The following is a 57,261-nucleotide window of genomic DNA, read 5'->3' as shown; positions in this document are numbered from 1 at the left end:
GTATTTCTGAACGTGCTGAGGGCATAGGCCGCATCCAAAGCCTGCGCCAAATCTTGCTGCAAATGCTGGGGCTCTTCCAGCCCCACATGCAAACGCAATAACTGCCCTTCTCCGAATAAGGCTTTCCCATTGCGTTTAGGCATATCCATGGGCAAAGCCAAGCTCTCGAACCCACCCCAGGACAGACCGATACCAAACAAGCGCAATGTCTTGAAAAACAGGGATAACTGCGCTTGGCTCAATGGCTCCAGAACCACACCAAACAAGCCAGTAGAACCGGTAAAATCCCGCTTCCAGATCACATGACCGGGATGAGACTCCAGCGCCGGATGCAAAACCTGTTGTACCTGCGGATGATGTTCCAGAAAACGGGCAATCTGCAAGGCACTGGACTGGTGCTGACGTAAACGCACTCCCAGGGTACGCATGCCACGCAGTGCCAAAAAAGCGTCGTCAGGCCCGGCTGTCTGACCAAAATCATGCGCAGCCCGACGCAGCAAAGGCCAGGCGCGTTCGTTCGCCGTGGCAATGCCCAGCAAGGCATCGGAATGCCCCGTCAAGTACTTGGTGGCAGCGTGGATAGACACATCTACACCATGCTCAAACGGCTTAAAAAACAAGGGAGTAGCCCAGGTATTATCCAGAAGCAGATACGCCCCAACCGCATGCGCACAGCGCGCAATGGCTGGAATATCCTGGATCTCAAAGGTGGCCGAACCGGGCGACTCTACGTACACCACCTTGGTATTGGGACGAATCAGACTGGCTATCCCCTCCCCCAAAGACGGCTCGTAAAACTGGACCTGAATACCCATGCGGCTAGCCAGCACCTGCTGTGCAAACGCACGTACCGGGCCATAGACCGAATCGGGTAACAGCAAATGATCCCCCACTTCCAGCATGCCCAACAAAGCATGCGTACACGCCGCCAAGCCAGACGGAAACAGGCTGGCCTGAAAGCCGCCTTCCAGCTCGGCCACAGCCTGCGTCAAGGTTTGCAAAGTCGGGTTGGTAAAGCGGCCATAAGAGGCATAGGGATTGTCAGGCTCCTTGCGCTGCGCCCATTGCTCCAGGTTGTCGGCCAAAATAGTCGAGCCTCGACAAACCGGTACATTCACAAAGCCAGCCGACACGCTGGTGTCCCGGCCCAAATGCGTTAAACGGGTATTTTGATAATCGCAGTCCTGCATGCTGTATTCCTGATCGTGATCGCCAAAGATGAATGGAAACAGTCTACGCAAGAGCCCAGGGGCAATTATTGCGTTTTTACGCTATGGAAGGCAGAATTCAGAGAATAAAAACCTACGATCAGCATGATTATTGGGAAATTATTTTTATGTTGGATAAGTTCGACAAGCACATTCTGGAGATCCTCCAAAACGATGCCACCTTGGCCATCCAGGACATTGCCGACCGGGTGGGTTTGTCCAGCACGCCCTGCTGGCGACGTATACAGCGCCTGGAACAGGAAGGGTATATCGAAAAGCGAGTGGCTTTACTCAGTTCAGAAAAGCTGAATGTGGGCGTGACCGTGTTTGTCGCCATCAAGACCAATCAGCACAACAAGCAGTGGTACAGCGAGTTTTCAGCCGTGGTGGAGGCGATTCCACAAATTGTGGAGTTCTATCGCATGAGTGGCGATACCGATTACTTGCTGCGCGTGGTGGTGCCTGACATCAAGAGCTTTGACCGTGTTTACCAGCGCCTGATCTCAGAAATAGAGCTGACCGATGTCAGCTCCAGTTTCGCCATGGAGCAGATCAAGTTCACCACCCGCCTGCCTCTGGACTACGCCTGATTCAACGCCGGTTAATGCTTAAAAACTGTATTCCACGTCCAAAGTCTGGCCAATTGTCAGCATTTGGGACTTGGATTCAACCAGCATGGCCTGCATGCCAAACAAGGTTCCTTGTGCAAACTGGCGGCTTTGCGCCAAGGCCAGACCGGGCTGCGTGCCCACCTCGGCCGTTCGCTGGTTGACATTAGGCATAGGGCAACGGGTGCACTGACGAACAAACGCAAAACTCAGACCCTCGCTGCTCACACCCAGAGCGTAGTCCTCCTCATAGGCTGGCAAGCCCGTGAAAACGACATTGGCACGGAAACGATCCATGGGCACCGCTTGCTCCCCGGACTGCACAACCAGACGATTCAACTCTTCCAGAGACGCCTCATTCGTAAACAAAAAAGGCAAGGCGTCAGCAAAACCAAAACCGTTTAGCTGATCACCGATCTGGCGCCAGCCCTGAGACTTTTCTTCCCAAGGGCGTACCCGCTCAGTCAGAACATAGCGGCGGGCACGACTATGGTTACGCAGTACCCGACAAGGGGTTTGCAAAAAATCACTGAACCATTGTGCGACCTGATCCCCCTCGTCCCGACCCAAGGTGTCTGAACTCCAGATACGCACCGACACGGCGATGTTCTCCCCTATGGGTGCCTCCAAAGACCAGCTCAACGGCTCCATACCGGGCGCTTGAACGGTAATCTGCCCATCCTGCACCCATGGCCGAATCAAGGACATACGTGGCCAACGACGCTGCGTCATGAATACGCCCTGCTGGTCAACAACGACCCACTCGCGGTCGTGGGCCAGGCCCGCAACGCTGACCTCAACGCCTTGCGGATGCGCCTGGGCGGCACAGGATTTGATGGGGTGAGTGAACAAGCCGGTGATGGTAATCATGAGTCGCAATAGCAAAAGGCAAGATAAGAGACTTATTCTAAAACAGCCTGACCACTAGACCGCTCCTGCTGTGACGACGGATTGCGAAGACGTGGACCAGAAACGTCGGCTCTGGAAAATTATTCCGCTCACGAGCTTGACAACACAGCAAAATCATGGCTTAATGTTTAATTGATTGCACCAACACATCCATTACATTAAAAACGTGCGATCAACTTTTTTGAATGTAGCCACTTCAAGGCGTTTTAGCCTTCTGGCATGTCCCCAAACATGCGGGTATTCATTCACCACGGCGACGACAGCCACATCCAGACTTATTTTTGCATCGTAGCGGACTCGCTCCGTCCATGTGCTTGGCAAACCGATAAGGCGCTGTCCATGCTGCCACAGAGCACGTTTGTCTGAGGTTTCCCCCCAGTCAGCGAGGTTCTACACTGAAACAGCAATGGCCTGGCCTCCGTGTGGAGTCCGGTCCATCATGGTGTCATCAAATCTCAATAAAAAAACGATGTAATGACGCCACACGATAAGGAAAAAAACATGAAAAATATCTATCCAACCGGTTTGATTTCGCGCCCTGAGCATATTGCCTTGAACAAAACCGATATTCGCATTGGCGATACGGTGTATCTACAACCTAAAAACGGCCCACGTATGGCCGGTACCGTGATCTTCAGCTCGCCCGTACACGGCTGCACGACCTACACGGCCGACGCCCAGAGTCAAGATGCCAACGTGCGGTTTCGTTTCCGCCTGCAAGACGTACATCATGTGGCTTCTCGCCACCCCTTGCCCGCTCTGAATTAAGAAGGAACCACTCAATTTAATGCGGGGTGCTAGCAGCAATCCCCGCATTAGTCTCATTTCATAACTCATAATTACAATTTGTAATGGTCATTTTTGCTTTCATTTTAAAATAGTAGCGGCTTAGAACTTATCCGACGCTGTAAAGCGTCCACGTTGAGCGTGCGCTCCTATGGCAACGGATATGAAACCAAAGCAGGCTTTCTGCTTGCGCCCGCTACGGCGCTATTCCTATCTCTCCCGTTTTTTCCTGTTCAGTCTGGTCCTCCTTCTGACCCTGCTGGGTGTCAGGCTGCATCATTCCGATGCACTGACCATTTTCTGGCCTACTGAAGCTGTGCTTCTGGGTCTGTTTATCCGCCGCCCAGACTGGGCCAGCCAAAAACTTAACTGGCTACTGATTGCACTGGCCTATGTCAGTGCCGGGCTCATTGCCAACACCCCCCTGCCTATTGCGCTGCTATTGACCCTGGCCAATGTCAGCAGTGTTGGTCTGGCGTATTGGCTGATTACCCGTAATCACCAACTGGATCTTTCTCTGCGTCGTCCCCAAGCGATGTTAACGCTGGCTGGCTACTACGGCCTGGGCTGTGTTTTATCAGGCTTTCTGGGTGGTTTTGCTCTCTACTTGCATACCCATCAGGATCTGCCCTTGGCTATTCTGTCCTGGATGCTGACTAGCTTGATTTCCTATAGCACGATCGTGCCCGTCATCCTGACTGCCCCCGCTCGCCCTTGGCGGCGTTTTCTGGAGTACTGGAACGAGCCACACCTGATGAGCCTGGCCCAACTGGCGCCTGCTCTGTCCTTGTTATTGGCTTGCTTGTTAAGTCTGCTCATAGACGGCCCCGGCTCGCTGGCCTTCCCCGTTCTACCTTTATTGTGGTGTGCGCTGAGCTACTCGCTTTTTTCTACGACCTTACTGACTCTGTTCTATGTACTCTGGACCCTGTTTGCCCTGAACCCGCCCACGAACTTCCTGCCCAGCCAGCTTCATACCTCGCTAGAGCTACTGTCGCTACGCATCGGCATTGCGTCCATTGCATTGGCATCAATCACCAGTGCCAGCCTGATGTCAGCCCGCAATCTGGCGGTTGAAAAGCTGCAGCGGCTTGCCCACCACGATGCCCTGACCGGCCTGCTCAACAAACAGGCTTTCTATCAGCAAAGCCAGGCCATACTGACTCAATGCCGTCTGAAACACGTTCCCGTCAGCGTCATCGTTCTGGACATAGACCACTTCAAACCCATTAACGACACCCACGGCCACCATGTTGGTGACCTGGCCTTGAGTGCCATCACCCAGCGTATTTCACTGGCGTTGCGCGATACCGATGTATGCGGCCGACTGGGCGGCGAGGAATTTGGGATTTTATTGCCCGATTGCAGTGCGCAGCAGGCACATGCTGTTGCTGAGCGAGTCCGTAAAAGCATTTCCCTGCTGCCCTTTTCCCTGGACAACGAGCAGCAGTTGACCATGACTGCCAGCCTGGGGGTTGCCACTTTGGAACCCTCAACCCTGGATCTGCACGCCTTGCTACGCCAGGCCGATACAGCCTTGTACGAGGCAAAACGCGCAGGCCGGGATCAAAGTTACTCCTATCATTTTCCTGCCCCCAAGACAGAGACTTGACGCTATCCGTAAGCAAACCGATACTGATGTATCAATACGAAACAAAACATCAGGGAGCGGTGATATGGCGTCAGTTTACGGCTCGCCCTTATGCCCAGCATGTTTGGCTTTGCCACAGGGTGTCAGTACTAGCCAAGCGCATGCCGATTTGCGCTTACTGGGACAACACCCCCCATCTCCTGATGGAGCCCATGAAACACAGTATCGTTGTCAGACCTGTCAGACTCACTGGCTGCTACGCACCAATCGCTGGGGGGTTCCTGAGGGATTTCGCCTCAAGCCTGTATAGGCAAAGCCTGGCACATGCACTACCATGACGGCTTTGTCTGTTAGCGATTCTCGTATGTCTGCCCTGCTGTTTGATACTGAAACCACTGGCACTGCCCAGCCTCAAGTCATCGAGGCCGCTTGGTTGCGCTTGAGCGACCCGGTATTTTTGCTGATCAATGAAGAGTTTGAGCAACGCTACCGGCCCGATGAAGCCAATACACTGGGCGCCCTGGCCACTCACCATATTTACGACGAAGAGCTGCAAGACTGCCCGTCGCACACCGAATTCAAGCTGCCTGCCGACACCCAATACATCATCGGCCACAATGTGGACTATGACTGGGGTGTGGCCGGCTCGCCCAATATCAAACGTATCTGTACCCTGGCTTTGTCCCGCCACTTGATTCCAGGCCTGGACAGCTACAGCCAATCTGCGTTGATTTATCACATTGATCGCGCTAACGCGCGCGAGCGTCTGCGCCATGCGCACAGCGCCCTGGCCGACGTGCGCAATTGCCTGTCGCTTTTGCAGTATTTGCTGGGCCTGACACAAAACATCAACACCTGGGAACAGCTGTGGCAGTTGTCCGAGCACGCCCGCATTCCCACCGTTTTGCATTTTGGCAAACACAAGGGCATGGCCATTGCCGATGTGCCACAGGACTACAAGAACTGGCTGCTGCGCCAACCAGACCTGGACCCCTATCTGATCAAGGCTTTGAAGGTCTAAACCTCAAGATTCGTAAAATCCCTAATGGCTGTCAGCCTCCTTATGCCCAATGATGAAGATCCCAACAAGAACTTCATGAGGTGGCAAATGATCGAGGTTGCATACGTCACGAAAGATATGCGTCGGGACCCTTACGAACGAATTACCCATCTTGGAGGTGCGGGCTGGCAACGCTCTCAACCCGATGTTGTCCAGCAAATTGAGCAGGGCCAGGAAGATTACTACATTCTTCTGGATGGCATTCCCGCCAAACTGACCGTGGCGCTCAGCCGTTTTGGTGCCAAGTACCTGAAAACTGAGCTTGAAGTTGAAGAACCTCACATTTTGCTCAGCCTCCCCAGCCAGGCTGCTTGACCCGCAGCCTGAGCTTTTCTTCACAGCTTTGGGGAACACAAAAAACGCGGCTTGACGCCGCGTTTTTCATGTCTGCCTTAAAGCCCGCTTAAGGTTTGAGCAAGTGCCATTGGCCGTTACGCACGGTAATCAACTCACGACCACGCTCGTCAAAGCCGCTATGGTCCTCAGGCGACATGGTATAGACACCTTGGGTTGCCACCAAGTCGCGGGTTTGCTCCAGCGCATCACGCAAGGCAGAACGAAACTCAGGTGTACCCGGCTTGGCTTTATCGGCCGCCTCAGGAATAGCCTTTTCCAGTAACAGACCAGCGTCATACACGTTAGCACCAAAGGTAGCGGGGGCCTGGCCATAACGCTCGGTGTAACGTTGGATGTAATCCTGAGCGATAGGCTTGGCGGGATTACTGTCTGCAATTTCGGGCAGTACCAGCATCAGGCTGGCAGCCAGAATCGTCCCCTCTACTTGCTCGCCACCCAGACTCAAGAACGCGGGCAAAGCGGCACCGTGCGTTTGATAAATCTGCCCTTTGTAGCCTTGCTTGACCAACGTGACTTGCGGCAACACCGCAGCCGCGCCCGTACCCGCGACCAGAACCACATCCGGTTTAGCGGCGTAAACTTTCAAGGCCTGCCCCGTTACCGATGTGTCCGAACGTACATAACGTTCGGTAGCCACAATCTTGATATTGTTTGCGTCAGCCAGGTTTTTGAACACATTCAACCAGCTCTCACCATAGGCATCGTTGAACCCTATAAAACCGGCCGTCTTCACGCCATTGTCAACCATATGCTTGACCAGGGCCTGAGCAATAATGTCGTCGTTCTGAGTAGTCTTGAACACCCATTTTTTTTGCTCGGTCATGGGTAATACAACCGATGCTGCCCCCACCGGCGCCAGCACCGGTGTACCCGAATCAGCCGCAAACTGAATCAAGCCCATCGCATTAGGCGAGCCGGTAGGTCCGATCAAGGCATCGATCTTGTCCTCGGAAATCATTTTCTTGAACAGCGTGACGGTCTGGTTCGGATCACTGGCATCATCCATGGAGATGTACTCAACGCTCAGATCTCCGACCTTGGTCGGCAAGAGGGGCACTGTATTGCGCTGCGGCAAGCCAACCACCGCCGTTGGCCCAGTTGCCGAGGCGATCACGCCGATTTTGACTTGTGATTGGGCCGGTGCGGCCAAAGTGGCCAAAACAACGGATAAAGCAAAAGCAGTTCGAGTCAATTTCATAATATGCAGAGCCAGTTAAGCCCTTCCCCCCTTGATATCAGCGCAACCGCGCCTATATGGATTGATCTGGACATAAGATACCCAATTCCCCATGCCATATCCGCCTTCTCAGGCGACTTTCCCCGGCAGGTCTGCTTACAATTGTACGCGGGCACGCCCAATAAAGTAGTTTATAACGAAGCTACTGTTTACCCCCTTACCTTATAGAGCGAATCCATGTCACTTCAGCAAATGTTGCAACAAATTCTGCAAAGCGGCCAAAGCGCCCTGAAACAAGGCCAAGGCCAATCAACGACCTCCGGCCTGGGTAAAAAAATCAGTGAACAAGCGGGTGGTTTTGGTGGTGGGGCCGTGGTAGGCGGCGTTCTGGGCGTACTGCTAGGCAACAAGAAATTCCGCAAAATGGGAGGCTCCATGGCCGCCTATGGGGGAGCCGCTGCCCTGGGAGCCCTGGCCGTCAAGGTGTACCAGAACTGGCAAGAACAAAATGCAGGCCAACAAGCCGCCCCCACTGCGGTGCAAGCCGTCCCTCCCGCCCCACTGCCTTTGGCTGCCAGCAGCCAGGCCGATACACATGCCATGGTCATCCTGGCCGCTCTGGTCTCGGCAGCCAAGGCAGATGGTCACATCGGCGATGCCGAGCGCGAACTGATCGACGCCGAAATCAATAAAATGGCCGCCCCCGAACAGGCACGCCACTGGTTGTCCCAGGAACTGCTCAAGCCGGTAGACCCGCAGACGGTCGCCCAACTGGCTCAAACCCCCGAGATGGCTGCTGAAATTTACTTGACCAGCGTGCTTGCCATTGACGAGCAAAGTTATATGGAACGTGCCTACCTTGATGAACTGGCACGTTTACTATCCTTGCCAGACTCTTTGCGTAAAAGCCTGGATAATCAGGTACAGGCTTTAACAACAAACTAAATCTGGCTGGCAACTGCTTCATTCAGTTCCTTCAGCAGAACGTGTTTGTTTTCCTCAAAGTCGCCACACAAGGCAAACCAAGGACTCAACAAGGAAACCACCCATGAAAAGCACCTTCAAATTAACAATTGCTTCAATCGCACTAATGGGTCTGGCCGCCTGCGCGGCCCCAAACCACTCATCCAGCCCCGCTGATTCCGAAAGCCATATGGATAAAGAAACCTCTTTGCAGGCTTATCACTGGCGCCTGTTTGCCACAACAAGCAAAGACGGCCAGCCAGCCCCCGCCATTCCAGGCGCGGGCGGCGAGCAAGTCACCCTGAATTTCACCGACAAAATGATGTCGGTCGACAATCTGTGTAACGTCCTGGGTAGTGGCTACACCGTCAAGGGCACCAAAATCACCTTCACCTCGCCGGTCAGCACCATGAAAATGTGCGCGGACCCCGAACTGATGCGCAACGAACAGGCCGTGGGCAAACTGCTGCCTACAGCAACGACATGGAGCATGGCCAAGGCCGACTCTGCACCGGACAACCCCGCTCCGGTCCTGACCCTGAGCTTCAAGGACGGCACCCAATGGCGCCTGAAAGGAGAGCCGACCGCTACGACCCGTTATGGCAGCGAACCCACCCGGGTGTTTCTGGAAGTTGCGGCGCAGCGCGAAGCCTGCTCGCACCCTCTCATGCCCAACTACCAGTGCCTGAAAGTCCGTGAAATCCAGTACAACGACTCGGGTGTCAAAACCCACCTGGGCGAATGGATGTACTACTACGGTGACATCGAAGGCTACACCCACACCCCAGGCGTTCGTAACGTGCTGCGTATCAACCGCTACAAACTGAAAAACGTCCCTGCTGACGCCTCTTCCCAGGCCGACGTGCTGGACATGGTGGTGGAATCGGAACAAGTCGGCAAATAAGTCAGGCAGCTACCCTATCTGAGTGCTGTCTTCGCGAATGGCCGAATCAAATACCCCCAAGGCTGGCTCACGGCCATCTTGGGGGTAATTTATTTCAGGGTGGATTTTTATTAGGCTTAGACAAAAATCTCCCTATTTCAAACTGCCACAACCGGATAAGAAACCGCCACCAGGGAGCCACAAATAGTTACGCACTGCTATGCATTGAACCTAGCCAACAAATCTACTCATCCGTAGTATGGAAATACCGGATAAGCTTTTCCACCTCCCTATTTATCCGGCTTCAAGCCTTGCAATATGCGAGGCTTTTTTTTGTTTGACGAGAACTCTAGCCAGGCACCTCTCTAGCGTCGGTCATAGAGTATCTGCCTCACACGCCAACGGGTTTCATGACGGGCTCGGCGCTGTGACGCGACACAGAGCCCGCAGTCTCTCGTGCGCAGGACGAAGATATGTCACAGGCCAACTGCACTCGTGTCGTTCATGCCGAGCGACGCAACACGTCCTGTACCGTTGGTTCCTGCTCCATGCGAGCATAGAAACGCGACACGTTCGGATAGTCCTTCCAGGTTTTGGGCAGTAAGCCCGTCCACCGCGTCATAACGAAGGCATAAGCGTCGGCGACAGTACGGCGCTCACGGTAAACGTGGTGACCCTGACCGATCAGCCGGTCAAGATGCTGCATCACACGATCGATGCGCGCGTGCGCGGCGGCGCGGACATCGTCAAGCGCCTGAGGCGTTTGGTTGATCGTGTAGCGATGAGGCGTAAATAAAGGCCAGAACGCTGGATGGAAATCCCCAGTCAGGAAAGCCATGATCTCGGCGAACTCAAAACGACCCTGGGCATCACCTTGAACTCAGCGCCACACCATTCCAACGCGATCCAGCACGCAACGGCGCAAGTACCTGGGGCGTAGTAAAGTTTCATTTGGCGATTCTGCAACCTCCTTGCGCCGCCCTGCTTGCCGGCACTCATGCCTGCAAGGACTCACTGAGCACGACGACAAGCTGGCTGCCTTCCGGCGTTGACCAGTCCCTGGCTAACCCTGCTAGCAACTGGTTAGTGCCCAACACAGTAGCACCCGCTCGCGCCATCCGCTCAAGCGCGAGATCGTCCGCGATCTTGCCTGGCGAGCCCCCTGCGTCGGCCGCAACCAGCACTTCATGGCCCTGTTCGAGCAAGCTCAGAACAGGGAAAACCGTACACACGTCATTCGTGACGCCGGCCACGATGAACGTCTTGCATCCCGTCGCCCTGACCGCTTCCGCGAACTGTTCGTCGTGCATGGCGTTGACAATGCCAGCACGTTGGATGCGTGATCTGAACGTCTCCGGCAGGATCGTTTCAAGCTCATTGAGCAACGGCCCCTGCGCGTGGTCTTCCATGCTTGAGGTCAAGACCACGGGCAGCTTCAGGATGCTCGCAGTTTTGGCCAACATCAGCGCGTTGCGTTTCATTTCCGCGAAAGGAATCGACTTCACCCAACTCATCGTCCCCACCTGATGGTCGATAAGCAGGACAGCGGCGTCTCGCCAGGATGCAGTATCAGTCATTGTTATTCTCCAAAGTCACATGAGAGACAAAAAGGCCACCCGTGCTATGCCCGTACTATCCACTGGATCATATTTGGTGTAAATAGAGAAAATATGAATTAAGAATGCCATTTTTGGAACAATGAAAACCGACCCCTTGAGAGATATGAGCCTATTCGTCGAAGTGGCTCGTGCCCGGAGTTTTCGCCGCGCTGCCGAGGCGCTGGGCATGCCAAGCTCAACCCTGTCGCGCAGGATTCTGGCACTTGAGAAGGTGATCGGCCTGCGCCTGTTGCATCGCACGACACGCCGCATAGAACTGACCGAGGCCGGTCAAATTTATTTCGAGCGAAGCCGACGCATCGTCGAAGAGGCGCGGCTGGCGCACGAACAGCTTGACGACTTGGTATCGTGCCCGCAAGGCATGCTACGGGTCTCACTGCCTGTCGACTTCGCCACCGTGTTCCTGGCCCGGTGCCTGCCAGCGTTCTGCCGGCGTTACCCCCAGATCGAGTTCGAGTTTGATCTCTCGCCGCGCCGGGTCGATCTCACAGCCGAGCCCTTCGATGTAGCAATACGCATGGGTGAACTGCCGGATTCGCGCCTTGTCAGCCGCAAGATCGCGGAGGTACCGCGCTATCTGTACGCGTCACCGCAGTACCTCGATACCCACGGAGAACCTCAAGAGCCAAATGACCTGTCACAACATGTATGCCTACTCTTTCCTAACCAGTCCCGCTGGACCTTGCTCAGCGAGGGCGCTAGCCAAGAAGTTGCCGTGACAGGTCGCTTCCACCTCAACAACGTCGGCATGATGCAGTGCCTGGCGGCCGAAGGACTAGGCATCGCCATGCTCGCCCAGGAGGCGGTGCAGGCAGCGCCTGCGGCGCAACACCTACGACGAATACTGACCGATTGGCAGGCTCCCCCTATCGCGGTGCATGCTCTCACTGAGACACGACTGCTACCTGCGAAAACCCAGCACTTCATCGAATACCTGAAGGAGCATCTATCACAGCCTTCGGCGTGATGCGTACACTTTTTTCAAAGACCTTTATACGGCACTTGACGTAACGCGCCACTTTTGTCGAACAACACATCAAACAGCACCACGCTACCCTCCTCCAGCCCAGGGGCGCATACGTCGCTGCACCGCACGGTAAACGGTTGATCGGCAGCATCAGAATCAAAATGGTAAGAATCTTAGCCTGCCACTCTGGACACAGAACAAAAGTGGCCTGCTACGCTACTGTCGGCACATCCTGTTTGAACGTGACCGTCGTGGTGCTCTGCAAACAACCCTGAGCGGTAGCCCCTACTTCCTCAGCTCAACCACATAGTCCTGCAAACCGCTTAAAGCGCCCCGGTATCGGTCAGCAATGCTTGCCATTTCTGTATATCGTTCTGCGCACAGGCCGACCACGTTGCGCAGCTCGCTGGCGATCACGCCCTGCCCCTTCAGGCAGAGCAAGGCCACATAGTGCCATCTGTCCTCAAAAGCCAGCAGACGCAACTTCTCGTCGTCCACCATCTCAGTGTGGGCACGAAACCGCGGCATATTGCTCATCGGCACGCTCCAGAGCCCACACGAGCTGGGCTCCCAGTTTCTGCCGGCTTTGGCGACAAGATGACATATCCAGGCGAAAAGTCGATCGGACAAGGGTTTGGCTCTGCGGCACGGCCTGTCTGACAAGCGGCAACGCGGCTGACTTTGCGCGCTCTGTTGGGCGCACACGGGCACAGTTGGCCCAGTACCTGTCATCCACCTATAACGGCGGGCGCAGCATTGGCGAACGAGTGGCGCGAGCGATAGAAAAAGAAGTGGGTCTGGAGGCCCATAGCCTGGATCAGCAAGGCTATGGCTTTGGGGCCAAGCACAGTTTTGATTCCAATGTGCAGGCCGGCGTGTTTCGGGATCCTGGTCAGAACTTCACGTTTGAAGAAGTGGAATATCTGCTGACGGACCTGTGTCTGTCCGAGCGTTCCTTTGCCTTGCAGATCAAGGGCGATTCCATGTTGCCGGATTTCAAGGAAGGCGACCGGATTATTGTCGATTGCGAGCTCACGCCTCGTCCGGGTGATTATGTAGTCGCCAAGAACAGCGAAGAAGAAGCCACCTTCAAAAAATACCGCCTCTTGTGCATTGATGAAGGTGGTCAAGAGATTTTTGAGCTGGTGCCGCTGAACGAGGACTACCCTTCCATTCGCAGCGACCAGCATGCCATTGAAATTATCGGCACCATGGTGGAACACCGGAAATACTACCGGCGTTCGTAAACGACTGGCCGCGCGACAGATCGGCAGGCGCCACTTAACGTTTTTTCATTTCCTGATCAACCTTCTCCATCCAGGCCTGATCGCAAGGTACAGGCTGTACAGCGGCTTGACCGTACAAACGGAAATGAACCACATTGCACCACTCCTGTGAGCCGAAGTCAGGGCCATGCCCTTGGCCATCTGAAACCGCCAACTGGCGATCCACCTGCTCTAACCAGGCCTCACTGCCGACTGCTTCAGTGGGCGTCGTTGTTTGACAAGCGGCTAACAAGAAAGCGGGAACAAACATGAAGATTCGCATGACATCATCCAAGATAAAAACTACCGTTACAGCAAAGCGCCAACAAAACGTATTTTTCAACGCTCTTTTTATGGCAAGACTATCGGGACCTCAAGCTCGTCCCTGGCACAGCTAGCAAACGCCACCAACACCAAAAAAATGCCGACCGAACAGCTTGCTTAGCAATGGCCCTTTTTTGCCTGGCCCGGAGGACAGTGCCGCTGACCATATCCACCGTCCCCATCCGGATCCACAATGACTGAACCTCTAGGGGTATGGACCGCACAGGCAGAAAAAATAGACGTCAGGGTCAGGGCTAAAAGAAGTGTTTTCATCATTATTGCCTGGAGTTCAAACGCGTACATTGTGCTCCAAAGATGAACAACAAGATGCAACCAAGCGCGAGCACATATTGATCGCCGCTCAGAGGCTCAGCACTCATTCACTCTTCCCATGGCGCTAGGCATAAATATGGACTTTATGTAATAATTGCGGACTTGTCGCCCCTCTAGCTCATGCTTGGTTAGAGCAGCGGACTCATAATCCGTTGGTGCCGTGTTCGACTCACGGGGGGGGCACCAAAATATCCCTGTTAAATCAGGACATTAGAGCCACCCGATGCGGTGGCTTTTTTGTTGTCTGGCGCTTAGCCCGCCCTAGCCGTTTCGCTGACCAGTGTCGATATAACACCCGCCTAGGTCTTTTATCTAGACACAGGGACAGCAGCAACAATTGTTAAATATTGTTTTATATCCGGACCCTTAGCTGTCGAATCATTAAAATCGCTTCTCTTTATATAAGCAGAAGGGGAAGTTCATGACTTTTCGTATGGGTGGATTGGCTGCCGTGCTGGCCATCGCTGGCCTGACTGCAGGTTGTCAGACGATGGATGTGGGTGGCTTGGTGGGTGCTGGCAGCAAGGCGGTTCAGGCGCTCAGTTTGTCGGATCAGGAAGTGGTCGCTCTGTCTGATCAATCCTGCAAGCAAATGGACGCTGAAAACAAAGTGGCCAGCGCCAACAGCAAGTACAACAAACGCCTGCAACGTATCGTGAAACCATTGACGAAACAGTTGAATGGCCAAACACCAAACTTCAAGGTGTACCAGACTCAGGAAGTCAACGCCTGGGCGATGGCTAACGGTTGTATCCGTGTTTATGCTGGTCTGATGGACAAAATGAACGACGACGAATTGCGTGGCGTGATCGGTCACGAAATGGGTCACGTTGAACTGGGCCACAGCAAGAAAGCGATGCAAACTGCCTACGGTCTATCCGCCGCTCGTGACGCCGCTGCCGCTACCGGCAACAGCGTGGTGACTCAACTGAACTCCAGCCAATTGGGTGAGCTGTCTGAAGCATTCCTGAACGCTCAGTTCTCGCAATCGCAAGAGTCCGCTGCTGACGACTACGCCTTTGACCTGCTGACCGAACGCAAGCTCAAGACACAAGGCCTGGTCTCTGCCTTTGAAAAACTGGCCACCCTGGACGGTGGCGAGAGCAGCGTAATGAGCTCGCACCCCGGTTCCAAGGAACGCGCCCAGCGTATGCAGCAGCGTATCGACGCGGCTAAGTAAGCCAGTTCAACGCCGCCAGGAGCATGCCTGTCACCCGTCCGCTTTGCGGGCGGGTTTTTTATGGTGCGCACCAAGGCTAGCACCCAGGTTTGAAGAATCACAACGTCGCCGCCACAGAAGCAGCCAGGAACTTTTCGGTGGTCAGCAATACCAATCACATAGCTTCAGTACCCGTACTACCTCGCACACCCCAGGCATGCGAAGTCACCGCCTTGAAAAAGTTACTTTTCGTCGCGGGGGACGCCATAAACCCGTGCCTGCTTTCAGGTATGCTTGTGCCATTCTTTGGTCTTGGCAGTGACGCTCTTGAAAAAGTCTCCCTCTTCAAAACCTTTCTGCCCCTGCGGCAACTCCAACACCTACGAGGCCTGTTGCGGCCCGTGGCATCAAGGTCCCCAATACTTGCAAGCTCCCGATGCCGTCACCTTGATGCGTTCTCGTTACTGCGCGTTTGTGCGTGATGATCTGGACTACCTTCTGGCCACCTGGCATGGCTCCACCCGTCCCCATTCGCTGGAACCCAATCCCCAGGGTTTGCAATGGCTGGGCCTGGATGTGCGACGTCATGAGCGTGTGTCCGACACAGAGGCGATTGTGGAATTTGTGGCACGCAACCGCTTGCAGGGCCGGGCCAATCGTCTGCATGAAATCAGCCGTTTTGTCCTTGAACAAGGCCAGTGGTTTTACGTCGATGGAGATTTTTCATGAGCCAGCCCCGTCAAGCGGAACCGGCGCAACAGATTCATGGCTCCAGCTTGCCTATGGCTTTGCTCCTGGAAGCCGACCCTAGCACTTATCTGATTGAACGCTACAGGGACACGCCGCACGCCTGGTGCATCAAGGATCAAGGTGAAATTGTGGCGGCGGCTATTTTGCAGCGCAGAAAGGCTCAGGATTGGGAGCTGATGAACATGGCTGTTCTACCTTCGCATCAAGGTCAGGGACTGGGCCACAAGCTGCTGTCAGCCGTCATTGAATATGTGCGCGAGCAAGATGGGCAGACCTTGTATGTTGGCACCGGCACAATAGGCTACCCACTGTTTTTCTATCAACGCGCCGGCTTTCGGGTTGTGGCGCTTGAACCCGATTACTTCCTGCACCATTACGACAAGGCCCTGTTTGAGGACGGTTTACAGCACAAAGACCGCCTGATTCTGAGTGTCCCCCTGAACTAAAGGACAGCCCCTGTCTGTCCCATCCTTCTAGTTGATATGCTAAGCACTTTAAGCAATTTTGCCGAACAAGCCACGGCGCTGATCAGCGCGCACCCTCAATGGGTCACCCCTGCCGTATTTGCGCTTTGCCTGGTTGAGTCTCTGCCCTTTTTGGCACTTATCATTCCGGGTACCGCTATTCTATTGTCTGTCGGTGCGCTGGTTGGCGCTGGCGAAATGGATTTGTTGCCCGTCTGGCTGGCCGTCACGCTGGGCGCGGGCATCGGCAATGCCATCTCCTTTTATCTGGGCCAACGCTATGGCGGCAACCTGTTCCACTTCGAGTGGGCACGCAAGCGTTTGCACCTGTATGCGAAAGCCCAGGCGTTTTTTGCTCGCTGGGGATGGTTTAGTATCGTGGCCTGTCGCTTTATTGGCCCCTTGCGCTCGACGGTTCCCTTGATTGCGGGCACCTGCGCCATGTCACCTCTCAGTTTTCATATCTCCTCCTGGGCCTCAGCCGCTTTATGGGCCAGCGTCCTGTTGCTGCCTGGTTGGTTCAGTTTTCAACCCTGATTTCCCATGACTCCTGTAAGCCTTGCCTACCTACATTTATTCATCGCGATTCTCTTCGAGATCATTGCCACCAGCCTGTTGCAACGCTCTGCGCAGTTCACACTTGTGGTGCCCAGCATATTGACTGTGCTGTTTTACGCAGGTGCGTTTTATTTTCTGTCGCTTAGCTTGCGCGTCATGCCCGTTGGGGTCGCCTATGCAATCTGGAGTGGCGTGGGTATTGTGCTGATCTCACTCATCGGCTGGGTGGTTTTCAAGCAGAAACTGGATTTGGCCGCTATGATTGGTATCGCCTTTATTGTGGTGGGCGTACTGATTGTGAATCTGTTCTCTAACGCCGTTGGCCACTGATTTTAGTGAATACCTATGATTGCCTTGATTCAACGGGTACGTCAGGCCCAGGTCGATATTGAAAACCAAACCGTTGCAAAAATTGGAACTGGCATGGCCGTTCTGGTCTGCGCCGAACACGGTGATACGACTGAGCAAGCCAGGCGTTTGCTGGATAAGCTGTTAGCCCTGCGCATTTTCTCGGACGAGCAAGGCAAGATGAATCTGAACCTGCTGCAAGCGGGTGGTCAGCTTTTGCTGGTCAGCCAATTTACCTTGGCGGCAGACACCCGTAAGGGGAATCGCCCCGGTTTCAGCCGCGCAGCGCCCCCTGCTCTGAGCCAACCCTTGTTTGATGAACTGGTATCCATGGCCCGCAACTGCCTTCCCGATACACAGTGCGGCGTATTTGGCGCCGATATGCAGCTCAGTCTGACCAACGATGGCCCGGTCACTATTCCCCTGCATATCGCTCCAGATATCACCCCAAGCTGACGTTTGCCTTAAAGAACCTCCCTCCCTATAATTGCGCAGGGTGTTTTGCTGGCATGGTGCAGCAGGGCAGGTTAAATATATACGCAAGGTCGGGCCGCCTTGTGGAGATTTGCCGACCATGTCCCACCCCACCCCCGGTGCACCCATACCGCGTGCCCATGTTTTGACCCGCCAGCTTCAAGCTCAATTGCAGCGTCTTTTGCATATCGAGGCCCTTGGCGGGGTCGTTTTGTTGCTGGCTGCCGCCGTGGCCCTGATCTGGGCGAACTCCTCATTTTCTGAGAGCTATTCGGCTCTCTGGCATACCCAAGTCACCTTGGAGCTGGGCTCTTGGCGCTTCTCGCAAGATCTGCATTTTTGGGTCAACGATATTTTGATGACCCTGTTTTTCCTGGTTGTCGGGATGGAGATTCGCCGCGAGATCCATGATGGCGCCCTGTCTGACTGGCGCTCGGCCCTGTTGCCTATCTGTGCCGCCCTGTCCGCCATTATCCTGCCCGCGCTGATCTATGTGGCCATGAACCCTGACCCGAACGTCCTGACGGGCTGGGCCATTCCCACCGCCACCGACATTGCCTTTGCCGTCGGCGTACTGGCATTGCTGGGCCGCTCCCTGCCTCCCAGCCTGCGGGTGTTTTTGCTGGCGCTGGCCATTATTGATGACCTGGTCGCCATCCTGATCATTGCCTTCTTCTACTCGGGTGGCCTGGACTACAGCGCCTTCCTGATTGCAGGTGTTGGCATTGTGGCTGTTCTGGGCCTGCAGAAGATGGGTATCGGTTCGGCCTGGGCCTATGTCGTTCCCGGTGCGATTCTATGGTTTGGCCTGTTGAAAACCGGCGCTCATCCAACCTTGGCCGGTGTCGTTCTGGGCATGATGAGCCCGGTACGTGCCCTGCCTCTGCCACGCAAGGCTCGTCACTTGAATCTGGAGCTGGCAACCAAGCTGGAAAGCCAGCACGATACCCATGAAGTCATGTATACCTTGCAGAGAATGCAGATAGCCCAGCGTGAAATCCTGCCCCCGGTCCAGCGCATTCCCGCACTACTGCACCCTTGGGTAGCCTTCATCATCATGCCTGTGTTTGCGTTAGCCAATGCCGGGGTCAGCCTGAACGGTCTGGACCTGAATGCAGCCGGAGCACAAAGTGCGCTGCTTGGCGTAGCCATTGCCCTGATTGTGGGCAAACCCTTGGGCGTCTTGCTAGGTACCTGGCTACCGGTGCGCCTGGGTCTGTGCGCCCTGCCGGCAGGCATGAATTGGTCCGGTGTCGCCTTGATCGGTTTGCTGGCTGGTATTGGCTTTACCATGTCCATCTTCGTCGCCAACCTGGCCTTTGCCGAACCTGTGTTGCTCGATGCGGCCAAACTGGGCGTGCTCTGCGGTTCCCTGGCCTCGGCCGTGCTGGGATTGGTATGGGGCCTGATCGTGCGCCGTCGTTATCAACATGCAGCATCTGAAGCGGCATATAGCCGAGCATAAAAAAAACAGGCCCACATTAGCGTGGGCCTGTTTTTTCAGGGGTACATCAATTAATCAATCGTCAGCACACGTTCGTTCAGGATACGGCGGCAATCCATTTCATACTCCAGCTCCTTAACGGGAGGGCGAGCCAGATGCCAGCCCAGACCATGGCTGATCGCCCCGCGTCTGGCCAACTCACTGGCCATAAAGGGGTGCAGATTGTGCACGGTATAAGCATGAGTTGCCGTGGTATCGGCCCACTCATGACCCAGCACCTCCAGACGACGCTCCATTTCATCCAAAACCCATTGGGCTTTCTTGAGTAGGCCCTCAGGCGATACATCCCGATAAGCCACAATGCTCTCTATATCATCATCAGGCAGTTCGGGAACCTCGCAACTACCTGCAATCACAAAGGTGGCTTCTTCAATATCGGTTTCCACCGTGTAGCTGAAAGCGTAAAAGCTAGGCTCGGCAGGCGCGCCGACCAAAGGCGACACATTGCTGCGCGCGACCGGATTGTGTTTGCCTTTGACCAGACCCCATTCTTTCAGCGTCTCCAGATACAGCTCATTGAATTGATTGAAGTCGCTATCGCTGACCGGCTCGGGGGAGCGCAGCTCGCAAGCGCACAAAGCGGTCAAGGGACGCTCTTCCGCCTCCAGTACAGCCTGAACCAAGTCAAAGCCTTCTTTCAATGGCACGGGAGCAGAAAACACGACCCGGCAGATCTCATAACCGGGCTGAGCGGCCACCCCGCCCGAAAAGCGGTTCACTCCGCTCGGAATGAAGCGGTAGTTGCCTTTGTCAAAATTAATCGCATTGCTCATGGTTGTTCCTGATCGTGTAGTGGACCTGGACCCGCCTGGGTCGAGTCGCCGTTATGCGGCAAAGCGGGCACTATAGCACCCTCTGAACCATCTCAAGTTCGCTACCAGGGCGCAAGCCCCACCTGAACAACACACATCATTGGTTTGTGCATCATGGCAATCGCTTTGACTTCCCGCACAGACCTCCCTACGATGGCGTTATTCTTCATCACGCTGATGCTCAGCCTGGTATTGCACTGAGCAGTTCTATGGGTAAATCATGGATCGATTCACAGACATACGTAAGCTCCCCTAGCAGCCTTCCCCTTCAAAAAAACCGTAGTCTGACCTTGCTCACGCCAGTTCATTTCCTGTACTTGCGCGCCCACTGGAGTATTGCATGTCCCAGCATCCACCTATTGATTTACTCGGCCCTCAAACCCCTGTTGCCGACATTGCTCTGGCGCTGAACCAACTGGAGCAGCGCCCGGCCCTATTGGCCGCCCAAGAACTGGATAACGAACGGCTACAAGCTTTGCTGGAGATACCGGAACTGCGTTGGGCCAGCGCCATTGTGATGGAACTGAGCAGCCCCGAGCGCCTGCCGGTGCTGGAAACGCTGGCCGAAGACCGCATGGCCGACCTGCTGCAAGATCTGGACCACGAGGACCAAGAGCAGATTCTGGGCCGCCTGACCCAAGCTACCCGCACCTCCATCATGCGGCTGATGCACTACCCGGCCGATACCGCCGGCGGCATCATGACCACCGAGTTTCTGCAAGTGCCCATGAGCTGGAACGTCGCCCAGACCTTGCAACATATCCGCGAGGTGGAAAGCACCCGCGAGACGGTCTACGCCATCTATGTCGTTAACGATAAGCAGCAGTTGCAGTTTGTGGTGCCCTTGCGCAAACTGGTGTGCGCCGACCCGCAAGCCGCCTTGACCGAACTGTGGAGTGGCGACAGCCCTATCGCCGTTCAGGCACTGACCGATAAGGAAGCCGTTGCCCAACTGATACGTCGCCATGACTTTCTGGCCATCCCGGTGGTGGACGACGCCAATGCCATCATCGGTATCGTGACGGTGGATGACGTGATTGACGCCCTGATGGACGAGGCCGCCGAAGACATGAACCGCTTTGGGGGTGCCGAACATATTGGCAAACCTTACTTGCAAGCGGGCTTTAGCACCATGATCCGTAAACGGGGGGGCTGGCTGGCCATTCTATTCCTGGGTGAAATGCTGACCGCCAGTGCCATGCAGTACTACGAAATACAGCTAGAAAAAGCCGTGGTGCTGGCCATGTTTATTCCCTTGATCATGAGCTCTGGTGGTAACTCCGGCTCGCAAGCCACCTCCCTGCTGATTCGCGGCCTGGCCCTGGGTGAAGTCCAGGTGCGAGACTGGTGGCGTGTGCTGTTGCGCGAGTTGCCCGTAGGCTTGGTGCTAGGCACGATGCTCGGGGCGATCGGCTTTATCCGCATTGAAGTCTGGCAGCACCTGGGCCTATACGATTATGGCGAGCACTCCTTGCTGATTGCCTTGACCATCTGGCTGGCCCTGGTTGGCATTGTGACGTTCGGTTCTTGCATCGGCTCCATGCTGCCCTTCATCTTGCAGCGCGTCGGATTTGACCCGGCCAGTGCCTCGGCGCCCTTGGTGGCCACCTTGGTGGATGTGCTCGGTTTGGTCATTTATTTTTCTGTGGCCGCACTGCTGCTGACAGGAACATTGCTCTAGCCATGAAATTTTTTATTGAATCCATACAAAAAAATGCACAGTAAGAGACAAACTCGGTAACCTATCTGGATTTCAACGTTACATTCCCTCTGGAAAGGGGGGAAGCCTGACACATTTCGTCTAACTTGGCCCCGTGGGCCGCTTCGGACATAAGCACCTATGTGGATACTCGACCAGTTCTTCATCAGTGCAGACCAAATGGCCCCCTTTTTGGTTGGCAGCTATAACACGGGTCTGGTCATCCTGTCGCTACTGGTTGCCATCTTCTCCTCGGGCATGGCCTTGCAAACGGCCCATATCGCCCGTATGGCTGATTTGAGGCGGCATCGCCAGATCGCTATTTGCACCGGTGCCATTGCCTTGGGTGGCGGCATCTGGACCATGCACTTTATTGGCATGCTGGCCTTTGAGCTATGCACCAGCGTGCATTACGACCCGGCCATCACCATGCTCTCGGTTCTGCCCAGCGTGGGAGCCTCCTGGGTGGCCTTGCAAATCCTTTCACAAGCCCGTGTTCAACGTTCTCACCTGATTATGGGCGGCGTGTTGGTGGGCCTGGGCATTGGCGCCATGCACTACAGCGGCATGGCTGCCATGCGTATGGCGCCCATGCTGCGCTATGAACCTGTCACCTTCTTCTTGTCGATCGTGCTGGCGGTGGTACTGGCAACCGTGGCCTTATGGATACGCTTTCGCCTGCATCGCACCCGCCTGACCTTACTGCAACGCGTGGTGATCAGTGGCATTGTGCTGGGCTTGGCCATCTCCGGCATGCACTATACCGGCATGGCCGCTGCCCGTTTCATTGGCCAGACCACGCCACCCGATGACATGATCATCTTCAACAGCACCTTTGCGTCCATGGTGCTCTCCACCTTCACCATTACCGTGACCGTACTGGTGACCGCGGCCAATGGTCTGCTGCGCTATCGCCAGCTATTTTTGAAGATGGAAGAAAGCGAATCACACAACCGCGCCATTGTGGATACGGCGATTGACGGCATCATCACAATCAACAGCCACGGAACCATTCTGGACTTCAACCATTCGGCAGAACGCCTGTTTGGATGGAAAGCCGGAGAAGTGCTCGGTCGCAATGTGAACATGCTGATGCCCGAGCCGGACCGCTCGCGCCATGACAGCTATCTGTCCAATTATTTGCGCACCAATGACCCAAAAATCATTGGTGTCGGTCGCGTGTGACCGGACTGCGTAAAGATGGCAGCTTGATGCCGATGCGCCTGGCCGTCGGTAAAGTGCGTCAACCCGGCGAGCCGCTGTTTGTCGGCTTTATCACGGATATGAGCCACTACAATGCGCTGACCGAATCCTTGCGTCAAAGCGCCGAAAAAGCCGAGCAGGCCGCCCAGGCCAAGAGTGCCTTTCTGGCCAATATGAGCCACGAAATCCGCACCCCATTGAACGCGATTATTGGTTTTAGTGACTTGATGCTGAACGATCAGCTCAATGCGCAACAGAACAAGCACCTGGGCATCATCAATCAGTCCGCTCACTCGTTGCTGGCCTTGCTCAACGATATCTTGGACACGACCAAGCTGGAGCGTGGCTCGGTCGAACTGGAGCAGGTCGACTTTTCCCTGCTTGAGCTATGCAAGCAAATTGAGGCCTCGCTGCGTTTGGCCGCAGATGCCAAGAACCTGGAGTTCCGTCTGCGTTATGCCCCCGAACTGCACCTCTTTTACAAAGGAGACCCCTTACGTCTTCAGCAAGTACTGAACAACCTGATTGGCAATGCCATCAAATTCACGCAAAGCGGCGCAGTACACGTCGATGTGAGCCCTGAACCTGGGCGCAATGCTGTTCGCATCCGCGTCACCGATACGGGTATCGGCATGACTCCCGATCAACTGCGTGATGTCTTTACGCCCTTTACTCAGGCCGATGTGTCCATCAGCCGCCGCTTTGGTGGTACAGGCCTGGGCGTGTCCATTGCCCGCCAGTTGGTCGACCTGATGGGCGGCACACTGGAAGTTCAAAGTACCTTGGGCGTGGGCAGTGTATTCGAGGTCCGCATTCCACTGGAGCCCGGTCAAGAGCCCAACAAGAGCCAGGACGATGATCACCTGCCAACGCTACCTGCCCTGCGTATCCTCGTGGCCGATGACGTCAGCCTGAATCAGGAGCTGTTGACCCTGGCCCTGGAGCAACACGGACACTCCGTTGTGACGGCCGACAATGGCTACAAGGTTCTGGAACTACTCTCCCAAGAGGACTTTGATGTGGCTTTGCTCGATGTGCATATGCCCGAGCTGGACGGCCTGGAAACTGCCCGCCGCTGGCGTGAGCAGGAACGCCGTGAAGCACGCCTGCCCTTGCCGTTGATTGCGCTGACTGCCAGCGTCATGGAGTGCGATCGCCGCGCCACCCAGGAGGCCGGCATGAGCGGCTTTGCCACCAAACCGCTGAACCTGCCGGCCTTGCTGCAGGAAATTGCCCTGGTCATGGGCTTAACCCCCGCCGTCCCCAAAGAGCATCGCGCCGAACCACAAAAAAGCAGTCTGATCGATTGGGAAACGGGCATAAGCCTGTGGGGCTCGCCCGTACGTCTGCGCCGCGCCCTGCTCAGCTTCCTGTCAGACTTGCAGACCCGCTACCCGCTCGATGAAATCCAGCAAGCCTTGCCGAACTGGGAAATAGTGCTGGGCAGCTTGCACGGCATTCGTGGCACCTCCGGCAATCTGGGCTTGCCACAGGTCTGTGCGCTCAGCGCCGAACTGGAAGAAAAAATCCGTCATGGCCAGACTCGCCAGATGCGTGGCCGTATCGAGCAGTTGCAGGAAATGTTCAGTCGCATCGCCCACGAATTAAGCCAGGATGGTGCCCCGGCGCCCTCCTCAGACTCACAACACGTCGTGGTTCCTCCCTCCGATCTTGTCTTGAGCCATCTTCATACCCTGCATCAAAACGTCTTGCTCAATGAGCTCGATGAGCCTTCCTTACAGGTGATTTGCCAGTATCTGGAAAGCACAGGGCAAACCGATATCCTCAATAATCTCAATAACACTATTGACGTATTTGACTTCGTTCAGGCCAGCCTCATCCTGTCTGCGCTAATCAAAGACCTGGATGCCAGCTTGGCCGAAGATACGCCACGCCATGACTGAATTCACCACGCCGCGCCCTACCCTCTTACTGGTCGATGACGAGCCGGCCAACCTGCAGATTCTGCGCCATACCCTACAACAGGATTTCCGTTTGCTCTTTGCCAAAGATGGCCTCAAGGCACTAGAGCTGGCGCAGCGGGATCTACCCGACCTGATCTTGCTGGACATCATGATGCCGCAAATGTCGGGCTATGAGGTCTGTCGAACCTTAAAGGCGGACCTGAACACCCGCCACATCCCCATCATTTTTGTGACCGCACTCTCGCAACCGAACGACGAGCAAATGGGCCTGGGCATGGGAGCAGTAGATTACATCTCCAAACCCTTTAACCCTGCGATCCTGAAAGCGCGCATACGCAATCACCTGTCTTTGGTGCAAATACAGGAACTGCGCGACAGCCGCCTGCAGATTATTCGATGCCTGGGCACCGCTGCCGAGTACAAGGACAACGAGGTTGGACGGCACGTTATCCGCATGAGCCACTACACGCGCATTCTGGCCCACTGGCTGGGCTACTCCAGGGAAGCGGCCGACGAATTGCTGCATGCGGCCCCCATGCACGATATTGGCAAGATCGGTATTCCTGACTACATCCTGCAAAAGCCAGGCAAGTTATCTGCTGAAGAATGGGAAATCATGCGTACACACACCTTGATTGGTGCACGCATTATTGGTCAGCACGCCCACGGCCTGCTAAAACTGGCACGCACCATCGCGCTGTATCATCACGAGAAATGGGACGGCAGCGGGTATCCCTATGGTTTGAAAGGTGAGAATATTCCCCTGCCTGCCCGCATTGTGGCGGTGGCCGATGTCTTTGACGCCCTTGCCAGCGACCGGCCCTACAAAAAAGCCTGGAGTGTGGAACGCTGCATCAGCTATCTGCGCGAGCAATCAGGCCTGCACTTTGATCCGCAACTGGTTGCCTTGCTGGACAAATGCCTACCCGAAATGCTGCATATCAAGGAAAAATGGGCGGATGATGTACATCCGCTGGCAACGACCTAGCCCAACACAGCAGCCTCGCCCCCATCATTCACACCCCGACGACCAGGCTTGCCCGCCCCCCCCTCAGCCCGGCAGGCTTGTCTTACAATAAGAGCTTTCCCACTTACTGCCCGATCCTACATGGCCGCTTTGCGTATTCGCCAAGTCCGACTTCATAAAAAACTGTCTTTGCGCAAGCTGGCCGAGCTTGCCCAAGTCTCCCCCGGCCTGATCAGCCAGGTGGAACGCGGTTTGACCCAACCCAGTCTGGACACTCTGCGCCAAATTGCACGTGCGCTGGATACGCCCTTGTTTTCCCTGCTGGATGACAATGTGGAGCAAGTGGCGGTCGTGCGCCAGAGCCAGCGCATGAGCATTCAATCCGCCTCGGGCGTGCAGTACCAACGGGTGTCGCCAGGCTTTGGCAGTATCGAAATGCTGGCGGGCTTTCTACCGCCGGGAGGAAGCTCAGTCGGGCAACGCTGGAGCCACCCTGCCGAAGAATGTGTATTGGTCACCGAAGGCCAACTACTGGTCGATGTCGGGGATGATCAACACTGCTTGCAAACGGGCGATAGCTGTTATTTCAACTCCAGCCTGCCCCACGCCTATCGCAACCCTTACGACCAGGATGTGCGTTTTATTGTGGCGATCACCCCGCCCAGCTATTAAGCGCCAGAACTAGGCCACGCTGTGTAGCTGGGCCTGGATCAGATCCAGCTCGGTTTCATGGCAACGCTGCAAACGCAGCCAGCGATTCTCATCCATGGTTGCACCGCGTGTCGCCAGCATGATCAAAATGCAAGAATCTTCATCCAACGGCTGCACCATGGCGCTGATGCGTGGAGTACGTTGCGTGGCGCTGCCGACCCAGTAGCGAATCAGCCCTTGCTCGGCCAGAGTTTCCACGCTGACATGAGTCTGGCCACCATCAAACAAGGACCTGCCCACGACCAGGCCCGGCTCCACTGTTTGCGTATCAAAGCAGCCCAGGGACCAGCGTCCCAGAGCATCCAGATCCGCCATATAGTCCATCACAACTTTGGCGGGTCGTTCGATACGGCGGCTGGCTTGATGCGCCCAGGTTTGGCTATCCATTCCTGTTTCTCCTTACCAACCGGCTTGCAAGGTATCGCACAAGCGCAGTACATCCTGCTCGGTGCAGACATTACCGGGCGACAGGCGCAAAACGCCATCACGCTGGTCACAATACAGCTCCTGCTCGCGCAGTCGATCAACCATGGCCTGGGCACGCTGGGCACTGCTGGCACGCAACATGATGCTGCCGCCGCGCTCGTTGTCGTCCAATGGCGTCAACACCGGCCAATTGGCCTTGGCAGCACGATCCAGCAAGACAGCCGTCAATGCCCGGTTTTGTTCCAGCAATTTTTCCACGCCGGTTTCCAGCACAAAACGCATGCCGGGCAAAGAGGCAATGCTGCCCAAAATAGCCGGTGTGCCGTGATCAAAACGACGTGCGCCATCGGCATAGCTGAACTGGTCCAGATTCCAGTTAAAGGGATTTTCCTGGCTGAACCAACCGCGAAACTCCGGCTCGCACTGCTCGATCAAATCGGCACGCACATGCAAGAGGCTGGCGCCCGACACACCGCAGGCCCACTTCAAGGAGGCCGACAAGGTAAAGGCCACGCCTTCATGAACGGTAAACGGCACCAGCCCGGCGGCTTGCGTCAAATCCAGCGCCATCAGGCTGCCCTGTTCCGTCGCGCATTGCGCCATCCGATCCACATCCACCCGGTGCGAGGACGTAGAGCTGACCCAGGTGACCAAGGCCACGCCCACGCTGTCATCCCAGGCCTTGATGAAATCATCGTCCGTCACATAGGACAGGCCCGCGCTTAAGGGGACGGTGCGCAAGGTAAAGCCCAGCCGCAAGGCCAGCTTTTGCAACAGGAAATGTAAGCTGGGAAAGCAATCAGCAGCGACCAGCAAGGTGCGCCCTTTAAGCACATGCGCAGGCAAGGAGCCCAGAATGCTGTAAAGGCCGCCAGTGACGTTTTCACTAAGTGCAACATCCTTGGAGTCCGCGCCAATCAGACTGGCCCAGACATCCATGAACGCCTGTTTCTGGCCCAAGGCGTAGCCCCACTGGCCATCATCCTGTGCCGACCAGACCTGACTGAACTGATCCAGCTCGGCACGCATGGCCGCTTCCTTGCCCTCGAACATGCCAATGGAGTGATAAAGAAAATATCCGGACATCATTTACTTCCTTGAAAATCAATCGGCCAACTGACGACCAGAGGTTTCCTGCACCGTACTCAAGGCCACAATCCCGATCAGCGCCACCGCCATCACGTAAAAGGCAGGTGCCATGCTGGAACCGGTCAAACCCGTCAGCCAGGACGCCACAAACGGCGCCGTCGCTCCACCCAGAATGGTGGCGATATTAAAGCCCAGCGACACGCCGCTATAGCGCACTCGCGTAGGGAACAATTCCGCGTACAAGGGGTAGCCCACAGCCTGAACCACGATGAACGGCAGAATGGACACGGCCACCGCAATCACCGCCAGCGGAAAACTGCCCCAGGAAGCCACCCACATGGTCAGCGGCACCAGTACCAGATAGCCCAATAAACCAATCGTCAGCAAGGGTTTACGGCCGAAACGATCAGACAGGCCACCAGCAAACGGCATGATGAAAGCCGAACACAAGGTAACCAGGGAAATCAGCCAGAACACCGCCGTGCCGTCGTATTTCAGGGTGTGAATCAAATGGGTACTCAGATAGACCACGCCCACGTAGCCTGCTGCATTCTGTGCAAAACCAATGGCAATGACTTGCAAGAGGGGACGGCGGTAATCACGCACAATCAAGGACAAAGGCGAATGCTCGGGGTGATGGCTTTTGAGCATTTCCTTGAAGCGCGGCGAATCCTCGATACGCGAACGAGCCCAGACACACAGAATGATCAAGGGAATAGACAGCAGGAAAGGAATGCGCCAGCCCCACTCCAGCATGGCTTCCTTGCCCACCAGCGCCGTCACCAACCCCGCTACGCCGGTAGCCAGGGACAAACCCAAGGTGGCGGCAGCCGGGTTGAAAGCGCCAAAGAAACCGCGCTTGCCAGGGGGCGAACATTCCGCCACATAGGTGGCTGCACCGGTTATTTCACCACCGGCGAAAAAGCCTTGCAGCAAACGGCACAACAAGAGCAAGGCCGGTGCCGCCAGGCCCAGGGTGGCGTAGGTGGGCAGCATACCCATCAAGGCACTGGCTACTCCGATCCCCACAATAGTGAACATCAAGGCTGCGGTACGGCCATGCTTGTCACCAAACCAGCCAAAGAAAATTCCACCCAAAGGCCGGGCCAGAAAAGCGCCACCAAACACAGCCAGTGTGGACAGCAAGGCTGCGCTTTCATTACCCGTGTGAAAGAACAGTACGCTTAAGGTGACCGCCAAGACGCCATACAACTGGAAATCGTAGTATTCGATCATCGTGCCCAAGCCAGCAGCACTGGCTGCACGCCAGGGCAATACGGGTGCCTCGCCCTGAGGGGACTGTTTCTTGCTCATGTCTCATCCATCCTGTTGCGCGTCACGCGCTTTTTCTGTTTAGTGTGACTAAACAAATTATACGGATGAATATTCCAGCTTTCAATCACTGGGAAAACCCTAAAAGTCTGGCTCGTCGGCTCTGTCTTTATCCATGGCCTCCTGAACCCAGCGTTGGGCAGGATGCAGACTGATGCCCTGTTGACGCAAACGGCGCAAGATATCGAGCATCAGATTGCTACGTACCCGCCGCTGAACTCGCATGGTATTGATGAAGCAACGGATGCTGAACGCCACCCCATCCCCAAAAATCCCATCACACGTCAAGATAGGGGCTGGCTCGTCCAGAATTTCCGGCTCGGACAGCGCGGCGTCGCGCAGAATCTGCATGACCACATCCGCGTCCACATCCAGCGGAAACAACAAGCGGGACTCAATCGCCCCCAGAGAGGTCGGCGTGTAAGTCAGGTTGCGTACCTGCCGCCCCATCATCTGAGCGTTAGGAACCATCACCATGGTGCGATCAAAACGCTCCACATAGGTCGCCCTCAAACGAATCTGACGCACATTGCCTTCACTGCCTTCTACCTCCACCCAGTCTCCCACTTTGACGGGGCGCTCCACCATCAGCATCAAACCAGACGCAATGTTCTGCACAATACCCCGCAAACCGAAGCCCAGACCCACCGTCAGAGCCGTAAAAATCCAGGTAACGGACTCAATCGGCACGCCCAGCATGGACAAGCAGATCACCAGCAAGACGAAGTAAGCGACATAGCCCACCATGCCAACGATGGCATTTTGCAGGCCGGGCTCCAGCGTGGTGTTGGGCATGTAATTCTGACGCAGCCAGGCACGCAAAAAGTGGATCAATACGGCGCCTACCAGCATCACGCCCAAGGCAATCAGCCACAAGTCCAGGCGCCACTGCACAGCCCCCAAACGCAAGGCCTCGCGCGAGACATCCAGCCCCGACTCCAGCATCTGTTTGGGTTCAGTCAGCCAATCCCCGCTGACCATCCAGATGGCCAGACCCAACACCGTCATACGGGCGATCGCAAAGAACACAATAACGAACTGACGTTGCACGCGAATCAGCGACGCATCCGGATCGTGGCTGCGATTGCGCAAATACACCAGCAAGGAATCGGCCATATCCTGCAACCACACCATGCCCACGTAGGCCAGCAAACCCAGGACCAAGGGCATGGTTATGAAATGCGACATCAAGTCGTCCGACAGGCCCTGCCAGCCTCCAACGAACAAGCCCCACACCAGGAGATACACAAGCACGCCGCCTTTAAAGGCCAAACGCGCCCAACTGCGACCTGTTCTGCCTGCCCCCTGCCCCGAGGCGTCCGTACGGTTGAACAGCTCGTCACGCAGAACCCATAAACCATAGCCGTACAAGATCAGATACAGCAGACTGCTCACCGCATCAGCCAGGGACAGAAACGCATCCGAAACAGCGATTGATCCTCGCAAAAAACTGCTTGTGATGTCGACATACACAATCAGAAAAAAGGCGGGGGCAAAATAACGCAGTCGACGCTGAGTCTGCGTGGACACAGGGATCAAACGCCAGGAAGCCCGAGGCTGCAGCACCATACCCTTGATACAGGCTAGTGCCACCGTCGCTGCCCATGCTCCTACTTTCAAGTACGCCAGGAACTCAAACTGAGTTGGAGCCAGGTCTGGCCGATGAAACACCCATTCAATCAACTGATCCACCACCACCCAGATAGCGATAAACCACAAGAAAAAATTGGCAATCGTCAGACTGGAACGACGTAAACGCCCGGTAGGCAAATAACGGCTGACCCACGCTGGCATCATGCGGAACAAAGCCAGTACCAATAGCAGAACAGCGGCCGCCATCCACAATGAAGCGTTGCTTTGCTGCCCACTACTGTTGCTCCACGTCTGCCGCCATTGCTGTGCAAAGTCGGACAGTTTTTGGCGGTCTGCAGGCCAGGCCTCGCCCAAGTCGGGCAGGCTCTCCAGCAGGATCAGGGAGGAAGTACGTTGCCAGCGTTTGGCGTGCTCGTAACGCTCGGTCGCTTCTCGCAATAGTTGGCGGGTCTGCTGCGCTTCCAACTGCACCAGGCGCGCTACGCGCACATCAGCGCGCAAGGCGGCATCAGCCCGTCGTAACTGCATGCGCTCGTTATGAAGCGTGACTTGATCCGCCTCATCCCCTGCATCCTCGCCCAGCTCTTGCAAGCGCGCTCGCAACAAACGGCTACGGCGCTCCAAGGACTGCACCACCCGACCGGACAGCTCCAACGCTTGCAACAATGTCTGATCTTGCTCGTAAGCACGCTCTGACCGTATCGAGATCTGATTGTCGTCCAACCGGTACTGCATCAGGCGGATCTCATCCTGAGTCCGCTGCAGATCGCGCATCATTTGACGCTCTTGCTCGACCTCGGGCAAGGCTTGTGCCTGTGCGCCTGCCCAGGCCCCCATCAGGCTCAGGCACACGAGCAAGACCTGTACACCTAGTCGTAGCGGCTTCATGGTTTCTGTCTCCCTGGACCCTGCCTGTTGTTGTTATCTGGATTTACTCATTCGACAAGGGATTATTGTTTTCCGTTTGGCTGGCCGCTGGCGTCGTTGGCAAGACCGTCATGGTCTGCGTATGGTGCAGCGCCAGCCCTTCTTTGCGCAACTCATCCAGAATATCGAACATCAAGACACTACGTACCCGGCTACCGATACGAGGCGACGATACATAGCAGGTGGCGGTAAACTGCAAACCATTGGCATCAAAACCGTCCAGCGTCACATCCGGTGCGGGGTCCGCCAGGACATCGCTGTGGTTTTGCATCACATCCAGCATGATAGCGCGCACCCGTTTAGCATCCGTGTCGATAGGCATATTGATCTTGACCTTCACCACGCCCAAAGGGTTGCTCAAGGTCACATTACGTACAGTTTTGGTGATGAATTCGGAGTTCGGCACAATCAGGGTGGAGCGGTCAAACATCTCGATTTCTGTGGCCCGCGCATTGATCTTGCGTACATTGCCCTCCACCCCGTTCAGGCTGACCCAGTCACCAATCTTGATGGGTCGCTCTGCCAACAAAATCAGGCCCGACACGAAGTTCTGCACCACCGCCTGCAAACCAAAACCGATACCCACGGACAAGGCGGAAATCACCCAGGCCATGCGCTCCAGGCCAACTCCCAAAGACGAAATCGCCGTAGCCACCACAATGAAATAGCCCACATAGCTAAACAGATTGGCGGTAGACACACGCATACCGGGGTCAATACGCGTCGCTGGCAAAAACTGGTTGGCAACCCAGCGTTGCAAGATCTTTACGAACAAGATGCCCAGCACCAGAATCAGCACCGCCAATAACACCGAGCTCGGTTTGAGCTGCACCTGGCCCAAAGAAAAACCCGTGACCAGAAAACCAAGACGACGCTGTAACCACTGCGTAGGATCTTCCCCGAAGGGCAACAAAACCAGCGTAATCGCCGTAATAATCAGGCACAGACGCAGAGCCCCGGACAGCACAATCACAATCTGGCTGCTGCCGCGCAACTGCGAGCTGGTCCATTCATTGGCCGCCCGTTTTTCCTTGAACTGCTGCAGCAGACTTTGGCCGATATCGGCAATCAGGGCAACCAGCACATAACAGGTGCAAATCACCAGACCGAGCCACAACATTTCCTGCACAATCAGGCTGCTCAGCGCGATATAACCCAGCAAGAAGGCAATCATGCCCAGCACAATCACCACGCCCAGGGTGACGGGAATAGCACGCAACCAAGTCATCCCCTGCTGTACGGGTGCCGTTTTTTGCGGGTCTTCACCCATTTCAGGCGCCGACGTCTTTTCACGCCCCTGACTTAAATTCCAGGCAGCAATCGCAATAAAGATACTCAGAGTCAGCGTGTTAACGCTGTTGACCAACAAGGTCGTGCTTAGCGTGGCGTTGATCAGCCCCAGCAATTGCTGCGACATCCAGGTCAAGGCCACCATGACGCCTAGCGCCAGCGGCAGCCAGGCCAGCTTCAACGCTACCTTGCCGGGAATCGGGGGCAAACGCCAGCTAGGACGTTGTGCCGACAAAAGCACACGCCCCATCCCCGTCACAAAGCCACCCAGGTACAAGGCAAACACAGATTTGGACACAAAGCTGGCCAAATCCGGCGTCAGATTGCCGTTCCAGTAAAACAGCCCTGCCGCCACCGAGGCCAGCAAACCGGGGGTCAGGCTATAGAGCACAATCAGCGCCGTGGCATAAAAAGAGCGCCGCAAGCGCGAAGGCTTGGTGTGGCGGATGGTAAAGCGTTCCATCCCCCGTACCGCCCAGACCGACAGAACCAGCAGTACCCCGGCTAACGCTGCCGCCAACCACGGCACATAAGCAGGCAAGTTCGTCACCCGCTGGGCCAGATCCTGGCGCATACGCTCTACCCGAGCCAGATCGCCGGGCAAATCACGCGATACATTGCGCCAGAAGCGCGGTGTCAAAATCGATTGCGACTGTCGCCCCAGCTCTGCCTGAAAAATCATCCGGCGCTGTTTAGACACCTGATCCAGGCCTTGCGTGGTTTCCACTCCAATCAAACGGGCCAGCTTGAGCATGCCGTCCAACTCGATCACCGCTTGCTGCAACTGTGCGCGCTGACGGGCAATGTCCTCGGATTCGCCGGCCGGATCATCGACCACCCCCAACTGAGTCAAACGCGCCGTGACGCTTAATAACTCAGGCTCCAGACGCATGCTCATCTCCTGCGCCTGCTCTTGCGCCAGCAATAGCTGATTACGCAACGCCACCAGATCCGTATCACCCAAACCGTCATTTTTCTGCAAGCGCGCCTGCACCGTTTGCAAGGTGTCGCGCAATTCATTCAAAGACTCACTGGCCTGGGCAGGCGTCCAGGCTACCGTCTCAGCCACCGTGGGAACCGTCGCCATGCTCAGCACCAGCACCAGCAACCACAAGGGCAAAAAAGCACACAGGCGCGAGCGGCGAAAGGCGTGCATCAAAAAAACTCCGGCTAAAAAATCAGGCCCCTCATGGAATCATCTGGGCAGCAGAAACAATGCACAGAATACCGAAAGAATCACTCTCTTGGCACAAAACAGAAGGAACAAGCGAAAAATCCTTCCCCTCTCAACCAGCTAGATCACTTGGCACAGCATGCCCTGCTCCCGGTTGCCACAGTCACTTGCCAGTTACCCCGGACAACAAGCCGGTCAAGACTCAAAACAAAGCTCAAAAGAACCGCCCTAAAAACCATCAGCAAAAAAAGTAAAAACCGAACAGGGTAATCAAAGAAAATTAAAAAACAATAAAAACCCCAGAAAACAAAAAGCATTATTCATAAGTCTTTTTTTGATTAAAAATTAAGTTATTCTTGCAGCATGCTTTAACTATAAGACGGCTATGAAATATAAAAAATCGAAATAAAATAAAAAATCAGGCAGCAAATAATTAATTGCAAAATCACGATGAAAATAATTAGCCGATAAACAATTAGGTCGCTTGAAATCATTTTTTTGAAACACAAAGAAAGGAATAACTGTGCCTCCTACCGAATACAGAAAAGAAACCAAAATGACATTCATCCTGCTTTTTTTAAGACTGTCACTAGCCCTCACTCTTTTATCTGCAGTGGCAGACCGCTTTGGGCTTTGGGGGGAATTAAATAATTTCGATATCACATGGGGCGGGATGAACCGATTCCATCAGGACGTAGAGGTTCTGACGCCGTGGCTTTTCGCAAGCGCCATTCCCGCACTGAGCTGGTTTGTCACCATTTTGGAATTGCTGCTGGGAATTGCCTTGCTCCTTAACTACAAAAGCGCGCTAGCAGCTCTGCTCAGCGGGGTGCTGTTTCTGATTTTTGCTCTGAGCATGAGCTTTTTCCTGAGCACAAAGCTCATGATCAATTTCAACGTCCTGGTCTGCTCGGCCAGTGCCTTCCTGCTATGGCAGCTAGAAAAAGCGAGAACCTCGCCAAGGCCTTAGCAAAATCCAAGGCTAAAACCAGCGTATTCACAAATGCACCCTACCCTTTTCCCACTGACAGGAGATCCCATGTCTGAGACTCGACTTAACCCATCTGCTTTGTCCCCCAACATCTACAAGACCATCGTCAAGTACGACGCCCAAATCTACAGCGAGACCACACTGAACAAAGAATTGATTGAGCTGGTCAAGGTCAGAATCTCGCAACTGAACGGCTGCGCATTTTGCATTGATGTGCATAGCAAACATGCGCTGAGCCTGGGTATTTCCGAGCGAAAACTTCTGCTTTTAAATGCGTGGAAAGAAGCCCCCCTGTTCACCGAGCAAGAGCAGGCCGCACTGCGCTGGGCCGAGCAAGTGACCTTTATTCAGAATCTGGAGGACAAGCAGACGCATCTGCAGGAACTCAAGGCTCACTTCAATGACAAGGAAATCGTTGATCTGACGTATCTGATCGGTTTGGTCAACGTCTGGAACCGCTTGGCCATCAGCATGAACTACGAAATCAGCCGCTAACCAACAGACCATTTTCCATACAAGAGGGTGACGTATGATCGACGAGCTGCATCTGGATGAACTGCTCAAGGACGAGCATCTTGGAGCAGGCAATTTCATCCACAAAATCCATGAGAAGTTCTATCAGGGCAGTGATAAAAAGATTTTGTCCCTGATCGACAATGAGGCGTGCAAAAAGCAAGATTTCTCTATTCAGGAAATCATTGCAACGGCCAGACGGATTGCTTCATCCTACGAACAAACAGGTGTCAAACCCAAGGAGGTGGTCAGCCTGTATTTTCAGGACAGCATCGACTACTTCCTGCACTTCTTGGCCTTGAACAGTATCGGGGCCATCCCTGCTCTGATCAATGGCGAGCTGAACACCGATATTTTGCTCAAGTTCTTGCACAGCGTGCGTCCCAACCACCTTGTCATCACACCCGAAAAAGAAGCAGAAATCGCCAAGGTGTTCGCGCAAGCGAACTACCACTTGCCCATACACACGATTGACGCGCTAAAAACACGACAACAAGCCACATCACGACCTTTCTATGCGCATGAACCACAAGACGTGATCATGATTGGACACACGTCGGGGACCACCGGCATTCCCAAGGCGGTGATTTTCACGCATGAGTCCATGTTTCATGGCGTCAGGTCGCAGGTCAAGAAACAGAAAGGGGACCATATCCTGTCCATCCTGCCCCACTCTCATGGGGCTTCGATTTCGCTGTTGATGCTCTCTTTCACCCGTGGGGCACACGTCACTATTCTCAGTAAAAAAGATCCCGCAACCATTATTCGGGCCGTGCGGGAAACCCGTCCCAATGTCGTGATTGCTTTCCCGAAAGTCTACGTAGACCTGTGCCGTCACACACTGAGCGAATCCGACTTTCAATCCATCAGCTACTGGATTGCAACCGGCGATGCCAGCCATGAAAAACACATCAGAAAACTGGTATCCCTGGGCCATCACGAGCGGGACGGGCAAACGGTTCCAGGCTCGTTCTTTGTCGACAATCTGGGTTCGTCGGAATTTGCCTTTGCCATTTTCAGAAACGTCCACTCTCCCCAATCCGACAATTACAAACGTTGCATTGGAAAACCGTTTCCCTGGGTTGACGTGGCTGTTTTCAATGAGCAAGGACAATATCTTCAAGAAAACAGCGTGGGCCGGCTGGCGGTGAAATCCAAATCGGTGACTCAAGGGTATTGGAACAACCACTCCCTGACCGAGATGAACAAGATTGACGGCTATTGGCTGACGGGTGATCTGGTCTATTTTGATGAAAAGCGCAATTTCTATCATGTAGACAGAACCAATGATTCTCTCTCGTTCAATAATGTGGAAATTTATAGTTGTCAGATCGAAGAAGCGATTATGGCGGACATCAATGAAGTCTTCGAGGCCACGGTCATCATGACCGATAACAATGAGCTGATCGCCTATATCGAACTGCTTGATTCCTGCACCGTGTCAAAAGATGAAATCACTGAACGAATCAATCAGCTCATGCGGCAAAAAAACTGGCCAGCCCTATCCACGGTTGAATTCCAGTCTGCTAACGAATTCATCGGCGTAACAGGCAAGAAGCTGAAACGACAGCTGCGCGAATTGGCCCACTCATAAGGAAACACCCATGCAAAAAACATGCCTGATCACCGGAGCCAGCAGAGGGATTGGCTATGAAACCGCCAAGGGTCTGGGCCATAAAGGCCATAAGATCTACATCACGGGTCGCAACAGCCAAAAAGGCCAGGAAGCAGCCCAGAAACTGAACCAGGAAGGCATACAGGCCCGCTTCATTGAACTGGACATTACGGATCCGCAGTCCATTGTCCGCGCACGTACGCAATTGGCCCAACACGAGGAAAAGCTGGACGTGCTGATCAATAACGCCGGCATCATGATCGACTCCATTTTCACCCCGGACAAGGTCTCGTTTGAGGACTTTTCCTCTACCTTGTCGACCAATACCACCGGTCCCTACTTTCTTATCCAGGAACTCATGCCGCTGCTGGCCAAGTCGCCTGATGCGCGCGTTATCAATATGTCCAGCGACCTGGGAGCCCTGTCCCAGGCCTCGGACCCGCAGTCCCGATTCGACGCTGTACTGGCCCCTGGCTACCGTATTTCCAAAGCGGCCCTGAATATGGTCACGCTGATCTATGCCAAACACTTTCGAGACACTGACATCAGCATCTGCTCCTGCAGCCCTGGCTGGTGCCAGACCAGCCTGGATCCCCACATTGACTCCTCCAAAGCGCCCAACACGGCCCTCGATGGTGCCCAAACACCGATCTGGCTTGCCGCAGAGGCCAACAAAGCAGACATCAACGGTCAGTTTTTCTATAAAAAATCCACCATCAACTGGTAGCGTTTTTCATTACGATACCGAAGGAGAGCCCTATGGACACCCTAGCCTCACCAGCACACAGCCTTGCAGACAGCGTCCTGGCCATCGTCCAGAACGCCGTTCAGTCGCAAGCCGAACTCGAAAAAGCCAGCGACGAGCAAATTGATGCTTTGATTACCGACATTGCCCAGACATTTGAGCAAAAACTGGAGTACTGGGCCCAAACCGAACTGGACGCCACGCGCATCGGCAACCTGCCTGACAAGATACACAAGCTTGGCTTGGTCACCGACCGGGTTTACCGGGAGCTCTATGGTGAAAAAACCTATGGACGCCTGCATGGCAGCAAAACTTTTATTGAATACGCCAGTCCGGTAGGGCTTATTTTCGCCATTGTTCCGCTGACCAATCCGGTGCCAAATTCGCTGTTCAAAACCCTGCTCAGCCTCAAGACCCGAAACGCCCTGATTCTGAGCTACCCGCGCAAATCGGATCAACTGGGGGCCCAGGTGGTCGCAACGGTTCAAGCGATTCTCAAAAAGCACCACCTGCCTGAAACGCTGGTTCAAGCCGTGCAAACACCTTCACGCGAGACGACCCAGCTCATCATGCAGTCGGACCAGGTCTCCTTGATTCTGGCAACCGGTGGCGGCGACCTGGTGAAAACCGCCTATAGCTCCGGCACCCCAGCCATCGGAGTCGGCCCAGGCAATGTCCCCGTCTATGTCAGTGCCAGCGCAGACCTGTCACAGGCAGCCGACGATATTTTGCAAGGCAAAACCTATGACAACGGCATTGTGTGCGGCTCTGAAAGCAATATCATTATTGATGAGCGTGTGTACGAGGAGTTTGTCGAGACTCTGAAACACAAAGGGGCGCTGCTGATATCGGAAAAACAGCATATCGATGCTCTTTTTGATGACAGCACAGGCCGACTGCACCGCACCCTGATTGGTGTTGACGCCATGACCTTAGCCAAGCAGATGGGTGTGGACATCCCCACTCCGATCAAGCTGATTCTGATTGCCGCCGATCCCGAGCAGCACGCCTTCCTGAGCCGGGAAAAAATGGCTCCGATTGTGACGTTGTACAAATCTGAGGCCGGCCAGGGGATCAGTCTGGCGGCACAATTGTTGTGGCAGGAAGGAGCCGGGCATTCGGCCGTCATCCACAGCAAAGATCAGGAAGAGATTCATCAGTTTGCCAGCATCCTTCCTGCCGGGCGCATTCTGGTCAATATGCCCGCGACCCAAGGCATGTTGGGCATCAGCTCGGATATCCCGCTCTCGTTCATGCAAGGGTCGGGATCCTGGGGAGGCAATATTTCTACCGAACCCGTGCATTGGCGGCACTTGGTCAATATCAAGCGTTTGACGTTCAAGAAATAAGCCTCAAGGCCTGCAACAGGCCCGCTTCCTCGCTGATCCGGCGATAGCCTTTCAGGGAGGATACGAGACCTGGACAGCCATGTCCGACCCATGAAAACAGGCCAGATAGACCGCCATGAGATCTGTCTGGCCTGTTTCTTTTTCCGAAACGAACTTCCCTAACGAATCTGCTCCGCCACCATGAATCCGGACGCCCCTGCCAAGCCAGGGCCTGGGTGAGTAGAGGCACCGATGTGGTAGACGTTTTTGTACGGTGTGGCGTGGGAGCGCGCACCATTACTGGCCGCAAACGGACGCATCCAGAAGAACTGGTCGGGCGAGCAAATACCCGAATACGGGTCGCCGCCCACCAGATTGCAGTTGATGGATTCCAGATCTGCAGGCGACAGTACCTTCTGGCCCACGATCTGTTGACGCAAACCGGGCATGACGCCTTCCAGTTGGTCGATGATGCGTTCGGCCACGGCCTGGCTGACTTCTTCAGTCCATTTGCCGTCGGCAGGAACATCGATCTTGCCAGCCGCATCGCCACGCAATTTGGATGGCATATCCTGCATCTGCATCCACAGAATCCATTTGCCTTCCGGCGCACGGCTGGGGTCCAGAGAGCAAGGCTGGCCAATCGCCACGGTGAACTTGGCAGGGATCAAACCGTTATTGGCCTGGGCCACGCTCATGCTGACGTCCTCCAGGCTGTCGGACAAGTGCAGCAAGGGCACTTTCAGCAGCTCTGGATCGCTCCAGTTCGGCATGCTGTCCAGTGCCAGATGAATTTGCATGTCGCCACGGCCAAAGCGGTAGGCATTGGCTTGTTCGCGTACTTGAGCGGGAGCGTCCGGCAACAGACGACCATAAAGCTGTGGCGCAGTGACGTTACACACGACATGGCTGGCTTCGTAGACCTGGCCACCGGCACGCACGCCACGGGCTTTTTGTCCTTCCAGCACAATTTCTTCCACTTCGGTGTTCAGTTGAATACGGCCACCGGCCTTTTCAATCATGGCGCATAGCGCACGCACCAGATTCTGGCCACCGCCTTTCACCACCGGCATGCCACCGGCCACCACGGCGGCAAAGGTCAGCTTGCCGATCAGGGCCGAGCAGGCATCATCCGGGCCCAGGCCCGAGTGCAGGACCCAGGGCGCCATCATGCCGCGCACACGGTCATCTTTCAGTTCACGGTCGGCCCAGCGGCGGAAGGATTCCAGCGACTCGCGTCCGTACTGAACCATGCCGTCCATGCGACGCTTGCGCCATTGCGAAAACAGCAGACCCAACAAGCCACGGCTGTAAGGCTCGGTGCCCAGCAAGCCAAAGGTCAGACCGGCATCGCGCTCGAACAACTGGCTGCACATGGCACCGAAGGCATCACCATCGCCTGCTTGCAGAGCATTGATACGTTGAATCGAATCGCCCACATCGTGACGCAAGGCCATGCCCTTGCCATCGCTACCCACCACGCCGGTGGTGTAGCCATTTTCCAGAAACTCCACGCCCTGGGCGGCCAGATCATCCTTTAGGCGGGCATAGGCAGCACCGGAGGTGAACAAGGGGTACCAGGACGACAGCAGTTCGTGGGTAAAACCGGGGAACAGCTCCTCGGTACGGATACACCCACCCGCGCGGTCGTTACGTTCCAATACCAGGACTTGCTTGCCCTTTTGAGCCAGCAACGCCGCGCATACCAGAGAATTGATGCCACTGCCCACCACAATGACGGCATACGATTTTTTATTTGTTGAGTCTGTCATCCCACACCTTTTTTAAATTGCCCTGAACGGGGTCAGGGCTTGTGAACCCGCAGCAAGAAACAGGTGTCAACAAGCCCTGGACCTCTTTTACCGCACTTTTCTATTTATGAGCCAGACGACTGCGCCTGCCAGCGTTCAAACCAGTGACGGGGCGACTTGCCCTGCTCTGGCCCGAGCACGGAAAAGCCACCGTCCACAGGCAGATCAATCCCTGTCATCCAGGAAGCCGCACCCGACACGGCAAACAAGACCACTTGGGCCACTTCCTCACCGGAACCGACTCGGCCCAGAGGATGAACCTGCGCCCCCACCTGATTGGCCAGTTCACGCGAACCACCACTCATGCGTTCGACGGACGGCGACCAGGTCCAGGCGGGCGAAACCGTCAGCACCCGAATCCCGGAAGGCGCCAATTCCACGGCCAAGCTTTTGGTGAACTGCAAAATGGCCGCTTTGGACGCCGGGTACAGCGCGCGTCCAGCCACGCCGAATTTCCCGCCCGTACTACCCATATTGATGATGACCCCGCCCTGCCCCATATGCGGCGTAGCTTTCTGGGCCAGAATCGCGCTGGAGATCAGATTCACATCCAGCGTCTGATGCCACAACTCCCGGCTGGAAGCCAGGCCTTCGTCCCCATAGGAACAGGCATTGTTCACCACAATATCAATGCGGCCGGTTTGTGCCAGGGCCGCCTGCACGCAGGCATCCAACTGCGCATCGTCGCAAATATTGGCGGCCATGAACTGGGCCTTGCCCACAGCCTGCAAACGCGCCTCGGTACGCTGGCCTTCTTCCTGGCTGCGCCCGACAATCAGCACCCACGCACCGGCGGCGCACAAGGCCAGGGCGATATCCGCCCCCAGCCCTTGTGTGGACCCGGTCACGATGGCGACCTTACCCTGTAAATTCACCTTCATGTCTTGCTGCATGTGCTTCTCCTACTATGCTTGTGGCGCACCAAAGACCATCGCCCAATCTTCGTCCCGATCAATATGAGCAATCAGGCTCATGCTGGCCAGGGAGGCTTCATGCGTGGCGGGCGGTGCGCCGCAGGCGCTGGCCACCACCGCCACTTCATAGCCCATATCCACCGCATGGCGTACCGTGCTTTCCACCACGGAATGGGTGGCCACGCCAGCAATCACCAGACGCTCTACGCCCAAACGACGCACCACCGGCTCCAGCGCGGAACCAAAGAAAGCGTTAATACGCGTGTGGTGGACTTCAAACTCGTTGGGCAAGGGAGCCAGCCCGTCAAAGAACTGGGCTCCCCAACTGCCGGTCTGCATGGCACCGATGCGTTTCACATTGTGCAGAATCGGTGCATTGCACAGCAGATCGGCATAGTCAGGCCGATAGCCCACCCGCACATGCACAATGGGCACGCCCTGTGCACGGGCCTGTGCCAGCAAACGGCCTGCGGCCTCGATCAGGGCCTGACGCTGGGGGCTGTTGGCCTCTACCCCCACACGGATCAGACCATCAGCGTGCAGGACGTCGTTCTGATAATGCAGGGCCAGCAAGGCTGTGTGATGGGCTGCCGACATTAGATGTACACCTGAATCGCGCCGTGAACCGCGTCCCGATCCACCAGGTTCACCTGCTTCATACGCAGTTTCCAGCCACCGCCTTCCTGCGCTTGCAGCTTGTGAATCAGGCTGCCAACACGGTAGACCGGGTCTTTACCGCGCCACTCCATGGCGTGAAAGCTGGAGCGCACCACCAGATAACCTTCCGGGTCGGTACCATCGATCATCACATTGCCCAGCACGCGGCAGGACTGAGTAATCGGCTGCTGAGACCAATTACGGTGGTTTTCCAGACGACGAATACGCAGTTCACGTAGCAGCTTGTTTTCCCAGCACAGGGAAATGTGATCGTACGGGCTTTCCTGGTCGTAGCTATGAGGAATCCAGTACATACCCTCCTCGGTCCACAGATCCAACCATGCCTGCCAACGGCGCTCGTCCAGCAGACGAGCTTCGTGGTAGATGAACTGCTCCACTTCGCGGATGGCTTCCAGGCTCAGCGTCACAGGTGTGACCTGATCCACGCTGACGTCAAAATCAATATCAAACAACATAAGAATTCTCCTTGGCTCGGACAGCAGCCCGCTTAAGCCTGTGCTGCTGGGGCGATAGGCTCACCGGAAGCCGAACGCACCGTGGCTTTACCACTGTCTCCCGACTGCGCAGGCGCGTCGTACAGGCTGGTGGTCATGAAATGCTTCCAGGCGCGGAACTGGTTGCGCATGGGCAGTTCGCTGGTGCCGTTGATGGCTACCATGCCGCCTTCAATAGGCTTGTCGGTGCCGTCGTAGCGGTGCATGCTGATCCATTCGCCGCCCTTGGTCTTGTTGCCTTCCTGGCAACGGCCATAGACTTCAATGTCGTCCGGCATCACGTTGGACGAAGGCGAGTTGATCAGGTTGGCGTACATCAGGCCACGCTTGTAAATATCGTCCGGTGCGCCCTTCAGGCGGAACAACTGGATCTCCACGTGGGTGCGGTCCACTGCGACCGGGCGAATCACACGGAACTGCTGGAACACGGTATGTGGCGAGCCACTGCCGTAAATAATGCTGTTGTGACGGTTCTCGCCCAGAATGTTCAGAGCTTTTTCTTCACCGTAGGCTTCTTTCAGCGTTTCGTAGTGCGCCTTGGTGATCGGGTCGGTTTCGATGGCACCGGGATTGAAAATACCTTCCATATAGCCGTGGCCATTATCAAAGGCGTACAGGTCCAGCTTTTCCCAGAAACCGTAAGGCTCACCATTTCCGTCCATGATATGCAGTTCCAACGGCATGGAGCCATAGTCTTCGGCCTGTTCGCGGGCAGCCACGTAGGACGACTCATGCGTGACATTCGCGTGCATGGTGTCGTGCAGGTTCTCGTAAAACACTTTCCAGTTGGAAGGCTGCCAGACCTTGAAGCTGCCACCGGCCACTTCCACTTCACCCACAGGCGAGCGATCGCACAGATTGTCGATGGAAGTGATGATAGGGCCCAAAAACTCTTTCAGATCCGGGCCGTGGGCGCTTTGACAGGCGAACACAAAGCCACGGTAGCTTTCCACACGAGCCACACGGCGCATGGAGAAGTCCGGGTGCTTGGGGTCGAAGCAGGTGTTTTCCAGGCCGTTTTTCATCGGCGCGGCCAAATGTTGGCCGTCCAGCTTGAAGGTCCAGGCGTGGTACGGGCAACGAAAAAACTTGCCGGCATTGCCACAGCCATCAGCCACCACTTTCGCGCCCTTGTGCGGGCAGCGGTTGTACAGTACGTACACCTTCTTGTCGCTGCCGCGCACCATGATGACGTCCTGGCCACCCAACAAGGTAGTGTGGTAGTCGCCTGGGTTAGGCACCTGGCTGTCGTGACCGATGTAGATCCAGGCACGGCCATAAATGCGTTCCATCTCCAGACGGAAGATTTCAGGATCGGTATAGACCGATTTATGTACGCTGTCTCCCCGCACCAGCGCGGACAACTGCTCGTTGCTATAGCTCATCATTACCTCCTTGCTGCCGGATGCTTAGCGCACCCTCTTTATGACTTTTCCATCTTGCACTGCGGTGCAAAATGATCCTGGAACTGCTCGAATACGGTGGACACAATCTTGTTGCTCATCTGGCCCTTGTCATTCAGGGCCACTTCGCGCATGTAGTAGGTCTGCACCGGATACTGGTTGTTGTTAAAGGCAAAAGCCCCGCGCACGGACTCGAACGGTGCGCTGCGTAACGCTTTACGCAAGGCCTCGCGGTCGGTGGCGGCCTTGGGGTCAGACTTCAATGCGCCATCCAGCAACAAGGCGGCGTCATAACCCTGGGAGGCATACATGGACGGCAGGCGTCCGTAGGTCTTTTCAAACTCCGCCACAAAACGCTTGTTGACCGGGTTATCCAGATCCGGCGACCACTGGGCGGCGTTGGCCATGCCCTTCATGGACTCACCAATGGCACCAATCGTGTCCTGGTCAGCCGAAAAACCGGGCGTATAGACCGCCAATTGGGTAGACAGACCCGAGTTGATCAACTGCTTGATAAAGGACACGCCCATACCGCCTGGCAGGAAGAAAAACACCGCATCCGCACCCGAAGCCCGCATCTGGGCCAATTCGGCGGCGTAATCCATCTGGCCGACCTTCACATAAACTTCGTCGGCAATCTCTCCCTTGAACAGACGCTTGAAGCCTTCAATGGACTCACGACCACCGGGGTAGTTGGGGGCGATCAAATAGACTTTCTTGTGCGCCTGATCGGTCACGTACTTGCCCATGGCGGCAGGAATATCCTCGTTCTGCCAGGACACGCTGAAGAAATTGGGGTGGCAACGCTCGCCCGCGTAATCGGCTGGGCCGGTATTGGCGGAAATGTAGACGGTGTCACTGTTCAAAATCGTCGGCATCACGGGCAGCAGCACATTGGAAAAAGCAATGCCGGTAATGACATCGACCTTGTCGCGCTTGACCAGACGGTCCACCGCTTGACGGCCTTCCATCGGTTTTTGCTGATCGTCCAGCACCTCCAAAGCCACATCCACACCGCCGAGCTTGCCGCCCGAGTGGTTCAGGCCCAGCTCGAAACCATCACGGATTTCCTGGCCAATAGCCGCACCAGGGCCGGACAAGGTGGTCAATAGCCCCACCTTGAATACTTCCTGACTAGACGCCGGGCTACAGGCCAGGGCCAAGGCCAAGGTGCTCATACAGAACGCTAATTGTTTCTTCATGTTTGTCTCCGTCCTCTGTCTTTTAAAAACTGGACTTTAAGCCTGCCTTGGTCCCCCAATACGCCGGAAGCGGTGTATCACTGACGCCTGTATGTGTTGCGGCGCTTGTCCTGCAGGCCAAAGAAGACGGGCCCAAGGGACTACGTGAATACAGCAATTCCCAGTCGTATCCCAATCTGCTAAGGTGCCGGGACAGGATTACTGTTTTAGGTTTGAAATACATTAGACCGGCTCGGAACAGGCGGCTATCCAGATTCGGCAAGCCTTATCCCTAACCGGCAAAAATTTGGAGACACACATCATGCAAGCGTGGTTTATGTCAGGGCTGGCCCCCTTGCAACACAGTGCGCCGCGCTTTGAATCGCGCTGCCCGGATCAGACACGCAGCGAGACCGCCGGTTTTCTAACCGAGCACCGCCTGACCTGGAATGACGGCCCAGTCGATGCCTCCCTGCGCTATGCCAGCAGCCACAGCTTTTCCTTTGTCTTGCTGAAATATGGCGCGGCGGTGCAGGTCTCGCCGGGGATTCTGGAAGACTTTCTGCTGTTTCAGGTGCCGATACAGGGACGATCCTGTATTCGGGTTGGTCGGGAGTACGTCCAGGCCAACCCTAACATTGCCAGCGTGATCTCCCCTTCCCTCCAGGTTGAACTGGATTGGGAACAGGGCTGTGAACAATTTTTGGTGAAGATTCCGCGCCACCGGCTGGAAGAAGTGGCCCGTCAAACCTTGGGCCTGAGCCTGGACAGGCCGATTGAATTTGCCGCGGGCATGTCGCTGGATTCACCGCACGGCTGTGCCTGGCAGCACCAGATTGGCAGCTTGCTGGCTTATGGCGGGCATTTACCGCCAGAAATGGATCAGTGGTCGCGTCAGGCCGAAGACAATCTTTTGCTGCATCTGTTTCATACCCAGCCGGGTAACTACAGCCAGCAATTGCAGCAAAGCGTGCGCCCGGCCAGTTCACGCCGGGTACAAAGAGCCGAGGATTTCATGCGGGCCAGCCTGGACGAAGCCCTGACGCTGGAACAGATTGCCACCGCGGCCTGTGCCAGTGTGCGCAGCCTGACGCTGGCATTTCGTACGGAACGGGGGCTGAGCCCCATGCAGTTCTTGAAACAGATTCGTCTGGAAGCGGCCCAGCAAGCCATACGCACCGCCACACCCGGCACCCAGGTCAGCGAGATTGCCTTGCGCTGCGGGTTCAACCATTTCGGCCGCTTCTGTGCGGACTACAAGTCCCGCTTCGGGCGTTCGCCCTCGCAGGACTTGCGTATCGTGGATTAATCCTTCAAGGCTTTGCCGGGAACCCACACACGGCCATCAAACAAACGACGCGCCGTACGATAGAAGGAACCGGCCTTGGCAAACCACTGGCCGTCTTTCTTTTCCACTTCCGCACCTACCGTCAATACGCCGGACGGCATGCCCAGACGCAGCGGACCTTGGGGGGCAACCGAGTCAGACAGGCATTGCGAAGGCAGGCTGCCCGTCAAACGAGCAGCCACGGCGGTACACAGCGAGATGGTCAGGGGCAAGGCGCGGTGCGGCTGGCCATTGGAAATCACGCGGGCAACCAGATCAATCTCTTTGGCGGGAACCACGTCGCCGGACAAGGTGGGATTGTCCTGGGCGGGCGACACGATGCAGACAAAAGGCACGATGCGGATCTGACGTGCCGCTTCCACATCGGGAGCAATGCCCATGCGCACCGAGGCCTGTACACGAATCGCGTCCAGACGCTCCAGTACTTCAGGGTGGGCTTCCAGCCAATCGGGCAGTTCAAGACCGGTCAGGCCCACATCAGCCGCGCGTACAAACACCGCCGCATTGGCCGCGTCCACCAGCGACACCTCGATACGGCCTACGCCAGGGACATCCAGCCATTCAGTCAACTCACCGCTAGGCAGCAAGGAACCGGTAGAGGCACCGCCCGGTTCCACAAAGTCCAGACGGATAGGCGAGCCTGTGCCGCCTACTCCGGGAATGGACAGATCGCCGTCATAACGAGGCTGGCCATCTTCCACCGTGAAATGGGCGTGGATGATCTTGTTGGTATTGGTGTTCAGGATGCGTACACACGCTTCGCCATCCTCAACCTTGACCATGCCTTGTTCAACAGCGTACGGGCCGACGGCCGAGCTCATATTGCCGCAGTTGCCACGGTAATCCACCTTTTCTTCCTTGATGGCCACTTGCGCAAAGGTGTAGTCCACATCGGCGTCCGGATGGCTGGACGGGCCGATAATACACACCTTGGACAGGGAGGAAACGCCGCCGCCCATACCGTCCAGTTGGCGACCGTATGGGTCCGGCGTACCCATGGCGGCGGAAAACAGAGGCGTCCAGTCTTCGCGCTCGGCAGGCAGGTCTGCCATATTGAGCATCAAGGCTTTGCTGGTGCCACCACGCATGAACACGGCGGGAAGGGATTTTTGCTTCATCACGTTATTCCTGGTTCTTGGCTTGCGCCATTAAAGAAAATTGCGCCGTCTCCTGCATGGGTTCGGCGTGAGAGACCATCGGTTCGCTAAAAGAGTCTGATCGGGTCGTGCGCTGCTGTTGTCGTTCCAGTTGCTGCACTTTCTCCTCGCTGGCATTGCCCAGATGACGGGCCAGAAGTGCGGAGGCTTGAGCGCGTTCGCCCTTTTCCAGCAAATCCAGAATCGCCAGATGCTCCAGACACTGGCGACGAATACGCTCCCGATCCAGCGTTTCCTGATACTCCAGCAAGCGTCGCAACTGATTCTGGCGTGTAACGGTCTGGGCGATAAAACGGTTACCAGACAAGGAGGCCAAGGACTCGTGGAAGGTGGCATTGGCCTGATACATCTCGGCATGTCCAGCGTGACGCCAGCCCCCATCGGCCAAGGCTTGCTGTTGCAGCCGCACACGACGCAAAACGGTGGAGTCAATGGCAAAACCGGGCAGCAACATGGCGGCAGGTTCCAGCATCTGACGCAAGGTATAGCTTTCTTCGCAAGCCTGGGGGCCGTCAATCATGGGCAGGAAAGACCAGCCTTTGCTGGCACGTTGTTCTATCCAGCCCTCATTCGCGGCGCGGGCCAGAATACGGCGCACACGTTCGCGCGTCAGGCCGTAACGACGCATGGCGTCGTTCTCCGACAAGGTGTCGCCCCAAATGCCCGAGAGTTTGTCGCGGGCCAGTTGCAAATAGATCTGGTCATCCTGGCTGGTGCCCAGTTCTTCTTCGATCACACCAAGCTGGTCCGCCCCTTTCAACAGATACAGGCCGCGCCGAGGCGGCTGCGCGCCCACAATGCCTTTTTCCGCCAGATAGGCCAGCGCCCCCCGTATGGGCGAACGCGAAGCGCCCAGCGCCTCGGCCAGCGATTGCTCCGTCAAATGATGCCCGGCCTGCAAATGCCCTGCTCGCACATAATCCAGCAGGCGATGCGCCAGGGTGACATGCAAAGAATTAGATTGGCTTTTCATGCAGATATTCCTAAAAACCGAAGCGATCCTCGATTGTTTTATTGTATTATATACAAACAAAATACAATTCAATTGTTTTACAAAGGCTCCAGACGCATAATTTTGTTGGGATTATTCTTGTCGAAAGCCCGCTGACATCGCGCGAATCCACAGGGGTTCACACAGCGGTGACGTAGTCAGAGGGCCCTCAGGTCGGCCCCCTCCAACCTTCTCATTACGGATGAATCGTTTGCCATGTCTCAGTCTCTTGCCCTAGAAACGCTGTCCCTGAACGGACGTTCCGTACGTTACGTTCCTATCGCCAACATCCCCGGTATTGAAAAGCTGCCGTATTCACTGCGCGTTCTGCTGGAAAACCTCTGTCGTCAGAAGGCCGTGCGTCATGCCGACGTGGATCAGGAAATTGATTCCCTGCTCCAACGCAAGGTGGGCGACGGCATCACTTTCTACCCTGCCCGCGTATTTGGTCAGGACATTCTGGGTTTGGTCATGTTGCTGGACATGGCCGCCTTGCGCGAAGGCGTAGAAGCCGCTGGTGGTGACGCCAGCCGCGTACGCCCTCAAGTACCGATCGACGTCATTATTGACCACTCCCTGCAAGTGGACAGTTGGGCCAACCCCAAGGCAGCCGACATCAACCTGGCACGCGAATATCAACGTAACGGCGAACGCTTTGCCTTCCTGCGCTGGTGTTCCAGCAATTTTGAGGGCGTGAAAGTGGTGCCACCAGGCAAAGGCATCATGCACCAATTGCACATCGAGCATATTGGTCAGGTTGTCTGGTCCGAAGAAGGCAAGGACGTGGATCTGGTCTACCCCGACAGCTGTGTGGGCACCGACAGCCACACGCCTATGGTTAACGGCCTGGGCATTCTGGGCTGGGGTGTGGGCGGTATTGAAGCCGAAGCCGTGATGGTGGGTCTGCCCGTCGCCATCGCTCTGCCTGCCGTGGTAGGTATCGAGCTGACCGGCAAGCTCAATGACGGCGTGCTGCCGACCGACCTGGTTCTGGTCATTACGCAAAAACTGCGCGAACTGGGCGTCGTGGGCAAGTTTGTCGAATTCTTTGGCCCCAGCGTGGACGAGCTGTCCTTGGGCGACCGTGGCATGATCGCCAATATGGCACCTGAATACGGCGCCACCGCCGTGTTCTTCCCCATTGACGACGCTGCCCTGCACTACATGCACATGACAGGCCGTCCGCAAGAACAGATTGATCTGGTCGAGCAATACAGCAAGGTTCAAAAACTGTGGCGCGACCCGGCCGCTCCCGCGCCTGTTTACGACACCGTGTTGAAACTGGACCTGAGCAGCATCAAGCCTAGCCTGGCTGGCCCCAGCAATCCTGAAGATCATCTGGATCTGGATACCGCTGCCCAGTCCTTCCCCGCCCATCACCAGAAAATTGCTGGCCGTCCTTACGACCCGCAGCGTGCCGTACCCGTGGAAGGCGAGGACTTTGTGCTGAATGATGGCGATGTCGTCATTGCCGCCATTACCTCCTGTACCAATACCGCCAACCCCGCCAATATGATGGCCGCTGGTCTGCTGGCCCGTAACGCCGTGGCTCGTGGCCTGCGCAGCAAACCCTGGGTCAAGACCTCGCTGGTGCCCGGTAGTCAGGTAACGGCGGACGTGCTGGAGCGTGCCCAACTGCAAGACGATCTGGACGTGCTGGGTTTCAACATTGCTGGTTTTGGCTGCACCACGTGTAACGGTGGATCAGGCCCACTGCCTGCCAATATCGTCAACGCGATTGAATCCGAAAAGCTGATTGCCACCGCCGTACTGTCGGGTAACCGTAACTTTGAAGGCCGTATCCACGCCAACGTGCGCGCTGCTTACCTGGCATCGCCCGCCCTGGTTGTGGCCTACGCCCTGGCTGGCAACCTGAATGTGGACCTGACCCGCGACCCGCTGGGCAAGGATCAGGACGGTAAAGACGTCTACCTGAGCGACATCTGGCCCAAATCCGCCGAAGTGCAAGAAGCCATCCACGGCGCGTACGACCGCGACCTGTTCATCGAGCGTTATGCCGAGTTGTACGACGGCGGCGAACCTTGGGACGCCCTGGCCCGCGAAAGCAATGGCGGTCACTACCCATGGGAAGCCGACAGTACCTACATCCGCAAACCGCCTTACTTTGACGGCTTGCAACGCGAACCCGCCCCCGTAGCCAACCTGCGTGGCATGCGTCCGCTGGCCATTCTGGGTGACTCCATCACCACCGACCACATCTCGCCATCGGGTTCGATCAGCCTGGGCACACCGGCCGCTGACTTCCTGCTGTCCAAGGGCGTGGAGCAAAAAGACTTCAACAACTACACCACGCGTCGTGCCAACCACGAAGTGGTCAAACGTGCGACCTTCGCCAACATCCGTCTGCGCAACAAGATTGTTCCCGGCGTAGAAGGCGGTGTCACCAAGGTGATGCCGGAAGGCGAAGTCATGCGTATTTTTGAAGCGGCCCAGACCTATCAGGAACGTCAGGTTCCCCTGCTGGTGATTGCTGGCAAGAACTACGGTTGCGGTTCTTCCCGCGACTCTGCCGCCAAAGGCCCCGCTTTGCTGGGTGTGAAGGCCGTGGTCGCAGAAGGCTTCGAGCGTATCCACCGCACCAACCTGGTCGGCATGGGTGTGCTGCCCCTGCAGTTCCAGGAGGGCACCAATGCCGATACCTTGGGTCTGGATGGCAGCGAAACCTTTGATGTGAAAGGCCTGGAAGAAAACCTGGGGGTACGTTCACAAGCCGAGCTGATCATCCACCGCCTGGATGGCAGCACCCAGTCCGTGCCGGTGATTGTGCGTCTGGATACAGTCGAGGACATGGAATACTGGCGTCATGGCGGTATCCTGCCACGCGTCTGGCGCAAGTACCTGGAGGACTAAGCCGCCAAGCTCTTAACAGCGTGCGGCGCAGGCTCAATAAAAACGCCAAGGTACATAACCTTGGCGTTTTTGTTTACATCCGCAGGAGCAACATAGGATTGAGTTTGTTTTGTCACTTGATCCTCTCGTGCACGCCGCCAAATTAGCGGTGATCAGATCAGCAAGGCGGGCTCAGTCCCCAAACAAACTGGACATATTCCTTGCCTCCAGCCCCAGATTACTCGCCAGTTGATCAAAACAGCGCAAGGCCGCTTCTATGTCTTCGTCAGCAATCCCTTGAAACAAGGGCGCACGAGACTGACGCAACAATTCCAGCAAGCGTTCATGAAAGTCGCGCCCTTTTTCAGTCAGTCGCAAAAGACGCGCACGCTTGTCCTGTTCATCAGGCAAACGCTCCAGCAAACCGCCAGACTCCAGTTGGTCGATCAGGCGCACCAGCGTTGGTCCTTCCAGGCGCATCATGCGTGCCAACTGCCCTTGTCGTATCGGTTCGCCCAGTTGAGCCAGATAACGAATCGGCAAAATAGTGGCCTCGGACACGCCATACCGCACCAGGGTCTGATCCAATTCACGACGATACAGGCGCGCCAGCACAATCATGGACAAGCCGAACCGTTCATAAAGTTGGTAATTCATCAGGAAGTCTCCACAGCGCGCGACATAGCATTAGGCGGGTAAGCATAAACCAAAACGGGCGTGGCCCCGTGCAAGGACTGGGCGACGTCCAATATCGCCTGCGTTAAAACGGTATCGCTGCAAGATTGGCTGATGCGCTGCAATTGTTGGGCCAACTTCTGCGGCTGGTGCTCAAACCCTTCCAGTAGTTCACCGACCAGCAGCACGGATGCCTGTTGCTCCGGTCCGCGCTTGGCCAAGCGTTTCAGTTCAACTACGCCACGTCCCAAATTGATCAGCGACAACAAGCCCGGCGGGGTTTGTTCACCCATCCAGTGCAACAACTGCACCCATTGCCGGGCCACTCGCCCTCGCCATACACGAAACAAACGGGGGCGGGAGCGACGTATCAAGGGATACAGCTCACGCACGACTCGCCGCACCAAGGCTTGACCACGAGGATGCGTACGGCGCGGCAACAGGAAAAAGGCACTACACACCACCGCCGAACCCGCCAGCAAAGGCAAAGATTCTTTCAGAATGATAGGCCCGCTCACCGCTGCCATACCCGCCTGGCTGGCCAATTGAAAACACATATTCGCATCCAGCGCCCAGGCCGACGTGGGCCGATTGGCGCGCAACAAGCCCCCGATCACCACAAAAGGCAGTACCGAGGCAATTACCTGCCAGTCCGTCACCAAATACCCTTGAACAAGATAGCGATACAAGCTGGCTACCACCACGCCCACGGTAATTCCGGTAAACATGGAGCGACTCATTAACTGCGGGCGCGGCATGGAACCCAGAATAATGGAGAAGGTACACACCCCCATGGCCATCAGCTCCAGCGCCGGGCTGGACAAGGCAAAGGCAATCGCCCCGGCACTAAAAGCAGCCAAGCCACTGATCAGCCCCGTACGGGTTGCCAGCGACCAATCGACAGAAATAGCAGGCGTGGTCAGAAAACGGTGGCGACCACGTCGAGCAGGCACTCGGGCAGCAAACAAGCCTTCTTCTGCTCGCTGAATTTGCCCCATGGCACGGCGCAGACGCGCCAGGCTGACTTGCCCTTCTTGTCTGACTGCCGTCTTTGCCAGCACTTTCAACGGCTGACCGTCTTGCAGGCGCTGCGCCTGCTCCAACAAGGACGAGGCATAATCAGCGGCGGGGCACCGTCCCCTTTCTCTTTGACGCACAATCACTTCACTGGCGGCCAGCAACTCGATCACCGCATACAAGAAGGCGTCTACATAAGGCAGGCGGCGATACGCATCCCAGGAACCAGCCGCCAAAATACGAGCTTGGGCGTCCAGATCCACTATCTCCTGCCGAATACGGCTGAGCAAAGCCTGATCCGGTTGTGCATAAGACGGCCCCAATGCGTGTGCCGCCACACGCAAGGCATCGGCGGCCAAAACACGCACACGCTGGTAATACGTCTTGCGCCGACTGCGGGGTGTCGTCCGGGAGCACAACAAGGTTGTCATCAGCACCCCGATCAAAGTGCACTCCACCCGCGACACGGCCAGATCCAATGAAGCATCCGGAGCCAACACAGACGGCAACACCACCACACCAATCGTAATCCCCGCCAGCATGGGCAAGTAGGACAAGGCACCCCGAAACACATGAGTCAAGGCCGACGCCACCCCCACCACCAGCGCCATGCCCAACAACTGCAAGTAGGGATTGGGCAAATGCAAAAACACCAGGCCCAGCCCTGCTCCTATCAAGGTTCCCACAATCCGCCACAAGGCCCGCTCATACACCAGCCCCCGATAGGCTTGGGACAAGACCCACACCGGCATGGCAGCCCAAAAGGGGTTATCAACGGACAGCAAAACAGCAATTGCAAAGGACAGCCAGGCCGCCATGGCCATATTCAAACCATGTAATAGTGCGGGCCGATCCAGTTGTATCCAAGGAGCAAAGGCAAACATAAGAAAAGGGAAACCGAACAATAGCGAAAGCATGATTATATAGATAGCTTAGCTACCTATTCAATTACAGACGGCTGAATGCCCTGTTTCCTGTCGTCTCTATCCGGCCCCTCCAGACATGGGCCATAAGATAGGAAAATCCATCTCATGCTGCGGCGCAGCCGTTTCTCCGCACTCCACCCAGCCTTTGATGACTCAACAATCTACGCTCACTCTCCCCTTTGGCAGTCACACCATTTTTCATTGTCAGTTTTCATAAACTATCGCTATCCAGACATGGTCAAACCGTACGGGACCGTTCTATGATGTTGGCTTCCGATAGGCAGGTACCCGAAATCCTGCCCTATCACCCCGTTTTCCTGGCAGGAGTCATTATGCAAAAGTGGCTGACACGCTACACCGCCTTCTACATCATCATTGGCCTGACCGCCTTGTTCTTGCTGCTTTCCTTGTTCAAAAGCGCAAGCTGGCTATGGCTGGCGATCCCAGGGCTGGCCCTGTGCATTCAGGGCTTGGTGGACATCACGCAAACTCGTCACGCCATTCGTCGCAACTACCCGGTTATTGGCAATCTGCGCTTCATTTTTGAAGCCATACGCCCTGAAATTCGCCAGTACTTTCTGGAGGGCGATGAGCAGCAACTCCCTTTTTCGCGTGCGGATCGCTCCCTGGTATACCAGCGTGCCAAACAAGAGATCGACAAGCAGCCTTTTGGTACCCACCAAGAGGTCTATAACAATGGTTACGAGTGGATCAACCACTCCATGACGCCCAAGCACATCAAGGACTCGCAGTTCCGCATTGATGTGGGCGGGCCGGACTGTACCCAGCCTTATTCGCTGTCGGTGCTGAATATCTCCGCCATGAGTTTTGGGGCCTTGTCGGCCAATGCCATCCTGGCCCTGAACAAAGGCGCCAAAATGGGCAATTTTGCGCATGACACGGGCGAAGGCGGCATCAGCACCTATCATCTGCGCCACGGCGGTGATCTGATCTGGAATATTGGCTCGGGCTATTTTGGTTGCCGGGATGAGCAAGGCAACTTCTCGCCCGAACGCTTTGCCGAGCGCGCCACCCAGGATCACGTCAAGATGATTGAAATCAAGCTGTCGCAAGGGGCCAAACCCGGCCACGGCGGTATCTTGCCCGGCACCAAGGTCTCACCGGAAATTGCCCTGGCGCGCGGTGTACCCGAGGGCGTGGACTGTAACTCGCCACCTAGCCATAGCGCCTTCCACTCCCCCGTAGAACTGCTGGAGTTCGTTGCCAAGCTGCGTACCTTGTCCGGCGGCAAACCCGTGGGCTTCAAACTCTGTATCGGACACCCCTGGGAATGGTTTGCCATTGCCAAAGCCATGCTGAAAACAGGCATTACACCGGACTTTATTGTGGTCGATGGCGCTGAAGGGGGGACCGGTGCCTCCCCCGTGGAGTTCATTGACCACGTCGGTACGCCCTTGCGTGAGGCCTTGCGCCTGGTCCACAACACCTTGGTCGGAATTGGCCTACGCGAACAAATCCGTCTGGGCGCCTCGGGCAAGATCATCAGTGCCTTTGACATGGCCCGCATCATGGCCTTGGGCGCAGACTGGTGCAATAGCGCACGCGGCTTCATGTTTGCGGTGGGCTGCATCCAGGCTCAAGCCTGTCATACCGACAAATGCCCGACGGGTGTAGCTACCCAGGACCCGCAACGTCAAAAAGCCCTGGTAGTGGATGACAAATCCCTGCGCGTGGCCAGCTTCCATGGCAATACGCTCAAAGCCCTGGCGGAATTGCTGGGCGCGGCCGGCCTGGAACATCCGGACCAACTACGTCCTCACCATATCGCCCGCCGTATCAGCAACGGCGAAGTGCGTGTGATGTCGGCTCTGTTCCCGGATCTGAAAAAAGGTGAGCTGCTGCGCGGCCACTACCGTCAAACGATTTTCCGGGTCGGTTGGCCCATGGCCAATCCCGACTCCTTTGAACCGGCCTACAGCCTGAGCAAAGCCTTGTCGTACTTGAATGATGAGGCTGACCCCGAGGACACGATCAAAAAGCAGGATGCCGCAGACAGCGCCGGCCAAGCCCTGGCCTGAACATGGTAGGGCGGCCGTTTCCTTAGCGAGACCGCCGCTGCACACCAACCCCCGTATCTACTTCTCCATAAACTTCAACACCGGAGGGCCGACTCCAACTGCTGTCGGCTGAACGGTCCGGTGTTGAACA

53 protein-coding genes and 1 tRNA gene (2 of these 54 cut by a window edge) are annotated in these 57,261 nt (G+C 55.9%); 30 read left to right on the top strand and 24 right to left on the bottom strand.

Annotated elements, in window-relative coordinates:
- Window positions 1–1,190, bottom strand: partial view of a cystathionine beta-lyase gene (gene metC, locus ACDI13_RS15485; protein WP_316990706.1) — the 5' portion only. It extends 34 nt beyond the left edge of the window; only the first 1,190 of its 1,224 coding nucleotides appear in the window; its start codon is at window positions 1,188–1,190; its stop codon lies beyond the left edge, outside the window.
- A gap of 146 nt (window positions 1,191–1,336) precedes the next feature.
- On the opposite strand from metC, the gene ACDI13_RS15480 reads away from it, so the two are divergent.
- Window positions 1,337–1,798: an Lrp/AsnC family transcriptional regulator gene (locus tag ACDI13_RS15480; RefSeq protein WP_316990705.1), complete on the top strand. Its 462-nt coding sequence runs from the start codon at window positions 1,337–1,339 to the stop codon at window positions 1,796–1,798.
- Between the two features lie 18 nt (window positions 1,799–1,816).
- Here the strand turns inward: ACDI13_RS15480 and ACDI13_RS15475 are convergent, their stop codons facing one another.
- Window positions 1,817–2,686: an MOSC N-terminal beta barrel domain-containing protein gene (locus ACDI13_RS15475; protein ID WP_316990704.1), complete on the bottom strand. Its 870-nt coding sequence runs from the start codon at window positions 2,684–2,686 to the stop codon at window positions 1,817–1,819.
- Between the two features lie 540 nt (window positions 2,687–3,226).
- On the opposite strand from ACDI13_RS15475, the gene ACDI13_RS15470 reads away from it, so the two are divergent.
- The 4 genes from ACDI13_RS15470 to ACDI13_RS15455 all read left to right on the top strand — a co-directional run bounded on the left by ACDI13_RS15470 (window position 3,227) and on the right by ACDI13_RS15455 (window position 6,477).
- Window positions 3,227–3,493, top strand: a complete 267-nt coding sequence (locus ACDI13_RS15470; protein ID WP_316990703.1) for a hypothetical protein — start codon at window positions 3,227–3,229, stop codon at window positions 3,491–3,493.
- A 181-nt stretch (window positions 3,494–3,674) separates the two neighbouring features.
- Window positions 3,675–5,123, top strand: coding sequence for a diguanylate cyclase (locus tag ACDI13_RS15465; RefSeq protein WP_316990702.1), 1,449 nt, complete (start codon window positions 3,675–3,677; stop codon window positions 5,121–5,123).
- A gap of 343 nt (window positions 5,124–5,466) precedes the next feature.
- Window positions 5,467–6,123, top strand: coding sequence for a 3'-5' exonuclease (locus ACDI13_RS15460; protein WP_372372510.1), 657 nt, complete (start codon window positions 5,467–5,469; stop codon window positions 6,121–6,123).
- Window positions 6,124–6,165: 42 nt separating this feature from the next.
- Window positions 6,166–6,477, top strand: coding sequence for a DUF3892 domain-containing protein (locus ACDI13_RS15455; RefSeq protein ID WP_372372509.1), 312 nt, complete (start codon window positions 6,166–6,168; stop codon window positions 6,475–6,477).
- Between the two features lie 88 nt (window positions 6,478–6,565).
- On the opposite strand, the gene ACDI13_RS15450 is transcribed toward ACDI13_RS15455, so the two are convergent.
- Window positions 6,566–7,717: an ABC transporter substrate-binding protein gene (locus tag ACDI13_RS15450; RefSeq protein WP_316990700.1), complete on the bottom strand. Its 1,152-nt coding sequence runs from the start codon at window positions 7,715–7,717 to the stop codon at window positions 6,566–6,568.
- A 216-nt stretch (window positions 7,718–7,933) separates the two neighbouring features.
- Between ACDI13_RS15450 and ACDI13_RS15445 the strand changes: the two genes are divergently transcribed.
- Both ACDI13_RS15445 and ACDI13_RS15440 read left to right on the top strand, forming a co-directional pair.
- Window positions 7,934–8,641, top strand: coding sequence for a tellurite resistance TerB family protein (locus ACDI13_RS15445; protein ID WP_316990699.1), 708 nt, complete (start codon window positions 7,934–7,936; stop codon window positions 8,639–8,641).
- 208 nt (window positions 8,642–8,849) lie between these two features.
- On the top strand, window positions 8,850–9,563 hold the full coding sequence (locus ACDI13_RS15440) for a DUF4377 domain-containing protein (protein ID WP_372372508.1): 714 nt from the start codon (window positions 8,850–8,852) through the stop codon (window positions 9,561–9,563).
- Between the two features lie 481 nt (window positions 9,564–10,044).
- Here the strand turns inward: ACDI13_RS15440 and ACDI13_RS15435 are convergent, their stop codons facing one another.
- Window positions 10,045–10,380 (bottom strand): glutathione S-transferase family protein, encoded by a 336-nt coding sequence (locus ACDI13_RS15435; RefSeq protein ID WP_316990697.1) that lies wholly within the window; start codon window positions 10,378–10,380, stop codon window positions 10,045–10,047.
- Window positions 10,381–10,537: 157 nt separating this feature from the next.
- The gene (locus ACDI13_RS15430) at window positions 10,538–11,119 is read right to left on the bottom strand and encodes an isochorismatase family protein (RefSeq protein ID WP_316990696.1); all 582 of its coding nucleotides are present in this window, start codon (window positions 11,117–11,119) and stop codon (window positions 10,538–10,540) included.
- A gap of 121 nt (window positions 11,120–11,240) precedes the next feature.
- Here ACDI13_RS15430 and ACDI13_RS15425 point away from each other — a divergent pair, with 121 nt between their 5' ends.
- Complete coding sequence (locus ACDI13_RS15425; protein WP_316990695.1) at window positions 11,241–12,128, top strand: LysR family transcriptional regulator; 888 nt, start codon at window positions 11,241–11,243, stop codon at window positions 12,126–12,128.
- 285 nt (window positions 12,129–12,413) lie between these two features.
- Here ACDI13_RS15425 and ACDI13_RS15420 read toward each other — a convergent pair whose 3' ends face one another.
- Window positions 12,414–12,665, bottom strand: a complete 252-nt coding sequence (locus ACDI13_RS15420) for a hypothetical protein (protein WP_316990694.1) — start codon at window positions 12,663–12,665, stop codon at window positions 12,414–12,416.
- Window positions 12,666–12,895: 230 nt separating this feature from the next.
- Between ACDI13_RS15420 and ACDI13_RS15415 the strand changes: the two genes are divergently transcribed.
- Window positions 12,896–13,375 carry a LexA family protein gene (locus ACDI13_RS15415; RefSeq protein ID WP_372372507.1) on the top strand — a complete coding sequence of 160 codons (480 nt, stop codon included), beginning with the start codon at window positions 12,896–12,898 and terminating at the stop codon, window positions 13,373–13,375.
- Between the two features lie 34 nt (window positions 13,376–13,409).
- Here the strand turns inward: ACDI13_RS15415 and ACDI13_RS15410 are convergent, their stop codons facing one another.
- On the bottom strand, window positions 13,410–13,676 hold the full coding sequence (locus tag ACDI13_RS15410; protein ID WP_316990692.1) for a hypothetical protein: 267 nt from the start codon (window positions 13,674–13,676) through the stop codon (window positions 13,410–13,412).
- A gap of 481 nt (window positions 13,677–14,157) precedes the next feature.
- Here ACDI13_RS15410 and ACDI13_RS15405 point away from each other — a divergent pair.
- From ACDI13_RS15405 to nhaA, 8 genes are all read left to right on the top strand, one after another.
- Window positions 14,158–14,236 (top strand) — tRNA-Ile (locus tag ACDI13_RS15405).
- A gap of 235 nt (window positions 14,237–14,471) precedes the next feature.
- On the top strand, window positions 14,472–15,230 hold the full coding sequence (locus ACDI13_RS15400) for a M48 family metallopeptidase (RefSeq protein WP_316990691.1): 759 nt from the start codon (window positions 14,472–14,474) through the stop codon (window positions 15,228–15,230).
- 306 nt (window positions 15,231–15,536) lie between these two features.
- Window positions 15,537–15,938, top strand: coding sequence for a YchJ family metal-binding protein (locus tag ACDI13_RS15395; protein WP_316990690.1), 402 nt, complete (start codon window positions 15,537–15,539; stop codon window positions 15,936–15,938).
- On the top strand, window positions 15,935–16,405 hold the full coding sequence (locus ACDI13_RS15390; protein ID WP_316990689.1) for a GNAT family N-acetyltransferase: 471 nt from the start codon (window positions 15,935–15,937) through the stop codon (window positions 16,403–16,405). Before ACDI13_RS15395 ends, ACDI13_RS15390 begins: the two co-directional genes overlap by 4 nt.
- A gap of 36 nt (window positions 16,406–16,441) precedes the next feature.
- Window positions 16,442–16,960: a DedA family protein gene (locus tag ACDI13_RS15385; RefSeq protein ID WP_316990688.1), complete on the top strand. Its 519-nt coding sequence runs from the start codon at window positions 16,442–16,444 to the stop codon at window positions 16,958–16,960.
- 6 nt (window positions 16,961–16,966) lie between these two features.
- Window positions 16,967–17,311: a multidrug efflux SMR transporter gene (locus ACDI13_RS15380; protein WP_316990687.1), complete on the top strand. Its 345-nt coding sequence runs from the start codon at window positions 16,967–16,969 to the stop codon at window positions 17,309–17,311.
- A gap of 15 nt (window positions 17,312–17,326) precedes the next feature.
- Window positions 17,327–17,785, top strand: a complete 459-nt coding sequence (dtd, locus tag ACDI13_RS15375) for a D-aminoacyl-tRNA deacylase (RefSeq protein ID WP_316990686.1) — start codon at window positions 17,327–17,329, stop codon at window positions 17,783–17,785.
- A gap of 118 nt (window positions 17,786–17,903) precedes the next feature.
- The gene (nhaA, locus tag ACDI13_RS15370) at window positions 17,904–19,268 is read left to right on the top strand and encodes a Na+/H+ antiporter NhaA (RefSeq protein ID WP_316990685.1); all 1,365 of its coding nucleotides are present in this window, start codon (window positions 17,904–17,906) and stop codon (window positions 19,266–19,268) included.
- 50 nt (window positions 19,269–19,318) lie between these two features.
- Here the strand turns inward: nhaA and ACDI13_RS15365 are convergent, their stop codons facing one another.
- On the bottom strand, window positions 19,319–20,080 hold the full coding sequence (locus ACDI13_RS15365; protein ID WP_316990684.1) for a hypothetical protein: 762 nt from the start codon (window positions 20,078–20,080) through the stop codon (window positions 19,319–19,321).
- A gap of 379 nt (window positions 20,081–20,459) precedes the next feature.
- Between ACDI13_RS15365 and mgtE the strand changes: the two genes are divergently transcribed.
- The 5 genes from mgtE (at window position 20,460) to ACDI13_RS15340 (ending at window position 26,585) form a co-directional block, all read left to right on the top strand.
- Window positions 20,460–21,800 (top strand): magnesium transporter, encoded by a 1,341-nt coding sequence (mgtE, locus tag ACDI13_RS15360; protein WP_316990683.1) that lies wholly within the window; start codon window positions 20,460–20,462, stop codon window positions 21,798–21,800.
- A 159-nt stretch (window positions 21,801–21,959) separates the two neighbouring features.
- Window positions 21,960–23,003 (top strand): MHYT domain-containing protein, encoded by a 1,044-nt coding sequence (locus ACDI13_RS15355; protein WP_316990682.1) that lies wholly within the window; start codon window positions 21,960–21,962, stop codon window positions 23,001–23,003.
- Complete coding sequence (locus ACDI13_RS15350; protein ID WP_316990681.1) at window positions 23,000–24,925, top strand: ATP-binding protein; 1,926 nt, start codon at window positions 23,000–23,002, stop codon at window positions 24,923–24,925. The genes ACDI13_RS15355 and ACDI13_RS15350 overlap by 4 nt, the downstream gene beginning before the upstream one ends.
- Entirely contained in the window at window positions 24,918–25,934 is a 1,017-nt protein-coding gene (locus tag ACDI13_RS15345; RefSeq protein ID WP_316990680.1) for an HD domain-containing phosphohydrolase, read from the top strand. Before ACDI13_RS15350 ends, ACDI13_RS15345 begins: the two co-directional genes overlap by 8 nt.
- Window positions 25,935–26,054: 120 nt before the next feature.
- Window positions 26,055–26,585 carry an XRE family transcriptional regulator gene (locus tag ACDI13_RS15340; RefSeq protein WP_316990679.1) on the top strand — a complete coding sequence of 177 codons (531 nt, stop codon included), beginning with the start codon at window positions 26,055–26,057 and terminating at the stop codon, window positions 26,583–26,585.
- Window positions 26,586–26,594: 9 nt separating this feature from the next.
- Here the strand turns inward: ACDI13_RS15340 and ACDI13_RS15335 are convergent, their stop codons facing one another.
- From ACDI13_RS15335 to ACDI13_RS15315, 5 genes are all read right to left on the bottom strand, one after another.
- A complete protein-coding gene (locus ACDI13_RS15335; protein ID WP_316990678.1) occupies window positions 26,595–27,011 on the bottom strand; it encodes a hypothetical protein in 417 nt (138 codons plus the stop codon).
- Between the two features lie 12 nt (window positions 27,012–27,023).
- Window positions 27,024–28,139, bottom strand: coding sequence for an aminotransferase class V-fold PLP-dependent enzyme (locus ACDI13_RS15330; RefSeq protein WP_316990677.1), 1,116 nt, complete (start codon window positions 28,137–28,139; stop codon window positions 27,024–27,026).
- Window positions 28,140–28,154: 15 nt separating this feature from the next.
- A complete protein-coding gene (locus ACDI13_RS15325) occupies window positions 28,155–29,453 on the bottom strand; it encodes an MFS transporter (protein ID WP_316990676.1) in 1,299 nt (432 codons plus the stop codon).
- A 99-nt stretch (window positions 29,454–29,552) separates the two neighbouring features.
- On the bottom strand, window positions 29,553–31,952 hold the full coding sequence (locus tag ACDI13_RS15320; protein ID WP_316990675.1) for a mechanosensitive ion channel domain-containing protein: 2,400 nt from the start codon (window positions 31,950–31,952) through the stop codon (window positions 29,553–29,555).
- A gap of 43 nt (window positions 31,953–31,995) precedes the next feature.
- Complete coding sequence (locus ACDI13_RS15315) at window positions 31,996–34,437, bottom strand: DUF3772 domain-containing protein (RefSeq protein ID WP_316990674.1); 2,442 nt, start codon at window positions 34,435–34,437, stop codon at window positions 31,996–31,998.
- 541 nt (window positions 34,438–34,978) lie between these two features.
- On the opposite strand from ACDI13_RS15315, the gene ACDI13_RS15310 reads away from it, so the two are divergent.
- The 5 genes from ACDI13_RS15310 to ACDI13_RS15290 all read left to right on the top strand — a co-directional run bounded on the left by ACDI13_RS15310 (window position 34,979) and on the right by ACDI13_RS15290 (window position 39,668).
- Entirely contained in the window at window positions 34,979–35,425 is a 447-nt protein-coding gene (locus ACDI13_RS15310; protein WP_372372506.1) for a DoxX family protein, read from the top strand.
- 69 nt (window positions 35,426–35,494) lie between these two features.
- The gene (locus ACDI13_RS15305; protein WP_316990672.1) at window positions 35,495–35,941 is read left to right on the top strand and encodes a carboxymuconolactone decarboxylase family protein; all 447 of its coding nucleotides are present in this window, start codon (window positions 35,495–35,497) and stop codon (window positions 35,939–35,941) included.
- A 34-nt stretch (window positions 35,942–35,975) separates the two neighbouring features.
- Window positions 35,976–37,553 carry a class I adenylate-forming enzyme family protein gene (locus tag ACDI13_RS15300; RefSeq protein ID WP_316990671.1) on the top strand — a complete coding sequence of 526 codons (1,578 nt, stop codon included), beginning with the start codon at window positions 35,976–35,978 and terminating at the stop codon, window positions 37,551–37,553.
- 10 nt (window positions 37,554–37,563) lie between these two features.
- Complete coding sequence (locus tag ACDI13_RS15295; protein ID WP_316990670.1) at window positions 37,564–38,301, top strand: SDR family NAD(P)-dependent oxidoreductase; 738 nt, start codon at window positions 37,564–37,566, stop codon at window positions 38,299–38,301.
- A gap of 32 nt (window positions 38,302–38,333) precedes the next feature.
- Window positions 38,334–39,668, top strand: coding sequence for an aldehyde dehydrogenase family protein (locus tag ACDI13_RS15290; protein ID WP_316990669.1), 1,335 nt, complete (start codon window positions 38,334–38,336; stop codon window positions 39,666–39,668).
- A gap of 158 nt (window positions 39,669–39,826) precedes the next feature.
- On the opposite strand, the gene ACDI13_RS15285 is transcribed toward ACDI13_RS15290, so the two are convergent.
- The 6 genes from ACDI13_RS15285 to ACDI13_RS15260 form a co-directional block, all read right to left on the bottom strand.
- Window positions 39,827–41,419, bottom strand: coding sequence for an NAD(P)/FAD-dependent oxidoreductase (locus ACDI13_RS15285; RefSeq protein ID WP_316990668.1), 1,593 nt, complete (start codon window positions 41,417–41,419; stop codon window positions 39,827–39,829).
- A 104-nt stretch (window positions 41,420–41,523) separates the two neighbouring features.
- Window positions 41,524–42,351 (bottom strand): SDR family oxidoreductase, encoded by an 828-nt coding sequence (locus tag ACDI13_RS15280; RefSeq protein WP_042488955.1) that lies wholly within the window; start codon window positions 42,349–42,351, stop codon window positions 41,524–41,526.
- Between the two features lie 12 nt (window positions 42,352–42,363).
- Complete coding sequence (locus tag ACDI13_RS15275) at window positions 42,364–42,969, bottom strand: cysteine hydrolase (protein ID WP_316990667.1); 606 nt, start codon at window positions 42,967–42,969, stop codon at window positions 42,364–42,366.
- The gene (locus ACDI13_RS15270; protein ID WP_316990666.1) at window positions 42,969–43,505 is read right to left on the bottom strand and encodes an aromatic-ring-hydroxylating dioxygenase subunit beta; all 537 of its coding nucleotides are present in this window, start codon (window positions 43,503–43,505) and stop codon (window positions 42,969–42,971) included. Before ACDI13_RS15270 ends, ACDI13_RS15275 begins: the two co-directional genes overlap by 1 nt.
- Window positions 43,506–43,537: 32 nt before the next feature.
- A complete protein-coding gene (locus ACDI13_RS15265) occupies window positions 43,538–44,929 on the bottom strand; it encodes an aromatic ring-hydroxylating dioxygenase subunit alpha (RefSeq protein ID WP_316990665.1) in 1,392 nt (463 codons plus the stop codon).
- 38 nt (window positions 44,930–44,967) lie between these two features.
- Entirely contained in the window at window positions 44,968–46,149 is a 1,182-nt protein-coding gene (locus ACDI13_RS15260; RefSeq protein ID WP_316990664.1) for an ABC transporter substrate-binding protein, read from the bottom strand.
- A gap of 301 nt (window positions 46,150–46,450) precedes the next feature.
- On the opposite strand from ACDI13_RS15260, the gene ACDI13_RS15255 reads away from it, so the two are divergent.
- Window positions 46,451–47,437, top strand: coding sequence for an AraC family transcriptional regulator (locus tag ACDI13_RS15255; RefSeq protein ID WP_316990663.1), 987 nt, complete (start codon window positions 46,451–46,453; stop codon window positions 47,435–47,437).
- Here ACDI13_RS15255 and ACDI13_RS15250 read toward each other — a convergent pair.
- Both ACDI13_RS15250 and ACDI13_RS15245 read right to left on the bottom strand, forming a co-directional pair.
- Window positions 47,434–48,594 (bottom strand): PrpF domain-containing protein, encoded by a 1,161-nt coding sequence (locus ACDI13_RS15250; protein WP_316990662.1) that lies wholly within the window; start codon window positions 48,592–48,594, stop codon window positions 47,434–47,436. The two genes, ACDI13_RS15255 and ACDI13_RS15250, sit on opposite strands and share 4 nt — an antisense overlap.
- 4 nt (window positions 48,595–48,598) lie before the next feature.
- On the bottom strand, window positions 48,599–49,606 hold the full coding sequence (locus ACDI13_RS15245; protein ID WP_316990661.1) for a GntR family transcriptional regulator: 1,008 nt from the start codon (window positions 49,604–49,606) through the stop codon (window positions 48,599–48,601).
- Between the two features lie 234 nt (window positions 49,607–49,840).
- Here ACDI13_RS15245 and acnA point away from each other — a divergent pair, with 234 nt between their 5' ends.
- Window positions 49,841–52,495 (top strand): aconitate hydratase AcnA, encoded by a 2,655-nt coding sequence (gene acnA, locus ACDI13_RS15240; RefSeq protein WP_316990660.1) that lies wholly within the window; start codon window positions 49,841–49,843, stop codon window positions 52,493–52,495.
- Window positions 52,496–52,666: 171 nt separating this feature from the next.
- On the opposite strand, the gene ACDI13_RS15235 is transcribed toward acnA, so the two are convergent.
- Both ACDI13_RS15235 and ACDI13_RS15230 read right to left on the bottom strand, forming a co-directional pair.
- Entirely contained in the window at window positions 52,667–53,131 is a 465-nt protein-coding gene (locus ACDI13_RS15235) for a MarR family transcriptional regulator (protein WP_316990659.1), read from the bottom strand.
- A complete protein-coding gene (locus ACDI13_RS15230; RefSeq protein WP_316990658.1) occupies window positions 53,131–55,050 on the bottom strand; it encodes an FUSC family protein in 1,920 nt (639 codons plus the stop codon). Before ACDI13_RS15230 ends, ACDI13_RS15235 begins: the two co-directional genes overlap by 1 nt.
- Window positions 55,051–55,424: 374 nt before the next feature.
- On the opposite strand from ACDI13_RS15230, the gene ACDI13_RS15225 reads away from it, so the two are divergent.
- Window positions 55,425–57,131, top strand: coding sequence for an FMN-binding glutamate synthase family protein (locus ACDI13_RS15225; protein WP_316990712.1), 1,707 nt, complete (start codon window positions 55,425–55,427; stop codon window positions 57,129–57,131).
- A 22-nt stretch (window positions 57,132–57,153) separates the two neighbouring features.
- Here ACDI13_RS15225 and ACDI13_RS15220 read toward each other — a convergent pair whose 3' ends face one another.
- On the bottom strand, window positions 57,154–57,261 hold the 3' portion of the coding sequence (locus ACDI13_RS15220; protein WP_316990657.1) for a hypothetical protein. 57 nt of this gene lie beyond the right edge of the window; 108 of the gene's 165 nt are visible here — the last part of the coding sequence; its start codon lies beyond the right edge, outside the window — the gene reads right to left on this strand; the stop codon is at window positions 57,154–57,156.

This window comes from Alcaligenes faecalis, assembly GCF_041521385.1.
In the GTDB taxonomy this organism is placed as follows: domain Bacteria; phylum Pseudomonadota; class Gammaproteobacteria; order Burkholderiales; family Burkholderiaceae_B; genus Alcaligenes; species Alcaligenes faecalis_E.
This window is presented reverse-complemented; position numbering and strand designations above follow the sequence as displayed.

Bases quoted from the DNA above. Each gene is read 5' to 3' on its own strand.
- ACDI13_RS15245 (WP_316990661.1), bottom strand. From the start codon at position 49,606: ATGAAAAGCCAATCTAATTCTTTGCATGTCACCCTGGCGCATCGCCTG.
- ACDI13_RS15230 (WP_316990658.1), bottom strand. From the start codon at position 55,050: ATGTTTGCCTTTGCTCCTTGGATACAACTGGATCGGCCCGCACTATTA.
- ACDI13_RS15420 (WP_316990694.1), bottom strand. From the start codon at position 12,665: ATGAGCAATATGCCGCGGTTTCGTGCCCACACTGAGATGGTGGACGAC.
- ACDI13_RS15430 (WP_316990696.1), bottom strand. From the start codon at position 11,119: ATGACTGATACTGCATCCTGGCGAGACGCCGCTGTCCTGCTTATCGAC.
- ACDI13_RS15385 (WP_316990688.1), top strand. From the start codon at position 16,442: ATGCTAAGCACTTTAAGCAATTTTGCCGAACAAGCCACGGCGCTGATC.
- ACDI13_RS15280 (WP_042488955.1), bottom strand. From the start codon at position 42,351: ATGCAGCAAGACATGAAGGTGAATTTACAGGGTAAGGTCGCCATCGTG.
- ACDI13_RS15355 (WP_316990682.1), top strand. From the start codon at position 21,960: ATGTGGATACTCGACCAGTTCTTCATCAGTGCAGACCAAATGGCCCCC.
- ACDI13_RS15290 (WP_316990669.1), top strand. From the start codon at position 38,334: ATGGACACCCTAGCCTCACCAGCACACAGCCTTGCAGACAGCGTCCTG.
- ACDI13_RS15330 (WP_316990677.1), bottom strand. From the start codon at position 28,139: ATGATGTCCGGATATTTTCTTTATCACTCCATTGGCATGTTCGAGGGC.
- ACDI13_RS15435 (WP_316990697.1), bottom strand. From the start codon at position 10,380: ATGGCTTTCCTGACTGGGGATTTCCATCCAGCGTTCTGGCCTTTATTT.
- ACDI13_RS15480 (WP_316990705.1), top strand. From the start codon at position 1,337: ATGTTGGATAAGTTCGACAAGCACATTCTGGAGATCCTCCAAAACGAT.
- nhaA (WP_316990685.1), top strand. From the start codon at position 17,904: ATGTCCCACCCCACCCCCGGTGCACCCATACCGCGTGCCCATGTTTTG.
- mgtE (WP_316990683.1), top strand. From the start codon at position 20,460: ATGTCCCAGCATCCACCTATTGATTTACTCGGCCCTCAAACCCCTGTT.
- ACDI13_RS15225 (WP_316990712.1), top strand. From the start codon at position 55,425: ATGCAAAAGTGGCTGACACGCTACACCGCCTTCTACATCATCATTGGC.
- ACDI13_RS15455 (WP_372372509.1), top strand. From the start codon at position 6,166: ATGCCCAATGATGAAGATCCCAACAAGAACTTCATGAGGTGGCAAATG.
- ACDI13_RS15270 (WP_316990666.1), bottom strand. From the start codon at position 43,505: ATGTTGTTTGATATTGATTTTGACGTCAGCGTGGATCAGGTCACACCT.
- acnA (WP_316990660.1), top strand. From the start codon at position 49,841: ATGTCTCAGTCTCTTGCCCTAGAAACGCTGTCCCTGAACGGACGTTCC.
- ACDI13_RS15305 (WP_316990672.1), top strand. From the start codon at position 35,495: ATGTCTGAGACTCGACTTAACCCATCTGCTTTGTCCCCCAACATCTAC.
- ACDI13_RS15470 (WP_316990703.1), top strand. From the start codon at position 3,227: ATGAAAAATATCTATCCAACCGGTTTGATTTCGCGCCCTGAGCATATT.
- ACDI13_RS15440 (WP_372372508.1), top strand. From the start codon at position 8,850: ATGGATAAAGAAACCTCTTTGCAGGCTTATCACTGGCGCCTGTTTGCC.
- ACDI13_RS15285 (WP_316990668.1), bottom strand. From the start codon at position 41,419: ATGACAGACTCAACAAATAAAAAATCGTATGCCGTCATTGTGGTGGGC.
- ACDI13_RS15390 (WP_316990689.1), top strand. From the start codon at position 15,935: ATGAGCCAGCCCCGTCAAGCGGAACCGGCGCAACAGATTCATGGCTCC.
- ACDI13_RS15325 (WP_316990676.1), bottom strand. From the start codon at position 29,453: ATGAGCAAGAAACAGTCCCCTCAGGGCGAGGCACCCGTATTGCCCTGG.
- ACDI13_RS15450 (WP_316990700.1), bottom strand. From the start codon at position 7,717: ATGAAATTGACTCGAACTGCTTTTGCTTTATCCGTTGTTTTGGCCACT.
- ACDI13_RS15425 (WP_316990695.1), top strand. From the start codon at position 11,241: ATGAAAACCGACCCCTTGAGAGATATGAGCCTATTCGTCGAAGTGGCT.
- ACDI13_RS15465 (WP_316990702.1), top strand. From the start codon at position 3,675: ATGAAACCAAAGCAGGCTTTCTGCTTGCGCCCGCTACGGCGCTATTCC.
- ACDI13_RS15300 (WP_316990671.1), top strand. From the start codon at position 35,976: ATGATCGACGAGCTGCATCTGGATGAACTGCTCAAGGACGAGCATCTT.
- ACDI13_RS15380 (WP_316990687.1), top strand. From the start codon at position 16,967: ATGACTCCTGTAAGCCTTGCCTACCTACATTTATTCATCGCGATTCTC.
- ACDI13_RS15345 (WP_316990680.1), top strand. From the start codon at position 24,918: ATGACTGAATTCACCACGCCGCGCCCTACCCTCTTACTGGTCGATGAC.
- ACDI13_RS15475 (WP_316990704.1), bottom strand. From the start codon at position 2,686: ATGATTACCATCACCGGCTTGTTCACTCACCCCATCAAATCCTGTGCC.
- ACDI13_RS15340 (WP_316990679.1), top strand. From the start codon at position 26,055: ATGGCCGCTTTGCGTATTCGCCAAGTCCGACTTCATAAAAAACTGTCT.
- ACDI13_RS15365 (WP_316990684.1), bottom strand. From the start codon at position 20,080: ATGAGCAATGCGATTAATTTTGACAAAGGCAACTACCGCTTCATTCCG.
- ACDI13_RS15460 (WP_372372510.1), top strand. From the start codon at position 5,467: ATGTCTGCCCTGCTGTTTGATACTGAAACCACTGGCACTGCCCAGCCT.
- ACDI13_RS15250 (WP_316990662.1), bottom strand. From the start codon at position 48,594: ATGAAGCAAAAATCCCTTCCCGCCGTGTTCATGCGTGGTGGCACCAGC.
- ACDI13_RS15315 (WP_316990674.1), bottom strand. From the start codon at position 34,437: ATGCACGCCTTTCGCCGCTCGCGCCTGTGTGCTTTTTTGCCCTTGTGG.
- ACDI13_RS15275 (WP_316990667.1), bottom strand. From the start codon at position 42,969: ATGTCGGCAGCCCATCACACAGCCTTGCTGGCCCTGCATTATCAGAAC.
- ACDI13_RS15255 (WP_316990663.1), top strand. From the start codon at position 46,451: ATGCAAGCGTGGTTTATGTCAGGGCTGGCCCCCTTGCAACACAGTGCG.
- ACDI13_RS15265 (WP_316990665.1), bottom strand. From the start codon at position 44,929: ATGAGCTATAGCAACGAGCAGTTGTCCGCGCTGGTGCGGGGAGACAGC.
- ACDI13_RS15295 (WP_316990670.1), top strand. From the start codon at position 37,564: ATGCAAAAAACATGCCTGATCACCGGAGCCAGCAGAGGGATTGGCTAT.
- ACDI13_RS15400 (WP_316990691.1), top strand. From the start codon at position 14,472: ATGACTTTTCGTATGGGTGGATTGGCTGCCGTGCTGGCCATCGCTGGC.
- ACDI13_RS15410 (WP_316990692.1), bottom strand. From the start codon at position 13,676: ATGCGAATCTTCATGTTTGTTCCCGCTTTCTTGTTAGCCGCTTGTCAA.
- ACDI13_RS15335 (WP_316990678.1), bottom strand. From the start codon at position 27,011: ATGGATAGCCAAACCTGGGCGCATCAAGCCAGCCGCCGTATCGAACGA.
- ACDI13_RS15320 (WP_316990675.1), bottom strand. From the start codon at position 31,952: ATGAAGCCGCTACGACTAGGTGTACAGGTCTTGCTCGTGTGCCTGAGC.
- ACDI13_RS15260 (WP_316990664.1), bottom strand. From the start codon at position 46,149: ATGAAGAAACAATTAGCGTTCTGTATGAGCACCTTGGCCTTGGCCCTG.
- ACDI13_RS15445 (WP_316990699.1), top strand. From the start codon at position 7,934: ATGTCACTTCAGCAAATGTTGCAACAAATTCTGCAAAGCGGCCAAAGC.
- ACDI13_RS15235 (WP_316990659.1), bottom strand. From the start codon at position 53,131: ATGAATTACCAACTTTATGAACGGTTCGGCTTGTCCATGATTGTGCTG.
- dtd (WP_316990686.1), top strand. From the start codon at position 17,327: ATGATTGCCTTGATTCAACGGGTACGTCAGGCCCAGGTCGATATTGAA.